This window comes from Streptomyces sp. NPDC127119 (genome assembly GCF_042677425.1).
GTDB lineage: Bacteria > Actinomycetota > Actinomycetes > Streptomycetales > Streptomycetaceae > Streptomyces.
This window is the reverse complement of the sequence record NZ_JBHXTO010000015.1, coordinates 1-57,671: the sequence shown is the minus strand read 5'-3', so window position 1 is coordinate 57,671 and position 57,671 is coordinate 1. Positions and strand designations below refer to the sequence as shown.

Annotated in this window: 17 protein-coding genes (1 of these 17 running past the window's edge); 6 read left to right on the top strand and 11 right to left on the bottom strand. The window is 72.8% G+C overall.

From position 1 onward, the window contains the following. Positions 1 to 459 carry the beginning of a helix-turn-helix transcriptional regulator gene (locus ACFVH5_RS10135; protein WP_385833087.1) on the bottom strand. Its footprint begins 471 nt before the window's first position, so 459 of the gene's 930 nt are visible here — the first part of the coding sequence; it begins with the start codon at positions 457 to 459; the stop codon falls past the left edge of the window. A 295-nt stretch (positions 460 to 754) separates the two neighbouring features. On the opposite strand from ACFVH5_RS10135, the gene ACFVH5_RS10130 reads away from it, so the two are divergent. Next, positions 755 to 1,606 carry an aldo/keto reductase gene (locus ACFVH5_RS10130; protein WP_385833086.1) on the top strand — a complete coding sequence of 284 codons (852 nt, stop codon included), beginning with the start codon at positions 755 to 757 and terminating at the stop codon, positions 1,604 to 1,606. A 75-nt stretch (positions 1,607 to 1,681) separates the two neighbouring features. Here the strand turns inward: ACFVH5_RS10130 and ACFVH5_RS10125 are convergent, their stop codons facing one another. The 3 genes from ACFVH5_RS10125 to ACFVH5_RS10115 form a co-directional block, all read right to left on the bottom strand. After that, positions 1,682 to 2,659, bottom strand: coding sequence for an aldo/keto reductase (locus ACFVH5_RS10125; protein WP_385833085.1), 978 nt, complete (start codon positions 2,657 to 2,659; stop codon positions 1,682 to 1,684). Positions 2,660 to 2,812: 153 nt separating this feature from the next. Further along, positions 2,813 to 3,184 (bottom strand): DUF2255 family protein, encoded by a 372-nt coding sequence (locus ACFVH5_RS10120; protein ID WP_385833084.1) that lies wholly within the window; start codon positions 3,182 to 3,184, stop codon positions 2,813 to 2,815. 384 nt (positions 3,185 to 3,568) lie between these two features. Continuing rightward, the gene (locus ACFVH5_RS10115; RefSeq protein WP_385833083.1) at positions 3,569 to 4,138 is read right to left on the bottom strand and encodes a TetR/AcrR family transcriptional regulator; all 570 of its coding nucleotides are present in this window, start codon (positions 4,136 to 4,138) and stop codon (positions 3,569 to 3,571) included. A gap of 75 nt (positions 4,139 to 4,213) precedes the next feature. Between ACFVH5_RS10115 and ACFVH5_RS10110 the strand changes: the two genes are divergently transcribed. The 5 genes from ACFVH5_RS10110 (at position 4,214) to ACFVH5_RS10090 (ending at position 13,370) form a co-directional block, all read left to right on the top strand. Then, complete coding sequence (locus ACFVH5_RS10110; protein ID WP_385833081.1) at positions 4,214 to 5,500, top strand: MFS transporter; 1,287 nt, start codon at positions 4,214 to 4,216, stop codon at positions 5,498 to 5,500. 564 nt (positions 5,501 to 6,064) lie between these two features. Continuing rightward, positions 6,065 to 9,349 (top strand): GH92 family glycosyl hydrolase, encoded by a 3,285-nt coding sequence (locus ACFVH5_RS10105; protein WP_385833080.1) that lies wholly within the window; start codon positions 6,065 to 6,067, stop codon positions 9,347 to 9,349. Between the two features lie 173 nt (positions 9,350 to 9,522). Then, positions 9,523 to 10,137, top strand: a complete 615-nt coding sequence (locus ACFVH5_RS10100; protein WP_385833079.1) for a hypothetical protein — start codon at positions 9,523 to 9,525, stop codon at positions 10,135 to 10,137. A gap of 287 nt (positions 10,138 to 10,424) precedes the next feature. After that, positions 10,425 to 11,015 (top strand): SRPBCC family protein, encoded by a 591-nt coding sequence (locus ACFVH5_RS10095; protein WP_385833078.1) that lies wholly within the window; start codon positions 10,425 to 10,427, stop codon positions 11,013 to 11,015. 39 nt (positions 11,016 to 11,054) lie between these two features. After that, a complete protein-coding gene (locus tag ACFVH5_RS10090; RefSeq protein ID WP_385833077.1) occupies positions 11,055 to 13,370 on the top strand; it encodes an FdhF/YdeP family oxidoreductase in 2,316 nt (771 codons plus the stop codon). Between the two features lie 66 nt (positions 13,371 to 13,436). On the opposite strand, the gene ACFVH5_RS10085 is transcribed toward ACFVH5_RS10090, so the two are convergent. The 7 genes from ACFVH5_RS10085 to ACFVH5_RS10055 form a co-directional block, all read right to left on the bottom strand. Next, the gene (locus tag ACFVH5_RS10085; RefSeq protein ID WP_385833076.1) at positions 13,437 to 13,946 is read right to left on the bottom strand and encodes a GNAT family N-acetyltransferase; all 510 of its coding nucleotides are present in this window, start codon (positions 13,944 to 13,946) and stop codon (positions 13,437 to 13,439) included. 80 nt (positions 13,947 to 14,026) lie between these two features. After that, positions 14,027 to 14,230 carry an MbtH family protein gene (locus tag ACFVH5_RS10080; RefSeq protein ID WP_384797493.1) on the bottom strand — a complete coding sequence of 68 codons (204 nt, stop codon included), beginning with the start codon at positions 14,228 to 14,230 and terminating at the stop codon, positions 14,027 to 14,029. A gap of 80 nt (positions 14,231 to 14,310) precedes the next feature. Next, a complete protein-coding gene (locus ACFVH5_RS10075) occupies positions 14,311 to 34,809 on the bottom strand; it encodes a non-ribosomal peptide synthase/polyketide synthase (RefSeq protein WP_385833075.1) in 20,499 nt (6,832 codons plus the stop codon). Between the two features lie 13 nt (positions 34,810 to 34,822). Further along, a complete protein-coding gene (locus ACFVH5_RS10070; RefSeq protein ID WP_385833074.1) occupies positions 34,823 to 53,764 on the bottom strand; it encodes a non-ribosomal peptide synthase/polyketide synthase in 18,942 nt (6,313 codons plus the stop codon). A gap of 149 nt (positions 53,765 to 53,913) precedes the next feature. Further along, a complete protein-coding gene (locus ACFVH5_RS10065) occupies positions 53,914 to 55,260 on the bottom strand; it encodes a serine hydrolase domain-containing protein (protein WP_385833073.1) in 1,347 nt (448 codons plus the stop codon). Between the two features lie 345 nt (positions 55,261 to 55,605). Then, entirely contained in the window at positions 55,606 to 56,850 is a 1,245-nt protein-coding gene (locus tag ACFVH5_RS10060) for a phosphodiester glycosidase family protein (RefSeq protein WP_385833072.1), read from the bottom strand. A 91-nt stretch (positions 56,851 to 56,941) separates the two neighbouring features. After that, entirely contained in the window at positions 56,942 to 57,316 is a 375-nt protein-coding gene (locus ACFVH5_RS10055; RefSeq protein ID WP_385833071.1) for a DUF779 domain-containing protein, read from the bottom strand. Positions 57,317 to 57,671: the final 355 nt, after the last annotated feature.

Genomic DNA, 57,671 nt, shown 5'->3' with positions numbered 1-57,671 from the left:
CGCGTACAGGGCGAGTCCGCCGGGGTTCCAGGCGAGCAGGTCCATGCTGCGGCTGATGATGTAGGCCGGATTGGGCCGCATGGTCTCCAGGAGCAGTTCCAGGTGCGGGCGCACGGTGGGGCTGGTGGGCGGCGCCGGTTCTGCGGCGTACCGCGCGGCCAGAGCGGCCAGCTCGCGCAGGTGCTGGTGCTCGGCGTCGTCGAGCCGCAGGGCGCGGGCGAGGGCGTCCAGCACGGCGGGGCTGGGGCGGGTCTCCTTGCCGCGCTCCAGACGGACGTAGTAGTCGATGCTGATGCCGGCGAGCGTGGCCAGTTCCTCGCGGCGCAGCCCGGGGGTGCGGCGCAGGCCGGTGCCCTTGGTGAGACCCACCTGCTCGGGGCGGGTCTGGTTGCGTCGCGCGTGCAGGAACCGGCCCAGTTCCAGGTCGGCGCTCCTGCTGGTGCTCTGCTCGGATGCCATACCGCCAGTCTCACACCGCGCTGACCTGCGTGGCAGGTGGAAGGGGGGCCCTGTCACACCCCTGAACGCCGCTCCCCGGCACGACTCGGCCTGCCACCTGGGAGGAAAAGGCGCAAGGCTCGGCAGTCGGGTTCCGGTGGTCACCGGCCGGCCTGATGGTTGCGGTACCCGCCGAGCGGGCCGGCGTCGCCAGTGGTGTGCTGAACGCGTCCCGCCGGCTGGGGGCGCCCAGGCCGTAGCCGCGCCGGGAGCCGCACCCGCACCCGCACCCGCATAGAACAGTAAGGAAGACCCCATGCAGACCGTCACCCTCAACAACGGCATCGAGATGCCGATCCTCGGCTTCGGCGTGTTCCAGATCCCCGCGGAGGAGACCGAGCGAGCCGTATCCGACGCCCTGTCCGCCGGTTACCGGATGCTCGACACGGCGTCCTCGTACCAGAACGAGGAGGCCGTCGGCCGCGCGATCAGGAGCAGCGGCATTCCGCGCGCGGACCTGTTCGTCACGACCAAGCTGTACGTCCAGGACGCTCCCGCGGAGGAGAACACCAAGCGCGCCTTCGAGACGTCGCTGGGCAAGCTCGGCCTGGACCACGTCGACCTGTACCTGATGCACCAGCCCTTCGGTGACGTGTACGGCCAGTGGCGTGCCATGCAGGACCTGCACCGGGAGGGCCGGAGCAGGGCGATCGGTGTCTCCAACTTCTACCCGGACCGGCTCCTCGACCTCATCATCAACAACGAGGTCACCCCGGCGGTCAACCAGATCGAGACCCATCCGTTCTTCCAGCGCGCCGACTACCAGGAGCTGATGCGCGAGCACGGCGTCCAGATCGAGTCGTGGGGCGGCTTCGCCGAGGGCAAGAACGACCTCTTCGGCAATCCGGTCCTGCGCGGTATCGGCGAGCAGCACGGCAAGTCGGTGGCGCAGGTCGTGCTCCGCTGGCTGACCCAGCGCGGAGTCGTCGCCATCCCCAAGTCCGTCCGTGCCGACCGGATGGCCGAGAACCTCGACGTCTTCGACTTCGAGCTCACCGACGAGCAGATGGCCTCCATCGCCACCCTGGACACCGGCAGTTCGCTGTTCTTCGACCACCACGACCCGAAGATGGTCAGCTGGCTCAGCGCGCGGCGCCTGGACGCCTGATCGTGCGGTGCCAGCTGGTTCGGTGCCAGGTTCGGTGCCAGGTGATTCCGGGCCCTGTGGGGGGTTGGAAGCGGGTCAGCGTTCCAGCATGCTGAGGCCCGCCTCCGTGTGGGTGTCTCCGGCTGCCGGCGGGAGACTGGAGAGCTTCGCCAAGACCTCGGCGCCGAGTTGGAGGCTGTCGGAGGCGGTGTTCTCCTCCAAACGGGTCACGCGCTTGGTGCCGGGGATGGGGGCGATGTCGTCGCCCTGTGCGAGGAGCCAGGCGATGGCGACCTGTGCGGGGGTGGCAGCCACCTCCGCGGCGATGGCCTGGACCTCGTCCGCGAGCGCCAGATTCCGCCGGAAGTTCTCGCCGGTGAAGCGCGGGTTCCCGCGCCGGAAGTCTCCTTCTTCGAAGTCGCTCTCGTTGCGCACGGTACCGGTGAGGAAACCGTGCCCGAGCGGCGCGAACGGCACCAGTCCGATACCCAGTTCCCGCAGGACGGGCAGGACTCGTTCCTCGATACCGCGCGTCCACAGCGAGTACTCGGACTGCACAGCGGTGACGGGGTGGACGGCGTGGGCACGACGGATGGTGTCCGGTCCGGCCTCGGAGAGCCCGAAGTGGCGGACCTTGCCCTCGGCGATCAGCTCGGCGACGGCGCCCGCGGTCTCCTCCACGGGGGTGTTCGGGTCGACGCGGTGCTGGTAGTAGAGGTCGATGTGGTCGGTGCCGAGCCGTTTGAGGGAGCCTTCGACGGACGTACGGATGTTGGCGGGGCCGGAGTTGAGGTTCCAGGCGCCGGCGCCACCGTGGTCGATCATGCCGAACTTGGTGGCGAGCACGACCTGATCGCGCCGGCCCTTCAAGGCCTGGCCGACCAGGTCTTCGTTGATGTAGGGGCCGTAGATCTCCGCGGTGTCGATCAGCGTGACGCCGAGATCGATGGCGCGGTGGATGGTGCGGACGGATTCCGCGTCATCGCTTCCGGCACCGGTCAGACCGTGGGACATGCCCATCGCGCCCAGACCGATACGTGAGACCTGTAGGTCACCGAGCTTGATGTACTTCATGATTGCGTGCTTCTCCTGTCGGGTTGCGATCCGGAGGATCGCCAGGGCTGGTGGTGGCCGGGGCCGGTGGATCGCCGGGGCCGGTGGACGCCGTCCGTCCCGATGCCGCCGGGGGCGGTCCGGTGCGGTGCGGTCCGTTCCGGTGCGGTCCGGTCAGCGGGGTTCGAGGCGCAGGGTGGCGGCGCGGGCCCGCTCGGTCAGGACGTGCTCGACGATGGTCGTGCAGCGCCCGTACTTCTCCCGGTAGGCGGCGTCCACGCCCCGATACTCCTCGCGATCGGCCTCCTGGAAGGTGACGTCCCGCCGGACGCCGCCCGCTTCGATACGCCCCTGATGGCGGGCCTGCGCTCCTTCGTACCAGGGGCCGCCCGTGCCCTTGACCGAGCGGACGTACAGCCGGTCGCCGGAACGGACGACCCACATCGTCACCGGGTCGCGCAGAGTGCCGTTGGACCGTTCGGATGCCAGGTCCAGTTCCTCGGCCGTGGCGATCTTCTCCAGATCCGAGCTGTTCCAGTCCGTCATCGTCGTTCCTTCCCGCGTGCGACGCGTGCCAGGCCGGGAGCCGACGGCTCCGACCAGGCGTGTCGCCGCTCATCACGTCCACCGTTTCCCGCCGACGCAGGGTCCGCCATCGGAGCGGAGCCGCGACGGGACCGGCCTGGAGTGGCCGGCAGGCGCCGGAACTCGGTGGGACTTGGTGGGACTTGGTGGGACACGATCAACCCTGCACCTCGGCGCCGGCCGGAGGCAGGCCGAGGTGTGCCGGGGGATGACGAGCGGGGGGTACGACAGGGCCTCCCCCGGCAGACAGGCAAGGAGCCCGGCACGCAGGTCGCACCGGCGGCGCGGCCGGAGCGAAGGGAGGCCGGGCCGAGGGTGCGGTGCCGCGCGGCCCTCACTCCTCGTTCAGGCCAGCGCCTCGGACGCCGCAAGGAAGGTGGCCACCAGTTCCCGTGCCCAGTCGCTGGAGGCCGGCTGGGCGCTGAAGATGGCGCGGTAGTACAGCGGTCCGAGCAGGAAGTCGACGGCGTTCTCCACCAAGGGGGCACGGCCGCCGCGGGAGCGTTCGCGCTCGATGATGGCGCTCAGCTGCTCGTGACGGTCCCCGATGCAGGCGCAGCCGCCGTCCGGCCCCGAGCCGATGGTGGCGCGCATGAGCGCGAGGGTGTCGGGGTCCCTGAGGTCGGTGGCCACGTCCCCCAGCCAGCGTTCCAGGTCGCCGGTGAGCGTCCCGGTGTCGGGCACGACGACGTCACCGCTGAACCGGCTGGTGGCCACATCGCCCAGGAGCTGGGCGGGTGAGCCCCAGCGCCGGTACACCGTGGTCGGGTGCACGCCCGCGCGGGCGGCGACGGCGGGAATCGTCAGGGCCTCCGCGGGTTCCTCCGCGAGGAGCTGTGCGACGGCGTGGTGCACGGCGGCGCGGACCTTCGCGGAGCGACCGCCGGGGCGTACCTGAGCTTGAGCGTCAACCATGGGGAAATTATCGCACTGATCGTTGCGTTAGTGGTAGCGTCCTTAACGCATCGATCACTGCGTTTGGAGAGAGTCGTGTCCGTCTCCGCCTTGCCCGACAGCGACAACCAGATACCGCCCCCGCCCGATACCGCCCCGCCCCGCCGAAGGCGTCGCGAGCTCAACCGGCCGACCGCCTTCGCCGCCATCGCCGTCGTCTTCGTCCTCTTCATGGCCGCGTCCAGCGCGCCGTCCCCCCTCTACGTCGTCTACCAGCAGCGCTGGGACTTCTCCGCGACCACCCTCACCACGGTGTTCGCCGTCTACGTACTCGGGATGATCGCGGCACTGCTGGTGCTCGGCTCCCTGTCCGACCACCTCGGCCGCCGCCCGGTACTGCTCTCCGCGATCACGCTGGAAGCCGCGTCGATGGCACTCTTCCTCGTCGCGGACAGCGTGTCCCTCCTGCTCACCGCACGGGTGGTCCAGGGCATCGCCACCGGGGCCGCGATGACGGCACTCGGCGCGGCCCTGGCCGACCTGAACCCCACCCACGCGCCCCACCGCGCCGGCGTCGTCACCGGCGCCGCACCCACCTTCGGGCTGGGGCTCGGCGCGCTGGGCTGCGGCTTCCTCGTCGAGTACGGCCCCCACCCGACCCGCCTCGTGTACGTGCTGCTGCTGGCGGGCCTCGTCCTGGCCGCGGCCGTGGTCGCGGCACTGCCCGAGACGTCGCTACGGCGACCCGGAGCCGCCCGCTCGCTCCAGCCCCGCCTCAAGGTGGCACCCCATCTGCGGGCGGACCTGCTGCGCCTGGTACCGATCCTCGTCGCGAGCTGGGCGCTGGGCGGCCTGTACCTCTCGCTCGGACCGTCGGTCGCCGTGGGCCTGTTCGGCCTCTCCAGTCACGTGGTCGGCGGTCTGGTGGTCACCCTGCTGACCGTACCGGCCTGCCTGACCGCGATCGCGCTGCGCGGCTGGCCGGCCGCCCGCACCCTCGCCCTCGGCGCCGGTCTCCTGCTCACCGGCACGGTCATCGCCCTGACCGGGGTCGAAGAGGACTCGCTGCTCACCGCGGCACTCGGCACGGTGGTCGCCGGGGTCGGATTCGGCGCCTCCTCCCTCGCCAGTTTCGGCACGCTGGCCCGTATGGCCGCACCCTCCGAACGCGGCGAACTGTTCTCCGTGGCCTTCGTGATCTCCTACCTGTCCTTCAGCGTTCCCGCCGTCGTCGCCGGAATCGCCGCCACGCATACGGGACTTCACGAGACGTCCGTCGCCTACGCCGCCACGGTCGCCTTCCTCGCCGCCCTCGCCCTGCTCGCCCAGTGGCTCCGCGCGCGCCGCACCCCCGAACAGCCCGTCGCCTTCCCCCAGACGTGACCCTGCGGGGAGGGAGGCACCAGCGGCACGAGCGGAACACCGTCCTCACCCCCGACCCCGCATCGGCACTCGGCTTCGGCACCCGCAGCCCGCAGCCCGCAGCCCGCAGCCGCCAACCATCGCCCGCCACACGCCGCCCGTCCATCGTCCCCAGACGCTCGACGGGCAGGCGCTCGACGGGCGGGCCGCGGCCGACCACTCATCGATCGCCCACGGGTCGCCCACCGGCCGCTCATCGATCGGCCTCCGGCCGCCCACCCCTCGCCCACCCCTCGCCCATCGGCCATCAACCACCCCCGGGCAGCCGCATTCCGACGCACCCCCACCGGTCCGCGTCAGAACTCTTGACAACGATGTCAGACGCGTGATCTAGTCCGCTTCCAGCCAGCCGGATGCCGTCGATTGCGCTGCGAGGGGGGCTCGACGCGATGACCTGCACACCGCTTCCTTCCTGTGCTGAATTCCCGCGCCCGAGGCACACACGTACACGAGCGCCGGCCCTTTCGGGTCGGCGCTTTTTTCCGTGCGCAGCACATGAAGAGTGAGGAACAGGAGCCCGCTTCCATGCACAGATCCCTCCACCGATTGCGTCATCGCGCCTCAACAGCCCTTGCCACGCTGCTCGTTGCCGGGGGCGCGCTGGCTCCGGTGCCGGCCGTCGCCCAGGCACCGGCGGCAGCCGCCCAACCGACCTCCCTGGTCAACCCGTTCATCGGCACCCAGAACTTCGGCAACACCTTCCCCGGCGCGAGCGCTCCCTTCGGCATGGTCCAGGTCAGCCCCGACACCGGTGGCCAGGGCGGCTACGACTACCAGCAGGACAAGATCCACGGGTTCAGCCAGACCCATCTCTCCGGTGTCGGCTGTTCCGTCATGGGTGAGCTGCCGATCATGCCGACGACCGGAGCGGTCGACAACGTCGACCCGAACTCCTACCGGTCGACGTTCTCGCACGACGACGAGGACGCCGAACCCGGTTACTACCGCGTCGGGTTGAAGACGTACGACATCGACGCGGAGCTGACGGCGACCTCCCGCACGGGGTGGCAGCGCTACACCTTCCCGTCGACCGACCGCGCCAACGTCCTGTTCAACACGGGCCGGGCCAACCAGAAGGTCTACGGCTCGGAAGTGCATGTCGTCGGCGACCGGACCGTCGAGGGCCGTGTCGAAGCGGGCAACTTCTGCGCGGGCAAGGACAAGCACACCGTCTACTTCACCGCGACCTTCGACCGGCCGTTCACCTCGCACGGCGCCTGGCGCGGAACCACTCCCACCCCCGGTGAACGGGACGCGGCCGGCGAGGGCGACAACGGCGCCTGGGTGACCTTCGACGCCGACGCCGACCGTGACGTCGTCGTCAAGGTGGGGCTCTCCTACACGGGCCTCGACGGCGCCCGCGCGAATCTGAAGGCGGAGACGCAGGACTCGTACGACTTCGACGCCACGCGGGCGGCGCTGCACGCGACCTGGGAGCGGCAGCTCGACGCCGTCAAGATCGGCGGCGGGTCGGCCGAGCGGCAGCGCGCGTTCTACACGGCGCTCTACCACGCGCAGTTGCACCCGAACCTCGCCGGAGACGTCGACGGCCGGTACGCGGGATTCGACGGCAAGAACCATGTCGCGTCGGGGTTCACGCCGTACCAGAACCTGTCCCTGTGGGACACCCACCGGCCGCAGAACCAACTGCTCCAGATGCTGCAGCCGAAGGTCGCCCGTGATGTCGCGCTGTCGGTCGTCGCGATCGGACGGGACGGCGGCTGGCTGCCGCGCTGGTCGCTCGCCAACAGCGAGACCAACATCATGACCGGCGACCCGGTGACCCCCTTCCTCGTCGAGGCGTGGTCCAAGGGACTGCTCGCGGGCCACGAGAAGGAGGCGTACGCGCTGCTGAGGAAGAACGCGACGAGTACGCCACCGGCCGACTCCCCCTACAACGGCCGTGCGGGAGTGGACGCGTACCAGAAGCGCGGCTATCTGCCCAGCGGGCTGGAGCCGGGGAAGGACTGCGCGGACAAGGGCGGTGACAACGACTGCCGTCATCCCGCCTCGGCGACCATGGAGTACGCGGCTGCGGACGCGTCGCTGGCGCTGATGGCCAAGGGGCTGGGACACAGCGCGGACGCCCGGATGTTCGCGGCGCGCGGCCAGTGGTACCGGAACCTGTGGGACTCCTCCATCCAGCAGTTCCGGCCGCGTACGACCGACGGCACCTGGCTGACGCCGTACGACCCCGTCGAAGCGGGCCACCAGTTCCATGAGGGCGGCGCCTACCAGTACCAGTGGCTGGCGCCCCAGGACCCCGCCGGGCTCGTCTCCCTGATGGGCGGCAAGCGCGCGACGGAGAAGCGGCTCGACTCCTTCTTCGCCTACGACAAGCTCCTCGCCGACCCGGCCAGGACCGCTCGCGAGGACTGGATCTCGGCGCCGTACGACTACTACGGGAAGTCGACCTACAACCCGAACAACGAGCCGGACCTGCACGCCCCGTACATGTATCTGTGGGCCGGCGCACCCGCCAAGACCGCCACCGTGGTCCGCGCCGCGATGACGCTCTTCACGGACGGGCCCGACGGCATGACCGGCAATGACGACCTGGGCACCATGTCGGCCTGGTACGTCTTCTCGTCGCTGGGCCTGTACCCGACGACGAACGGCGGCGACTTCCTCACCGTCTCCAGCCCGCAGTTCCCCTCGGCGGTCATCCGCATCGGCGCCTACGGGAAGGAGCAGGGCGGCACCCTGACCGTCAAGGCACCGGGTACGAGCGACGCCCAACGCTATGTGAAGCAGGCGAAGTTCGGCGGGAAGAACCTGCGCGCCACCTGGCTGGACTGGGACGCGGTCGCCAAGGGCGGAAACCTCGCCTTCGAGATGGCCGGCAAGCCGTCGGCATGGGGTACGGGCAAGGGCGACGAGCCGCCGTCCGTGAACCGCGCGGCAGCCGATTCCCGCCGCAACCTCGACGCCTCGCTGCGCACCGCCTCCGACGTCCTGCCGACGTCCGACAGCGCGCAGAACGTCCGCCTGAAGCTGGACGTGCTGGGCCAGTCCCCCGGCACACTCCGGGTGCGCGTCGACGCGAAGGCCCCCAGCGGCTGGACCGCGAAGGCTTCGGACTCCTTCTCCCTCCAGTCCCACCGTCTTCCGGTCCAGCGGACCGCGACGGTGGACGTGAACGTGCCGGCCGGGACCGCTCCGGGTTCGTACAGCGTGCGGATCACGGCGGGCGCGAAGGGAGTGAAGAGCGTCGAACGGGTCGCGACCATCGAGGTGCGCGCCGCGGCCCGCTGCGCGCCGGACATCGACGGCCAGTGCGCCGTGGACCTCGGCAAGGAGGTGAACCACGACGGAACCGCGACCGTCGCGGCCTCCGACCAGGGCGACTTCGACGGCGGCGGTTGGAGCTTCGACGGTGATCTGCTGCCCGCGGCGGGTCCGGTCGTCTGGGGCGGCGTGACCTACGACGCTCCCGATCCGTCCGGCACGGCCGAGAACTTCGTCGAGGCCCGCGGTCAGTCCATGCTGCTTCCGGCCGGTTCGTACGGCGCGTTGCGCGTGGTCGCCGTGGCCCACCACGGCCCGGTGACGACCGCGCTGACCGTCCGCTACACCGACGGAACCACCGCCGAAGTGCCCGTCCCCGTGGGCGACTGGGCGGGATCCACACCGCAGGGCAGCTCGGTGGTGCTGGAGATGCCGCACCGGATCAAGCGCGGGCAGGGCGTGGACGGTCCGCCGGTACGGCTGTTCGGCGCCTCGGCGGACCTGGACGCGTCGAAGACGGTGCGTTCCATCGGCCTGCAGAACGATCCTCGGGTGCAGGTGTACGCGATCACTCTCAAGTAGGGCGAGTGCTTCTCCGTCTCAGGTAGGACAGAGAGCACTCCGTACGTTCACCGGCTCACGCTTCTCGATCGGGAGGCGTGGGCCGGTGGTTTCACTGCCCCGTCACGAAGCCCGCCGTCGTCATGAGTACCTCCACTCATGACACCCCCTGCCCAAGGCCTCAAACTTCCACCATGTCCATGCCCAGACTCCTCGGACGGTCGGTCATCGCAGCCGCCCTCGTCGCGACCACCATGACCGCGTGCGGCACCCAGCAGGGCGGTCGGTCGCAGTCGGCCAGTGCCCCGGCCTCGTACCCTCCCCGGCCGAAGTGCGCGCAGCCTGCAGAGAAGCTCGAGGATCCACCGACCGCGCTGCCGTCCTCGCCCCGCCCGAGCGGGGACGGCGAACGTTCGGGAGAGGGTTCGGGAGAGAACGCGGACCGCCCTCCCCACTACGCCGAGAATCACGCCTACCGCATGCAAGGGTCCCTGTCCGAAGCCAAGCGCGCCCAAGGAGAGGCCTCGGCCGTGCTCATCCGGAGGGAGCTGGAGAAGGTCCGGGAGGAGGGCGGTTCCGGCGCGTACGGCGTCTTCGCCGAACAGCGGATCGCCGCTGCGCTGAAGCGCCTCGGCTGCGGTAAGGAGCACGGTGTCCACATCGGCAACGGGTTCTACAGCGTCCACACGGGAGTCGTGTGCGTGTCCGGGTACGTGACGAAGGACGAGTTGACCAGCGAGGTGCACGGCGCCTACGCCGAACCCCAGCCGGGAACAGGCCCCTGCGTGGAGAACCGAGGGGGCCACTGACCGCCCCTGCGTCACGCTGCAGCGGACGCCTGCGGCAGGTGTTCGGCGGCGTCCACCGGCCGCTCCCGGCCGCCGCACCCCGGTCGGGTGTGCGACGGGGGATTTCTTGCCGCTCACCCACTCTCTCGCGATTCCGTGGCGCCGCCGGTCGTACGCGGCGGGCCCTCCGTGGGCGTTAGGCGTCCCTGATGACGGGTACCCGGCCGCCCGGCAGCAGGCGTGACGTGTGGCGACCCGCTGGACCTGCGGTGAGACTGGGGCGAGCGGCGCCTGACGATGGGTGGAGCATGTTCAGCGTTGAGGAATCGATCGAGGTCGCGGTCCCGGTGAGTGCCGCGTACAACCAGTGGACGCAGTTCAAGAGCTTCCCCCGGTTCATGACCGTGGTGAAGAAGGTCGAGCAGGTCCGGCCGGCGCTCCTCTCCTGGACGCTCGCGGTCGGTCCCGTGCGCCGTGAGTTCCAGGCCGAGATCGTCGAGCAGGAACCCGACTCCCATCTGACATGGCAGAGCCTCGAACGGCACTTCGTCCACCAGGGCGAGGTACTGTTCCGGCCCACCGCGGCGGACGGCACGGCGACCGGCAGGACGGACGACACGGCGGTCGACGCGGCGGACGGCACTGCGGGCGGCGCGACGGACCGTACGACCGTCACCGTCCGGATCGAGGTCGACTCACCCGGCGCCACCGCCCTCCTCGGCGGGCTCCCCGAACTGGTCGGCCGGGTCGTCCAGCGGGAGCTGCGGCACTTCAAGGCGTACATCGAGGGGCTCGGCGCGGAGAGCGGGGCCTGGCGGGGCACCATCCGCGGCGGACGCGTACGGCCCGAGGACCCCAGGCCGCACCGGAGCCGTGTGCCCCACTGGCCCGTCGGCTGACGCCGTGAGCGACAACAGCGTGACTGAAAGGCAATGCCGATGAAGAAGGCCCCCGGCGACGAGCCGAACGACGCTCTGACCGTGACTCCGCCGAAGAAGTGGGCCGCGGGCGTCCCCGCGGTGGCGCACGCGTTGCAGTACTCCCTGGAGGAGACCTCCGTACGGCGTACCGGGGAGACCCTGCTGACCATGAACCAGGTGGGCGGCATCGACTGTCCCGGCTGCGCGTGGGCGGACCCCTCGCCCGGCGACCGGCATCGCAACGAGTACTGCGAGAACGGCGCCAAGCACATCAACGACGAGGCGACGTCACGGCGCATCGGCGCCGACTTCTTCCGCGAGCACACGGTCTCCGAGCTGGGCCGACGCTCCGACAAATGGCTGAACCAGCAGGGCCGGCTCACCGAGCCGATGGTCAAGCGGCCGGGCTCCGACGCGTACGAGCCGATCAGCTGGCACAACGCCTTCGACCTGCTGTCCTCGGAGCTGACCTCGCTGGACTCCCCCGACGAGGCGGTGTTCTACACCTCCGGCAGGGCCAGCAACGAGGCCGCGTTCGTGCTGCAGCTGTTCGCCCGGGCGCTCGGCACCAACAACCTGCCCGACTGCAGCAACATGTGCCACGAGTCCAGCGGCTTCGCGCTGCACGAGACGCTGGGTACGGGCAAGGGGACGGTCAGCCTCGACGACCTGCACCACGCCGACCTGATCTTCGTGGTGGGACAGAATCCCGGGACCAACCATCCGCGCCAGCTGTCCGCGCTGGAAGAGGCGAAGCGCAACGGCGCCCGCATCATCGCGGTGAACCCCCTGCCGGAAGCAGGGCTGTTGAGGTTCAAGAACCCGCAGAAGCCCAGCGGGGTGATCGGCAAGGGCACCCAGATCGCCGACCGGTTCCTGCACATCCGCAACGGTGGTGACCTGGCCCTGTTCCAGGGGATCAACCGGTTGCTGCTGGAGGCCGAGGACGCCCGGCTGGGCGAGGTCGTCGCCCGCGACTTCATCGAGAGCGACACCAAGGGCTTCGACGAGTTCGCCGAGCACGCCCGCACCATCGAGTGGAACGACATCCTCGCCGCGACGGGTCTGGCCCGCGAGGAGATCGAGCACGTCCGGGACGAGGTACTGGGCAGCCGCCGCGTCATCGTCTGCTGGGCGATGGGCATCACCCAGCACAAGCACGCCGTTCCCACCATCCGGGAGATCGTGAATTTCCTGCTGCTGCGCGGGAACGTCGGCAGGGCCGGCACCGGCGCCTGTCCGGTGCGCGGCCACAGCAACGTGCAGGGCGACCGCACGATGGGCATCTGGGAGCAGATGCCGGACGATTTCCTCGACTCGCTCCAGGAGGAGTTCGGCTTCGACCCGCCGCGCGCCCACGGGCTGGATTCCGTGAACACGATCCGGGCGATGCGCGAAGGCCGTATCAAGTTCTTCCTCGCCCTGGCCGGCAACTTCGTCCGGGCCGCTCCGGACAGCGAGGTCACCGAAGAGGCCATGCGCACCTGCCGTCTGACGGCCCACATCTCCACCAAGCTCAACCGGTCCCACACCGTGTGCGGCGAGACGGCGCTCATCCTGCCGACCCTCGGCCGCACGGAAGTGGACATCCAGGCCGACGGCGAGCAGTTCGTCACCGTCGAGAACTCGATGAGCGAGGTGCACACCACGCAGGGGCGGCTGCAGCCGGCCTCGCCCCTGCTGCTCAGCGAGATCTCCATTCTGTGCCGGCTCGCCCGCCGCACCCTCGACGGCCGGGCCGCCGACATCCCGTGGGAGCAGTTCGAGGCCGACTACGGCGCGATCCGCGACCACGTCTCGCGGATCGTCCCGGGACTGCACGACTTCAACCGGCGCGTGACACGTCCGGGCGGTATCCAACTGCCCAACGCGGTCAACGAGGGCGTCTACCACAACGACGTCGGCAAGGCGCTGTTCACCGCCAACGACTTCGCGATGCTCCAGGCCCCCGAGGGGCACCTGCTGCTGCAGACCCTGCGCTCCCACGACCAGTGGAACACCGTCCCGTACACGTCCAACGACCGCTACCGGGGCATCCACGGAAGCCGTCGGGTGGTGCTCGTCAACCCGGACGACGTGGCCGCACTGGGCCTCACCGCGGGACAGCACGTCGACCTGGTCAGTGTGTGGGGCGACGACCCCGATCGGCGCGCCGAGGACTTCCGCGTGGTCCCCTACCCCACCACCCGGGGCTGCGCCGCCGCCTACTACCCCGAGACCAACGTCCTGGTGCCGCTGGACAGCGTGGCCGACAAGAGCAACCAGCCGACGTCGAAGGCGATCGTGGTCCGCCTGGAGCCTGTCGCGTCGCCGGTGACCGTGTCGACGGGGTGAATCCCGACCATCGGCCGGTGGACGTCAGGCACCGGGTGGTGAACGTCAGGTACCGGCCGGTGGACGTCAGGAACCGGGCACGGAGATGACGACCATCCGGTTCACGGTGCCGTCCTCGCCGACCACATCGCGTACGTGCCGGAAGCCCAGGCGGCGGCACAGGGCGAGGCTCGCCGTGTTCCCGGCGCCCACCATGCCGTAGGCCTCCGTCAGCCCGAGGTTGTCGGAGGCATGCCGCAGCAGACCGTGCACGGCTTCGGTGCCGATGCCCTGCCCCCAGTGGTCGGGGGCGAGGGCGACGATGAGTTCATGACCGTCGACGTTGCCGGTCTTCTTCACCTCCGCGTGGCCGATGTACGTCCCCTGCCGCCACACTCCCCACACGTCGAACCGCCGCGTGGGGTAGACGTCGGTGAGGATGGTACGGAACGCCGTACGCAGGTCGGCCTCGGGGACCATGTCCTGGCCCATCCAGTGGCACACCTCCTCGTTGCGCAGCAGGGCGACGAAGTGGGTCTCGTCCTCGGGGCGGTAGGGCGTGAACTCCAGTCGTTCGGTCTTCAGGACGGGTGTCATCGGTGGGCTCCTGGGGTGAGGGCGGAGGGACGGGGACGGGACAGGGCTCTCCGTCCCCGTCTTTCCGCGCCACGGACGGGTCAGGCCTCCGTGTTCTCCATCCGCTCACGCAGGCTGCGCGGACGCATGTCGGTCCACACCTCGTCGACGTACGCGGAGCACTCCTCCTCGGTGCCCTCCTTGCCGACGGGCTGCCAGCCCGCGGGCACCTCGATGTCGACCGGCCACAGAGAGTACTGCTCCTCGTCGTTGCGCAGCACCTGGTAGCGGGTGTTCTCGTCCATGTCGTTCTCTCCTGTCGTGGGTGGTGCCAGTGTCGGGTCGTCGGGGCGTCGGGTTGTCGGGGCGTCGGGGGTGCGTGGGGTCAGAGGCTTTCCCTGGCATGCCGGGCGATGTGGCTCAGTGCCTCGGCGAAGTCCTCGGCGACGCGGCGCACGGTCGCCGGGTCGTACGTCCCGGAGTGGTGGTGCCAGGTGAACGCGAAGCGGCCGTCCCGCACGGCGCCGACCACCTCCAGCGGATGCGATCCGCCGTCCCGGGGATCGTGGTCCTGGCCGAAGGAGCCGTGCTCGGTCCGTACGAGGCCGCCGTCCGGCGCTGCCGGGCGGGCGTCCCACTGGCCGAGGTAGTTGAAGACCACCTGCCCGTGTGCGGCGGCGCCGAGCCGTTCGCGTACCTCGGGCGGCCCGAAGGTGCGCAGGGCGCCGAAGCCCAGCCCGTTGCCGGGTACGGAACGCAGTTGGCGGCGTACCGACTTCACCAGGGAACGCCAGTTCCGGTCGGGCCCGGGGCGGTCCGGTTCGGAGACCTGGAGGACGACCGGGTGGATGGTGGTGAACCAGCCGACCGTGCGGGAGAGATCCACGTCGTCGAGCAGGTCCTCGCGGCCGTGCCCTTCGAGATCCAGGCGGACGCGTTCGCCTCCCGTCCAGCGGGCCAGCGCGAGGGCCAGCGCGGCCAGCAGGACGTCGTTGACGCGGGTGCGGTAGGCGGCCGGTGCGGCGCGCAGCAGTGACTCCGTGTCCTCCTCCCCCAGTTCGACGGTGAACGGGCCTGCCTCCTGGGCGGCCGGGGCGGGCGCGGCGGCGGCCGGGAGCTGTCCGGCGGTCACGGCGTCCTCCCAGTAGGCCAGTTCGTGGTCCAGGCCGCCGTCGGCGACGTGCCCGGCGAGTCGGTGGGCCCAGTCGCGGAACGAGGTGGTGCGCTCCCCCAGCCGGACGGGCTCACCGCGTACTGCCTGCCGGTAGGCGGCTTCCAGGTCGTCGGCGAGGATGCGCCAGGACACGGCGTCCACGACGAGGTGATGGGCGACCAGGAGGAGGAAGGCCGTCCCTGCTCCTTGGCCCGCCTGATTCGCTTGGCCAGCTTGGTGCGCCGAGGTGTCGTCCGCGGTCCTGTCCGCGTCTGCGCCGGTGAAGCCGGCGAACAGGGCCGCCCGCAGCAGCGGGCCCCGGCTCAGGTCGAAGCCGGTGTGCAGAGCGTCGGCGGCGTTCTGCATGGCCGCGTCCCGCTCCCCCGCCGGCAGGCCCGACAGGTCGTACCGGACGATGAGTCCCTCGCTCAATCCCGGCGCTCCCGGCTCTCCCGGCTCTCCCGGCTCTCCCGGCGGCGGATTGAACTGGTGCCATCCGTCGGCGTCCTCGGTGAAGCGCATGCGCAGCGCGTCGTGGTGTTCCAGCAACGCGTCCAGAGCGATCTCCAGGGCGGCGGGGTCGGGCGTACCGTCCAGCTCCAGCAGCGCCGACTGGTTGAAGTGGGTGTGGTCGGCGCGCGGTGTGCTCAGGAACCACTCCTGGATCGGGGTGAGGGGCACCGCACCGGTCGCCGGGCCCTCATCGGTGTGCTGGGGAGCCGTGCCGACGACGGTGGCCAGTTCGGCGACGGTCTGGTGGGTGAACAGGTCCCGGGTGGCCAGGTGCAGGCCCTCGCGCCGTAGCCGGGAGACCACCTGCATGCTCAGGATCGAGTCACCGCCGAGGACGAAGAAGTTGTCGTCCACGCCGATGTCCGCCACGCCGAGGACGTCGGTCCAGACGTGCGCGATACGGCGTTCGGTGTCGGTACGGGGCGCGGTGCGCGGGCCGGCCGGGGCGGCGCCGTGCGCGGGGTCGGGTGCGGGCAGGGCCCGCCGGTCCGTCTTGCCGTTGGGGGTCAGGGGCAGCCGCTCCAGGGGCACGAACACGGACGGCACCATGTGCGGGGGCAGCAGCCCGGCGAGGCCTTCGCGCAGCGCGGCGACCGGCAGACCACCACCGCCGCCATTGCCACCGCCACCGCCACCGCCACCGCCATCGCCATCGCCATCGTCGCTGCTCTCGCCCTCGGCGTCGTCAGCGGGGACGACGTACGCCACCAACCGCGCGTGGCCATCGGCCTGTCGACCGTCTGGGCCCTCCGGGCCGTCCGGGCCGTCGGAGCGGACCACGACCACCGCGTCACGCACGTACGGGCTGCGGCGCAGCGCGCTCTCCGTCTCTCCCGGCTCGATACGGAAGCCGCGCAGCTTGATCTGGTCGTCCGCGCGGCCGACGAAGCGCAGTTCGCCGTCGGCGCCCCAGCGCACCAGGTCGCCGGTGCGGTACATGCGCTCCCCCGTCGCGCCGAACGGGTCGGCGACGAACCGCCGGGCGGTCAGGCCCGGCCGGTGGAGGTATCCGCGGGCCAAGCCAGGCCCCGCCACGTACAGTTCCCCGGTCACGCAGGGCGGGACGGGCCGCAGGGCGGCGTCGAGGACGTACACGCGGGTGGCGCCGGCCGGGCGGCCGATCGGCGGGGCCCCCGCGCCGCCCGCCGGGCTCAGCGGGCCGGTCCAGGTGGCGACGACGGTGGCCTCGGTGGGTCCGTAGGAGTTGATCATCCGGCGGCCGGGCGACCACCGCTCCACCAGGTCCGCGGGGCAGGCCTCGGCGCCGACGATCAGGGTGCGCAGGTGCGGCAGGTGCCCGGCGGTCTCGGGTGCCACGGTGGCCAGCGCGGCCGGCGGGATGAGGGTGTGGCTGATACGGCGCTCCGCGAGCACCTGGGCCAGCCGCTCGCCGATCAGCGGCCCTTCCTCCCCCGTGACGAGGGTGGCGCCGCTGAGCAGAGAGACGCACAGTTCGAGGACGGAGGCGTCGAAACTGGGTGAGGCGAACTGCAGGACCCGGTCGCCGGGCCCCGCCGCGTACCGCTCGGCGGCGGCCTCGGCGAAGCCCGCCAGGCCCCGGTGCGTCACCGTGACGCCCTTCGGGGTCCCGGTGGACCCGGAGGTGTAGATGACGTACGCCGGATGGTCAGGGGTGAGAGCGGTGACGCGGACCGCGTCGACGGGCGCGGTGTCCAGGCCGCCCGCCCCCCATGCCTCCGCTGTTTCCGAGATCTCCGCTATCTCGGCCGGATCGTCGAGGACCACCCGGGCGCCCGCGTCGCGGACCATGAACTCCCGCCGCTGCTCTGGGTAGTTCGGGTCGACGGGCAGGAAGGCGGCGCCCGCCTTGGCGACCGCGAGCTGCGCCACCACCGTCTCCGCGGTGCGGGGCAGGGCGAGGGCCACGACGTCCTCGGGGCCGACCCCGCGGGCGATCAGCCGGTGGGCGAGCCGGTCGGCGGCGCGGTCGAGTTGGGCGTACGACAGCTGCCGTCCGGTGTCCTCCAGCGCCACGGCGTCGGGGGTGGCGGCCACCTGCCGCCCGAACAGCTCCGGCAGCGTCGCCGCCGGTACCGGCCGGGCCGTACCGCGCCCCTGTTCCAGCAGGGCCTTCAGTTCCTCTTCGGAGGCGAGGGGCAGTGCGCCGAGAGCGCGGTGCGGGTCGTCCGCCACGGCGGTCAGCAGCGTGGCCAGCTGGTCGGCGAGGTGCTCGGCCGTGGCCGCGTCGAACAGGTCGGTGTTGTAGGTGAGCAGGCCGTCCAGCCCGCCGGAGTCCGCCTCGGCGAACTCCAGGGTGAGATCGAACGCGGCGTGCTGGAGTTCCGTCTCGACGGCGGACACCTCCAGGTCCGGTACGTCCAGGCCGGCGGCCGGGGTGTTCTGCAGGACGACCATCACCTGGAACAGCGGGGTACGGCTGGTGTCGCGTACCGGACGCACCTCGTCCACCACCTGCTCGAACGGCACCTCCTGGTGGGCGAAGGCGTCCAGCACGGTCCGCCGGACGTCGTCCAGGAACTCGGCGAAGGGACGCTCGGCGTCGACCCGCGAGCGGAGCACCAGGGTGTTGACGAAGAAGCCGATCAGGTGCTGGATCTCTGCCTGGTCCCGGCCCGAGGTGACCGTGCCGACGGTGACGTCCTGGCTGCCGCACAGCCGGGCCAGGAAGGTCTGGGCGGCGGCGACCAGCGTGGTGAACAGGGTCACTCCCCGGTCCCTGCCCACCTGTCCCAGCCGGCGTGCGACGCCGGGTGGCAGGGACAGCCCGGCGGTCGCACCGGACCGGGTGCGGAGGGGCGGGCGGGGCCGGTCGGTGGGCAGGTCCAGCGGCTCGATGTCCGCCAACTGCTCCTTCCAGTAGTCCAGTTGCTGCTCGTGTCCGCTGGTCGTGCGCTGCCAGTGGGCGTAGTCGGCGTACTGCACCGGCAGGGGTGGCAAAGGCTCGGTGGCCGCGTCCAGTTCGGCCCGGTACAGGTGGGCGAGGTCGCCGGTGAGGACGGCGGTCGACCAGCCGTCGGTGACGATGTGGTGCAGCGTGAGCGTCAGTACGTGCTCGTCGTCGGCCAGCCGGATCAGGCCGGTCCGCAGCAGGGGGCCCTCGCGCAGGTCGAAGGGCAGGGCGCGGTCGGCCGCGAGCCGCTTCTCCAGCCGGGCCGTCCGCTCGCCCTCCGGCAGCTCGGACAGGTCGTGGAGCGGCAGCGGTACTTCCTGCGGCGGCTGCACGATCTGTACGCCCCTGCCGTCCACCGTGTCGAAGGTGGTCCGCAGCGACTCGTGCCGTGTCACCAGCTTCCGCAGGGCCGTCGCGAGGGCCGGGATGTCGAGCCGGCCGCGCAGACGCAGCGCCAGGGCGGTGACGTACTCGGTGCCGCCGGGTGCGAACTCCTCCAGGAACCAGAGGCGTTGCTGCGCGTACGACATCGGTGCCGTCGTGTCCCGGGCCACCGGCGCGATGACGGGACCCTTTTCGTCCGCGGTCCGGTCCCCGGTGAGCAGTTCGGCGAGCGCGGCGGGCGTGGGGTGGGTGAACACGACCCGCGGCGACAGCGTGGTGCCGAACTCCTCGGCCAGGCGGGCGGCCAGGCGGATGCTGAGGATGGAGTCGCCGCCCAGCGCGAAGAAATCGTCCTCCACGCCCGGCGGTTGTCCGCCCAGCACATCGGCGAAGACGTCGGCGGTACGGCGTTCGGCCTCCGTGCGCGGTGCGGTCCGCGTGCCCTGTCCCGGACCGGTGTCTCCTTCCGGAGCCGGGAGCGCGGCGTGGTCCACCTTCCCGTTGCCGCTCAGCGGAAGGGCCGTCAGCGGGACGAATGCGGCGGGCACCAGGTAGTCGGGGAGCGTGCGGCGGGCGTACGCGCGCAGCTCGTCCGGGTCGTCCCCTGCCGGGCCGACGACGTAGGCGACCAGACGGCGGGCGCCGGGGCGGTCCTCGCGGGCCACCACCGCCACGTCCACGACGCCGGGATGGGGCGCCAGCGCGGCGGCCACCTCGCCGGGTTCCACCCGGAAGCCGCGGATCTTGACCTGGTCGTCGGCGCGGCCCAGGAACTCGACCGTGCCGTCCGGGCGGCGCCGGGCCAGGTCGCCGGTGCGGTACATCCGGGCGCCGGGCGGTCCCAGGGGGTCGGCGAGGAAGCGGCGTGCGCTCTCGCCCGGGCGGCCCAGGTAGCCGCGTGCGACGCCCTCGCCGGCGATGTACAGCTCGCCCGCGCAGCCCGGTGGTACGGGGCGCATCCGGGCGTCCAGGACGTGGACCCGTTTGTCGTCGAGCGGCCGGCCGACGGGGACGGTGTCGGGGACGGTCTCCGCGTCGGCGAGGGCGTGGGAGGTGGCGAAGGTGGTGGTCTCGGTCGGCCCGTAGCCGTCCACCACGGTCAGACCGGGGCAGGCGGCCAGTACGCGGCGTACGGCCGCCGCGGGGACCACGTCGCCGCCGGTCCACACCTGGCGCAGCCCCGCGAAGGAGTCGGGCGAGTCCTGCGCCAGTAACCGGAAGAGTCCGGCGGTCAGCCATATGGAGGTCAGACCGGGGTCACTGGAACGCCCGGCGGTCTCCGTGCGCCCGCCGTCACCGACGGGTCCGACCGGTTCGTCGGCCGCGGCGCGCGCGCCCGCACCGATCAGCCGCCGCAGCAGCGCCGCGTCGACCGTCTCCCCGGGGGCCACGACGACGCAGCCGCCGGTCAGCAGGGGTGCCCACACCTCGAAGGTGGCGGCGTCGAACGCGACCGGAGAGTGCAGCAGCACGCGGGCGCACACGCCGTCGGTGAAACGGCTGTCCGTGGCCAGCGACGCCACGTCCCGGTGGCGTACCGCCACGGCCTTGGGCAGGCCGGTGGATCCGGAGGTGAACATGACATAGGCCAGCCGGTCGGGATCCGCGGGCACCCCGGCGGGGTCCGTCAGGGGTGCCTTGCGGGCCTCGGCGACGTCCTCGGTGGTGAGCCGGGCCCCGACGTTCGCCTGCGCGAGCATGGTCCGGCGCCGCTCCTCGGGGGCGCGGCCGTCGACCGGCACGTAGGCGCCACCCGCCTTGAGGACCGCGAGCTGGGCGACGACGAGTTCGGTGCAGCGGTCCATGAGCAGGGCGACCCCGGCCTCGGGCGCGAGGCCGTCGGCGAGCAGCCGGGAGGCCAACCGGTCGGACCAGTCGGCGAGTTCGCGGTAGGTCAGCCGCCGGTCGCCGTCGTCCAGGGCGAGCGCGTCCGGCGTACGGCGGGCCTGTTCGGCGAACAGGTCCACCGGGCTGCGCGGCTCCACCGTGCGGGCGGTGGTGTTCCACTCCTCCAGCAGGCGCCGGTCCGCGGCGGTGAGCGGGTCGAGTGCGCCGACCCCGCCGTCGATGTCGTCGATGCCGTCGGCGAACCGGGTGAGCAGGGTGGCCAGGCGAGCCGTCGCCCGCTCCACCGTCACGCGGTCGAAGAAGGCGGGGTCGTAGGCCAGGTCGAAGCCGAGCCGGTCGCTCAGATGGGCGCGCAGACACAGCGGGAAGGTCGTCGCGTCGTCGGCGCGTACCTCGGCCACACCCACACCCGTCCGGGCGGCGGCCGACTCGTCGACCGGATAGTTCTCGAACACGACCATGCTGTCGAACAGGGCCTGTCCGGTAGGGACTTCGGTCAGTGTCTGGATACGGGCGAGGGAGAGGAAGTCGAAGCGCCGGTCCTCGCTCTGCGCCTCCTGAAGGCCTCGCAGCCAGGACAGGACACCGTCGCCCCGGACCCGTACCCGGGTGGGCACGGTGTTGATGAACATGCCGATCATCGTGTCGACGCCGGGCAGTTCGGCGGGCCGGCCGGAGACGGTCGTACCGAACACGACGTCGTCGCGCCCGCTGTAGCGGGCCAGCAGCAGCGCCCAGGCGGCCTGCACCACGGTGTTGACGGTCAGCCCGGCGCGGGCCGCCGTGTCCCGCAGCCGCCGCGACACGTCCCCGTCCAGCTCGTGGTGGACGGACTGGGCCGAACGCGCCCGGTGCGCCTCGGCGGGGGTGCGGTCGTACGGCAGCGGGGTGCGCTCGGTAACTCCGGTGAGGGTGTCGGCCCAGTGGCGTTCGGCCGCCTCCTCGTCCTGTTCCCGCAGCCAGCGCACGAAATCCGCGAACGGCCGCCGTACGGGCGGTGCGCTGTCCCGGCCGCCGGTGAGCGCGGCGTACCGCTCGCACACCTCGGTGAGCAGCTGCCCGGTGCTCCAGCCGTCGAGGATGAGGTGGTGGGAGGACCACAGCAGCAGGACCTCGTCACCGGGCAGCGCGGCCAGGGTGATCCGGGTGAGCGGCGCGGCCGTCAGGTCCATGCCCGCCGCGCGGTCCTCGGCGAGCAGCCGCTCCGTCGCGGCGGCGCGCTCCTCACCGATCAGGGTTCGCCAGTCCAGGTGGGTGACGGGCAGGTCCACGCGGTGGTGGACGACCTGGACGGGGTGCGGCAGGCCCTGCCAGTGGACGTCGGTGCGCAGGACGGGGGTGCGGTCGACTACCTGCTGCCAGGCCGCCGCGAACGCCCTCGGGTCACCGACTCCCGTCAGCCGTACGGCCGTTCGGTCGAAGTAGGCCCCGGCGGTGTCGACCAGTCCGTGGAAGAGCATGCCGGACTGCAGGGGTGTCAGCGGCAGGACGTCGGCGACGTGCCGTCCGTCACCGACCAGCCGGTCGAGCTGCTGCTGGGAGAGCGCGGCGAGGGGGAAGTCGGAGGGGGTACGGCCGCCCGCGTCCGGCTCCGCGCAGTGGGCCACGATGTCGCGGAGCGCCACGCACATCTGCTCGGCAAGGTGCCGCACGGTGGACTCGTCGTAGACGGCCGCCGGGTAGGTCCAGCCCAGTTCGAGCCGCCCGTCCTGGACCACGCCTGTGATGTCCAGCAGGTAGGGGCGGGGGTCGTCCGGGTCGGTGTCGCGGCCGGCCGGCGGGAGCGCCGCCGGCCGGTACAGACCGTCCTCGGTGCCGCTGCCCGCGTCCCAGCGCCCGTGGTAGTTGAAGCCGACCCGCGGATGGGGGGCGTCGGCGAGCGGGCTGTCCGGCAGGAGGTGGCGCAGGGCGCCGTGGCTGAGACCGTGCAGCGGCACCGCGCGCAGTTGCTCCTTGACCGAGCGCAGGGTGGCGCGCCAGTCGGCGTCGGGCGCGACGGTCAGGGCGAGGGGGAACTCGGCGGTGAACCAGCCGACGGTCCGGGACAGGTCCACGTCGTCGAACAGGTCCTCCCGGCCGTGCCCCTCCACCCCGACGAGGACCGTGTCACGGCCGCACCAGCGGGCCAGCGTGCGGCCGAGCGCGCTGAGCAGCACGTCGTTGACCTGGGTCCGGTAGATCTCGGGGACCCGGCGCAGCAGCGCCTCGGTCTCCTCCGCCGGGAGCGCCACGGTGACGGTGGCGGCGGTGCCGTGGGTGGTGGGACCCTGCCGTCCGGCGGGCAGGTCGGCAGGGGCGGCGGCGGTACGGGTCCAGTGCGGCAGGTCGGCGTCCAGGGCCCCGGATCGCGTGTACTCCTCCAGTCGCTGCGCCCAGCGGCCGTACGAGGTGCCTGCTGGAGCAGGTTCGACGGGATGCCCGGACTCGGTGGCGCGGTGAGCGGCCTCCAGGTCGCCCAGCAGGATGCGCCAGGAGACGCCGTCGACGGCCAAGTGGTGCACGGTGAGCAGCAGTTGGGCGGAACGTTCCGGGCCCCGGTCGAAAAGCAGGGCGCGTACGACCCGGCCCTCGGTGGGATCGAGTGCCCGCTGTGCGGCGTCGGCCGCGCGCTGTACCTGTGCCTCCAGTTCCGGGGCGTCCAGGTGGGACGTGTCGTAGCGCGTGAACACGGCGTGCGGTGCTTGTGGCAGCACCTGCTGGCACCAGCCGTCCTCGGTGTGCCGGAAGCGGGTCCGCAGGGCGGGATGACGGCTCACGAGGGCGTCGACCGCCTGTTCCAGGGCCGACAGGTCGGTGCCGACGGCCAGTTCCAGACGCTGGGTCATGGTGAACCGCAGCGTGTCACCAGGCCGCCGGTGGTCGAGGTACCAGCGCTGGATCGGCGTCAGCGGGGCCTCGGCGGGCACGCTGTCGTCCGTACCGGACGTCGGCCGGGGCTCCGACTCGGCCACCCGCAGGGCGAGTTCGGCGACGGTCTGGTGGCGGAAGACGTCCTTGGTGGTCAGGGCGAGGCCCGTACGGCGGGCGCGGGAGACGATCTGGATGCTGAGGATGGAGTCGCCGCCGAGCGCGAAGAAGTTGTCCCGCGCGCCGACCCGGTCCACGCCGAGCACCTCGGCCCAGATGGCGGCCAGCCGTTCCTCGGCGCCCGGGCGGGGTGCCACGTACGGTGTGCCGCTGTCGGGCTGGACCGGCGGTGCGGGCAGCGCGCGGCGGTCGGTCTTGCCGCCGCTCGTACGCGGTATGCGGGTCAGCGCCACGAACGCGGTGGGCACCATGTGGTCCGGCAGGGTCCGCCGCAGCCGCACCCGCAGCGCGTCGGCGGAGGGGGCGTTCTCCCCGGTGGGCACGACGTACGCCACGAGCATGGTGCGCCCCGCGTGCTCGCGGGCGGTCACGGCGGCATCGGTGACGTCCGGCAGCGCGAGCAGCGCGGCCTCGACCTCGCCGGGCTCGATACGGAACCCGCGGATCTTGACCTGCTCGTCGACCCGCCCCAGGAACTCCAGCGCCCCTGACGCGGTCCACCGGGCCCGGTCGCCGGTGCGGTACATCCGCTCCCCCGGCGCCGGGACCGTACCGGATGCCCCGGCCGGACCGGACGCCACGAAGCGATCGGGCGCTCCGAACCGACCGCACCCCGCGAACGGATCGGCGAGGAAGCGGGCGGCGGTGAGACCCGGCCGGTTCAGATAGCCGCGCGCGACCTGCGCCCCGGCGAGATACAGCTCGCCCGGTACGCCGGGCGGCACCGGGCGCAGGGTTCGGTCGAGGACGTAGGCGCGCAGGTTGCGGCCCGGCCGGCCGATGACGGGACGTTCGCGGTGGTCGGCGCAGCGGCCGTAGACGGCGTCGACGGTCGTCTCCGTGGGGCCGTACATGTTGTACGCGGTGACGCCGAAGTCGTCCTGGGCGGCGCACAGTTCGGCCCAGGTGTCGGAGCCGACCGCCTCGCCGCCCACCAGCAGCAGCCGCGGGTGGTGGCGGCCGGGAGCGAGGAGACCGGCGGCGGTGAGTTCACGGAGGAAGGACGGGGTGACGTTCACCAGGTCGAGTTCCCGCTGATCGACCTGGGCGCAGAACTCCTCCGGGTCCAGGCGTACGTCCTCGTCGACGAGGTGCACCTCCTGGCCGAGGGCGAGCAGCAGTGGTCCCTCCCAGGAGGTGTCGAAGGAGAAGGAGGCGCTGAGCGCGGCCTTGAGCCGTCGTCCGTCGGCGGTGTGAGGGGCGACGAGTCCTTCCCGGTGGTCGTGGCAGAGGTTGACCAGGTGACGGTGTTCCACCGTGACGCCCTTGGGGCGGCCGGTGGAGCCCGAGGTGTAGACGATGTAGGCGGCGTTGTCCGGGTGCAGCGGAGTGAGCCGGTCGGCGTCGGTGGGGTCGTGGGCGGGCAGTTCGTCCCAGGGCGTCCCGCGCAGGGTGTCGGACGTCAGGACCGTGTGCGGCGCGGCGTCCTCGACGAGGAAGGCGACGCGTTCCTCGGGCAGGTCCGGGTCGAGGCAGAGCAGGGTGCCGCCCGCCTTGAGTACGGCGAACACGGCCACCAGCAGCTCCGAGGTGCGCGGCAGCCGCACGGCGACCACACGCTCCGGGCCGACACCCAGCGCGATCAGGTGATGGGCCAGCCGGTTGGCCCGCTCGTTCAGGGCCGCGAAGGTGAGCGTGCCGTCCCGGGCCACCAGGGCGGTGGCGTACGGGGTACGGGCCGTCTGCGCCTCGAACAGCGCGGGGAAGTCACCGTCCGGCATGGGCAGTTGGCCGCCCTGCCACTCGTCGAGGATCTGCCGCTGTTCGGCGGCCGTCAGCAGGGGCAGCGCGCGGGCGTCCCGGTGCGGTTCTTCCACCGCCGCTTCCAGCAGCAACCGCAGCCGTGTGGCGAGTCGTTCGGCGGTGGCGGCGTCGAACAGGCCGGTGTCGTACTCCAGATAGCCGGTCACGCCACCGTCACTCGTGTCGTTCTCGACGAAGTCGAAGGCGAGGTCGTAGGCGGCGTACCGGATCGGGGGAGTGAGCGGTTCGACGTCCAGGTCCGGCAGGTCGAGGTTCTCGGCGCCCAGGTTGTGCAGCGCCACCATCACCTGGAACAGCGGGGTGCGGCTGGTGTCGCGCTCGGGCTGGAGGGCGTCCACCAGTGTCTCGAACGGCACGTCCTGGTGGGCGAACGCGTCCAGGACGTTGGTGCGCACCCGTTCCAGCAGCGCACGGAACGACAGTCCGGGCTCCACCCGGTTGCGGAGCACGAGGGTGTTGACGAACATGCCGACCACGTCGTGGAGTTCCGGCCTTTCGCGGCCCGCCGTGACCGTGCCGACGGTGATGTCCTCCTGGTCGGCCCAGCGCGAGAGCAGGACCGTGCAGGCCGTCAGCAGTGTCATGTAGAGGGTGGCGTCGGCGTCGCGGCCCGTCTCCCGCAGCCGCTCGGTGAGCGCGGCGGGGAGGGTGAAGGTCACCAGGGCGCCGTCCCGGTTGCGTACAGCGGGACGCGGCCGGTCGGTGGGCGGTTCCAGCGGGGTGATTCCGTCCAACGTGTCTCGCCAGTAGGCGAGTTGTCCGTCGACCTCGTCGGTGCGGGCGCGTTGCCAGGCCGCGAAGTCCGCGTACCGCACGGGCAGGTGGGGCAGCCGGGGTGCGCGGCTCTCGTGGGCGGCCGTGTACAGCTCGCCCAGGTCCCGGCCCAGCACACCGGCCGACCAGCCGTCGGTGACGATGTGGTGGACGGCGAGGACCAGGACGTGCTCGTCCTCGGCCAGGCGCACGAGGCGGGCCCGCAGAAGAGGTCCGGCGCCCAGGTCGAAGGGGACGGACGCCTCGCTCTCGATGAGGGCGTCCAGGCGGTCACGGTCGCCGGCCAGGTCGTCCAGCGGCAGATCCACCGGGTACGGCTGGTGGACGATCTGCCGGGCGTGGCCGTCCGGCCGGTCGTGGTCCGGACCGTCCTGTCCGGCTTCGGCGAACGTGGTGCGCAACGCCTCGTGCCGGGCGACCAGCCCGTCGAGGGCGGCCCGCAGGGCGTCGGCGTCGAGCGGGCCGCGCAGGCGCAGTACGGACAGGGTCGTGTACTCGGTGCTGCCCGGCTCGAACCGGTCGAGGAACCACAGCCGCTGCTGCGCGTACGACAGCGGCACCGGGGTGTCCAGGGCCACGGCCGGGATGACGTCGGCCGGTGCGGTGCCATGCTGCGCCGGGTCGCCGAGTTCGGCGGCCAGGGCGGACAGTGTCGAGTGGGTGAACAGCAGCCGGGGCGAGACCTCGGTACCGAAGGCGGCGCGCAGCCGTGAGACGACCCGGACGGCGAGGATCGAGTCGCCGCCGAGGGCGAAGAAGTCGTCGTCGGCTCCCACCTCGTCGGTGTCGAGGACGTCCGCCCAGGCGGCGGCGACCGCACGCTCGGCGGGCGTGCGCGGCGCGACGCGCTCGGTGTCCGTGGCGAAACCGTCCGGTCCGGGAGCGGGCAGCGCGCGCCGGTCGAGTTTGCCGTTGACGGTCAGCGGCAGGGCCGCCAGAGGCACGTAGGCGGCGGGCACCATGTGCGCGGGGAGCAGCCCCTCCAGGTGGGCGCGGAGTTCGGCGGCGGGCGGCGGTGCGGTGGCCGGCGACGGTTCGGTGGCGTCCGGCGTTCCGGCGCTGCCCCGGCCGACGACGTGGGCCACCAGCCGGCGCGTCCCCGAGCCGTCCTCGTACACGCCCACCGCGGCCGCGCCGACGCCCGCGTGGGCGTGCAGGGCGGCCTCGATCTCGCCGGGTTCGATGCGGTAGCCGCGGATCTTCACCTGCTGGTCGGCGCGGCCCAGGTACTCCAGCGTGCCGTCGGCCCGTCGGCGGGCCCGGTCTCCGGTGCGGTACATCCGCCGCCCCGGTACCGCGATCGGGTCGGACGCCGTGAACGGGTCGGCGAGGAAGCGGGTGGCGGTCAGCCCCGGCCTTCTCAGGTAACCGCGTGCCAGGCCCTCCCCCGCCACGTACATCTCGCCCACGGCTCCGGGCGGCACGGGGGCCAGGTCGCCGTTGAGGACGTAGATCCGCAGGTCGGGTATGCCGGTGCCGATGGGGCTCGCGGTGCCCGTGCGGGCCGTGGTGCGGTCCAGTGGTTCATAGGTGACGTGCACGGTGGTCTCGGTGATGCCGTACATGTTGACCAGGCGTGGCGTGGTGTCGGGGTGGTGCGCGTACCACTCGGCGAGGCGGTCGACGTCCAGGGCCTCGCCGCCGAAGACCACGATGCGCAGGGCGAGTTGGGCACTGAGTTCGGGGTGTTCGGCGTCGGCGCGGGCCAGCGGGTAGAAGGCGGACGGGGTCTGGTTGAGGACGGTGACCTGCTCGTCGGCGAGCAGCCGCAGGAAGTCCTCCGGGGAGCGGGCGGTGTCGTCGGGGACGACGACGAGCCGGCCGCCGTGCAGCAGGGCACCCCACAGTTCCCAGACGGAGAAGTCGAAGGCGTAGGAGTGGAACAGGGTCCACACGTCCGACTCGTCGAAGCCGAACCAGTGGTGCGTGCGGTTGAACAGGCGCACGACGTTGGCGTGCGGCACGACCACGCCCTTGGGGCGGCCGGTGGAGCCGGAGGTGTAGATGGCGTAGGCGGGGCTCTCCGGCAGGGGGCGGCGGGCCGACGCGGGTCCGGTGGCGGGGCGGCGGGCGAGGTCGGCCCGTACGTCGGGGGCGTCCAGTACGAGGTGCGGGACGCCGGTGTCCCGTACGCGTCCGGCGGCCTCCGTGGCCGTCATCGGGGTGGTCGTCACGAGGGTCACCGGGGTGGCGTCGTCCAGCAGTTGGGCGACGCGTTCGGCGGGCAGTTTCGGGTCGATGGGCAGATAGGCGGCGCCCGTCTTGAGGACGGCCAGGACCGCCACGACGAGGTCGGTGGAGCGGGGCAGGGCGAGGGCCACGAACCGCTCGGGTCCGGCGCCGGCCTCGGCCAGCCGGTGGGCGAGGCGGCCGGCCGCCGCGTCGAGTGTGGCGTAGTCGAGGCGGTCGGTGCCGCAGGTGACGGCGAGGGCGTCGGGGGTGCGGGCGGCCCGGGCCTCGAACAGGTCCACCAGGGTGTCCGCCGGCCGGCCGTGCGCGGTGCCGTTGAAGTCGACCAGCATGCGCCGCCGTTCCTCGGCGGTCGTCCGGGCCAGGGCGCGCAGCGGCCGTTCGGGATGCTCGGCGAGCTCCGCGAGGAGCAGGCGGAGGCGGTCGGCGAGTGCCCGGACGGTGGCGGCGTCGAAGAGTTCGGGATCGTAGGCCAGGTCGAAGCCGAGCCGTTCACCCTGGTAGGCGCGCAGCACCAGCGGGTAGTTGGTGGCGTCCCGGGAGGCCACGTCCACCAGCCGCACTCCGGAGCCGGAGGTGCGGGCCGCGTCGAAGGGGTAGTTCTCGAAGGCGACCATGCTGTGGAAGAGGGGGGTACCGGACGGCACCTCGCTCAGGGCGGTCAGCTCGGCCAGGGAGGCGGCGGCGAACCGGCGCGACTCGGCCTGTACGTCCTGGAGTTCGCGCAGCCAGTCGGCGGCCGGGCGGTGGCCGTCGACGTGGACACGGGTGGGCACGGTGTTGATGAACATGCCCACCATCGACTCCACGCCCGGCAGTTCGTCGGGGCGGCCGGAGACGGTCGTGCCGAACACCACGTCCGGCTCGGCGCTGTGGCGGGCCAGCAGCAGCGCCCAGGCGCCCTGCACCACGGTGTTCACGGTCAGTCCGGCGTCGCGCGCGGTGCGGGCCAGCGTCGCGGACGCCGCGTCGGACAGCTCGGCGGTGTGGACGTCCGCCGACCGGCTCTCGTGCGTGCCGGTCAGGGGCCGGTCGACGGGCAGCGGCGTGGGAGAGGCGAAGCCGCCCAGCGTCTCGCGCCAGTACGCACGCGCGGCCTCGGCGTCCTGGTCGGCCAGCCAGCGCACGTAGTCGGCGAAGGACCGGCGCACGGGCGGGTTCGGCTCACCGCCGGCGGTGAGCGCCGCGTACTCCTCGCACACCTCGGTCAGTACTTGGGCCAGACTCCAGCCGTCGAGGATGAGGTGGTGGGAGGTCCACAGCAGGTGCAGCCGGGCGTCGGGCAGCCGGACCAGGGTGAGTCGCATGAGGGGCGCCGAGGCGAGGTCGATGCCGTGCGCCAGGTCGTCGGCGCGGAGCCGGTCGAGGCGGTCGGCGCGCTCCCCCGGGCCCGCGTCCCGCCAGTCGAAGTACGTGAGGGGCACCTGTACGTCCCGGTGCACGACCTGGAGGGGTACGGGCACGTCCTGCCACACGACCGAGGTCCGCAGCGCGGGTGTGCGGTCGGTGACCCGCTGCCAGGCCAGACCGAACGTCTGCGGGTCGGCCACGCCGTCGAGGAGCAGGGCGGCCTGGTCCACGTACACGTCGTCGGCGCCGCCGACCAGGCGGTGGAAGAGCATGCCTTCCTGGAGCGGGGTGAGCGGGAGCAGGTCCTCCACCGCGCGGCCGTCGCCGACGAGACGGTCCACGGCGGCTTGGTCCAGACGGGCGAGGGGGAAGTCGGAAGGGGTACGGCCGCCCGCGCCGGGCCGGGCGCAGTGCTCGGCGATCGCGGCCAGCGCCGCCACCATGCCGTTCGCCAACTCCCCTACGGTGTGTGGAGTGTGGGCCTGGTCGCTGTAGTGCCAGGTGATCTCCAGCTCGCCGTCGGTGACCGCGGCGGAGATGTCGAGCAGGTGGTCGAGGGGTTCGTCGGTGGCCATGTCCCGGCCGGGCACCTCGGCGGCCGGTACGAAGTCCGCTCCGGCGGTGGTGTCCCACTGCCCGTGGTAGTTGAAGCACACCTGGGGCAGGGGCAGTTCGCGCAGGGCACGGGCGGCCGGGTCGGGCGAACCCAGGCGTGCGAGCGCCTCGTAGCCGAGTCCGCGTCGGGGCACGGCCCGCAGGCGTTCCTTGACGGCCTTCAGGGTGCCGCCCCAGTCGGGTGCGGCGCGCGTTCCGGCCGGGGTGAGGGTGACGGGGTACTGGGAGGTGAACCAGCCCACCGTGCGGGACAGGTCCACGTCCCCCGCGATCAGCTCCTCGCGCCCGTGGCCCTCCAGGGCGACGGTCACGTGCTCGGCGCCTGTCCAGTCGGCGAGGACCCTGCTCAACGCGCCGAGCAGGACGTCGTTGACCTGCGTGCGGTAGGCGGCGGGGACCCGGCGCAGCAGGGCCTCGGTGGTGGCGCGGTCCACTCGGGTGCGGACGGTGCGTACGGTTCCGGCGAGCGGGGTCCCTTGGCGGTCGACCGGCAGCGGGGTACGGGGCCGGGCGGCCTCCGTGGTCCAGTACGGCAGGTCGCCGTCGAGGTCTCCTGCTCGCGCGAGGCCGGAGAGGTGGGCGGCCCAGTCGGTGAACGGCGTTGCCACGGGCTCCAGTTGGATCGCCGCGCCCGCTGCCGCCTGCCGGTAGGCCTGCTGGAGGTCACCGAGCAGGATGCGCCAGGACACGCTGTCCACGGCCAAGTGGTGTGCGGTGAGGAACAGTTGGGGGCGGCCACCGGGCGCTGGCAGGAGCAGGGCGGCCCGCAGCAGGGCACCGGTCGCCGGGTCGAGGGCGGCGCGGGCGGTGTGGGCGGCGGCGAGGCGGGCCTCTGATCGGTCCGCGGGGTCCGCGGTGGCGGAGAGGTCGTGACGGGTCAGCAGGCCGGTGGCCGGTCCCTCCCCGGGGTACTGCCGCCAGGTGTCGCCGGTCGCTCCGATCGTGCTGCTTTCGCCGGTCTCGCTGATGCGGGCGAAGCGGGTACGCAGCGCCGGGTGGTGGGTGGCCAGCGCTTCCACGGCGCGTTCCAGGGCGGATTCGTCGACGTCGTACGGCAGGTCGAGCAGCATCGACATGCTGAAGGGCCGCAGGTTGCTGTCCCGGTCGCCGTGTGTGGCGGCGTACCACTCCTGGACCGGGGTCAGCGGGGCGGGCCCGTCCTCGCGCCTCCGTAGGGGTGCGGGTGCCTCGGCGGTGCGGCGGGACCCGGCGGCGGCCAGGTCGGCGACGGTCTGATGGCGGAAGACGTCCCGCGAGGTCAGGTGCAGGCCGGCCGCGCGGGCGCGGGAGACGGCCTGGATGCTGAGGATGGAGTCGCCGCCGAGTTCGAAGAAGTTGTCGGTGACGCCCACGCGTGTGAGGCCCAGTACCTCCGCCCAGATGCCGGCCAGCGTCTCCTCGTCCGGGGTGCGCGGTGCGACGAACTCCCGCTCGCGCGGGGCCGTTTCGAGGTCGGGGGCGGGCAGGGAACGGCGGTCCAGCTTGCCACTGGTGGTCAGCGGCAGCGCGTCCAGCACGGTGAACGACGACGGCACCATGTGATCGGGCAGGACGCGCCCGCAGGCGGCCCTCAGGTGCGCGGCGGTGGGCGGTTCGGCGTCCGGGGCCGCTACGACGTAGGCGGCGAGCCGCAGATGGCCCTGCGTGTCGGGAAGCGCGACGACCGCGGCGCCGGTGAGGTCCGGCAGGTCGAGCAGCGCTGCCTCGATCTCGCCCGGCTCGATGCGGTGGCCGCGTACCTTCACCTGGTCGTCGGCCCGCCCGAGGTGGTCGAGACGTCCGTCGGCGGTCCAGCGGGCCAGGTCGCCCGTGCGGTACATCCGCGTCGAGGGCGGGCCGAAGGGGTCGGCGAGGAAGCGTGCGGCGGTCAGCCCCGGCCGACCCGCGTATCCGCGGGCCACCTGTTCGCCCGCCAGGTACAGCTCGCCGCCGACGCCGGGTGGCACCGGCTGGAGGCGGTCGTCGAGGACGTACGCGCGGAGGTTCGGCAGTGGCCTGCCCACCAGGGGGCGCCCTTCGCCCTCGATACGGCAGGCCAGGGCGTCGACCGTGCACTCGGTGGGCCCGTAGAAGTTGTACGCGGCCACGTCCCGGTGTCCGGCCAGCTCGCGCCACAGGGCGGGGCCGATCGGCTCGCCGCCGAGCATCAGGACGCGCGGGTGGTGGCGCGGATCGGTGAGCAGTCCGGCGGGCAGCAGTTGGCGCAGGTAGGACGGGGTGAGGTCGAGGAAGTCGACGCGGTGCTCGACGACGTACTCGACCAGCGCGGCGGCGTCGAGCCGGGTCGTCTCGTCGACCAGGTGCAGCGGGTGGCCGTCGGCCATCAGCAGCACGCCCTCCAGCGAGGTGTCGAAGGAGAACGACGCGGTCAGCGCCACCCGCAACGGCCCGCCTCCCGCATCCGCGACGAAGCCCTCGCGGTGCGCGGCCAGCAGATGCGCGAGCGACCGGTGCGTCACGGCGACCCCCTTGGGCCGCCCGGTGGAACCGGAGGTGTGGATGACGTACGCGGTGGTGTCCGGGTCGGGGGGTGCGGTGGTTCGGCTGGAGCCCGGGTCCGAGAGCACGCCGGGCTCAGCCCTCCACACCGCCCGCACCGCCGCCTCGTCCAGCACCAGCGCGGGGCGCGCGTCGTCGAGGAGGAAGCGGACCCGTTCCTCCGGCAGGGCGAGGTCCAGAGGCAGATATCCGGCGCCGGATTTCCAGACGGCGAGGATGGCCACGATCATGTCGGCGGTGCGTGGCAGTCGGAGTGCGACCAGGCGTTCGGGGCCGGCGCCCCGGGCGATGAGGTGGCGGGCGAGCAGGTCGGCGCGGGTGGTGAGCGTCGCGTAGTCGAGGCGGGCTTCCCCCGCGACCAGCGCCGTGGCGTGCGGGGTGCGCTCCGCCTGCCGGGCGAAGAGCTCCGGGCAGGTGGCGGCGGGGACGGCCGACGCGGTGCCGTTCCACTCCTCCGTGATCCGCCGGGCCTCGTCCGGACCGAGCAGGGGCAGCGACCCCAACGGCCGGTCCGGCGCGGTCGCGGCGCCCTCCAGCGTGCGTGACAGCTGGTCGGTCATCCGTTCCGCCGTGGCCGTGTCGAACAGGTCGGTGCGGTACTCCAGCAGGCCGGTCAGCCCCTCCCCGTCAGGGACGAACTCGACGCTGAGGTCGAAGGTGGCCGCCTGCCGGAGCACCTCGACCGGTGAGGCGGTCAGGGCGCGCAGGGCGGGAGCCGTGGGCGGCGCCGGGTGGAGCAGGACCATCACGTCGAACAAGGGGTTGCGGCCCGCCTCGCGGGTCACCCCCACCGCCTCCACCAGCCGCTCGAACGGGGTGTCGCCGTGCGCGAAGGCGTCGTTGACGGTGGTCGCGGCGGCCCCGAGGAGGTCGCGGAAGGAGTCGTCCGTGCGCACGGAAGTGCGCAGGACCACTGTGTTGGCGAAGAAGCCGACGGTTCGTTCCAGGTCGGTGCGCGAACGCCCCGGGGTGAGGGAGCCGACGGTGATGTCGTCCTGTCCGGACCAGCGGGCCAGCAGGGCCTGGCAGGCGGCGACCACGGAGGTGAACAGCGTGGTGTGCTGTTCGGCCGCCAACTCCCGCAGCCGCGAGGTGATCCCCGCGGGCACGGTGAAGGTGCGTACGGCCCCCGCGCCGGACTCCTCTCCGTCACGGGGGTGGTCCAGCGGCAGCCGGGGAGCGACGGCCCCCGACAATTGCTTCCCCCAGTAGCCGAGTTGGCGGTCCAGTCGAGGGCCGGAGAGCTGTTCGCGCTGCCATGCCGCGAAGTCCGGGTACTGCGTCACCACCGACGCCAACTCCGGTATCGCACCCCGGGCCAAGGCGTCGTACGCGCCGCACAGTTCCTCCAGCACGATCCCCATCGACCAGCCGTCGGTGACTATGTGATGGGCCGTCAGCAGCAGGGTGTGCGCGGTGTCCGACTCGCGCAGGAGCAGGGCCCGCAGCAGCGGGCCCGTGCCCAGGTCGAAGGGACGCTCGTACTCCGCGAGCAGCGCCGCCTCCAGCGCGTCCGACGGCGTGTCGGCCACCGGGAGCGGGACCGGGGCCGCCGGTCGTACCGACTGCGCGGGCCGTCCGTCGCTCTCCTCGAACGTGGTGCGCAGCGCCTCGTGCCGCTCGACGACCGTGTCCAGGGCACGGGAGAGGGCCGTGTGGTCCAGCGGGCCGCTCAGCCGCAGGGCGACGGCACTGTTGTAGCGGGCGTCGCCGGGGCGCAGCCGGTCCAGGAACCACAGCCGCTGCTGGGCGGAGGACAGGGGCAGCGGTTGGGTGCGGTCGGCGTGCGGGATGCCCTGGCGGGCGGTGGCGGCCCGGCCCGCGAGGCGGCGGCGCATCACCTCCTGGAGGTCCTGGGGCAGTGCCGTGCTGCGGTCTCGCTTCGAAGACGTCATGGTCTGCCGGTCCTCACCGTTCGTCGTGGTCGCTGTCGCCGCGTACGGCGTCTTCGAGTTCGCTGAGCACCTGTTCCTCCACCAGGTCGGCCAGGGCGGCGACCGTGCGGTGGACCAGGACGTCACGGGGTGTGAGGTGCACGCCGAAGGCGTCGTTGGCCCGTGAGGAGATGTGGAGGGCGCGCAGGGAGTCGCCGCCCAGATCGAAGTAGTCGTCCTCGGCGCCGACGCGCGTGTCCAGCGCCTCCTCCCACAGACCGGCGAGGATCTCCTCGGTCGGGGTGCGGGGAGCGACGTGTTCCGCGGTGCGCGGCGCGTCCGGTGCGGGCGCGGGCAGGACGGCCCGGTCGGTCTTGCCGTTCTCGGTGAGCGGGAAGCGCTCAAGGACGACGTACGCGGAAGGCACCATCGGACCCGGCAGGGTCGCGGCGGCCAGCGCCCGCAGCTCGGGGGCGGACGGGCTCTCGGCGTCGGGCGCGCGCAACAGGTGCGCGACCAGTCGCGGCAGGCCCGGTTCGTCCTCCCGTACGCTCACCACGGCGTCCAGCACGGCCGGATGGCGTACGAGCGTGGCCTCGACCTCGCCCGCCTCGATGCGGTGGCCGCGCAGCTTGAGCTGGTGGTCGGTGCGGCCCAGGTAGTGCAGCTCGCCGCGGGCGTCGCGTCGTACGAAGTCGCCCGTGCGGTACATACGGGTGCCGGGCGGCCCGAACGGATCGGCGGTGAAGCGGGTCGCGGTCAGACCGGGGCGGCCCAGATAACCGCGGGCCAACGCCGGTCCGCTCAGCCACAGTTCGCCCGCCACTCCGTCCGGGACCGGCCGGTGCCCGGCGTCCAGGACGTACGCCCCGGTGGCGGGCAGCGGGCGGCCGATGGGCGGGGCGCTGCCGTTCACCTCCAGCGCGTCCGACCAGGTGGCGACGACGGTGGCCTCGGTCGGCCCGTAGGAGTTGACCAGACGGTGGTGCGGGGCCCAGCGGGCGACCAGGTCGGCGCCGCACGCGTCGGCGCCCACGGTCAGGGTCTTGAGGTCGGGCAGGGTGCCGGGGGTGTCCGGCGGCAGGGTGCCGAGGGCGGCCGGGGGCAGCAGGGTGTGGGTGACGCGCTCGGTGCGCAGCACGTCGGCCAGTTCGGCCCCGAGCAGCGGACCGGGCCGTGGGACGACCAGGCGGGCGCCCTGCGGCAGGGACATGCACAGCTCCAGTACCGAGGCGTCGAAGCTGGGCGTGGCGAACGCCAGCACCCGGTCGTCCGGGGCGACCTGGTAGTGCGCGGCCTCGGCGGCGGCGAAGGCGGCCAGACCCCGGTGGGTGACCACCACGCCCTTGGGGGTGCCGGTGGAGCCGGAGGTGTAGATGACGTAGGCCGGATCGTCCAGGTCCAGCGGACGGTGGCGGTCGGCGTCGGTGGGCCGGTGGCCGGGTGCGCCGTCCGGCACGTCATGCCCCGCCCGCCCCGCCTGCCGCTCCTCGTCCTTGAGCAGCGCGGACACCTCGGCGGCGTCGAGGGTGACGGCGGGCGCCGCGTCCCGCAGCATGAACGCCACCCGCTCCGGCGGGTAGTCGGGATCCACCGGCAGGAACGCGGCGCCGGCCTTGGTGACCGCGAGCTGGGCGAGGACCATGTCCGCCGAGCGCGGCAGGACCAGGGCGACGAGTGTGCCGGGGCCCGCGCCGCGCGCGATGAGCCGGTGCGCCAGTCGGTTGGCCCGCTCCTCCGCCTCGGCGAAGGTCAGGGTCAGGCCGGGCGCGCTCAGTGCCGTGGCCGTGGGACTGCGGTCCACACCCGCCTCGATCAGGTCGGGCAGGGTCGCCGGAACAGCCGGTGCGAGCTGCGGCCGGGCGGGTCCGCGGAGCAGCCGGGCCCGTTCCCCGGGCGGCAGGATGTCGATCGCGTCCAGGCGGTCGGTGTCCTGGGCGGCGGCCAGTTCGGCGAGCGTGTGGAGGAGCTGGGCGGCGAGGGAGCCGGCCGTGGCCGCGTCGAAGTGGCGCGGGTCGTAGCCGAGTTCGACGCCGAGCCGCTCGCCGGGCGAGATCACCACGGTGAGCGGGTAGTTGGTGGCTTCCCGGGCGTCGAGGTCGTGGACGTGGACGCCGTGGGCGCCGGCCGTGGCGTCGCCGACGGGGTAGTTCTCGAAGACCAGCAGGCTGTCGAACATCGGCGTCCCGGCGGGCAGCCCGCTCCACGCCTGGAGGTCGGTCAGGGGTACGTGGTCGAAGCGGCGGTCCTCGGCCCGTACGGCCTGGGTGTCCCGCAGCCAGGTGTCGCAGGCCGCGCTGCCGTCCACGGTGACCCGGGCGGGCAGGGTGGTGATGAACAGGCCGGTGATGGTGTCGGCGCCGGGCAGGTCGGCGGGCCGCCCGGAGACGGTGGTGCCGAAGCACACCTCCCGTTCGCCGCTCCACCGCGACAGCAGCAGCGCCCAGGCGCCCTGCGCGACGGTGTTGAGGGTCAGCCGGTTGCGGCGGGCGAAGTCCTCCAGCCGTTTGGTCTCCTCCGTGTCCAGCCATTGGGACAGCCAGGTGTCGGAGCGGGCCGCGGAGCTCCGGGCGGGCCTGCGGTCGTAGGGCAGCGGCGTGGGAGCGGTGAGGCCGGCGAGCGCGCTCCTCCAGTGTTCCTCGGCGGGTGCGGTCTCGCGGGCCGCGAGCCAGGCCGCGTAGTCGCCGAACGGGCGGCGGTCCGGCAGCCGGGGTTCCTCGCCCCGGACGAGCGCCGCGTGCGCGGCCATGACGTCCGCCAGGACGTGGAAGACGCTCCAGCCGTCCAGCAGGACGTGGTGGAAGGTCCACACGACCCGTATCTGGTCCGGGCCGAGCCGGATCAGGGCCAGGCGCAGCAGCGGGGCGCGGTCCAGGGCCAGTCCGCGGGTCTTGTCCTCGGCGAGCAGCCGTTCCAGTGCCGTGTCGCGGGCGTCCGGGGTCAGGGCGGACCAGTCGTGCTCGGTGACCGGCAGCGCGGCGGTGCGGTGCACGGCCTGGAGGGGGGCGGGGACACCGTTCAGCAGCACGGTGGTGCGCAGGACGGGCGTGCGGTCGACCACGTGCTGCCAGGCGGCGGCGAGCAGGCCAGGGTCGCGCACCCCGTCGGCGACGAAGGTGATCTGCTCGACGTACATGCCCCGGCCCGGCTCGTCCAGGCCGTGCACGACCATGCCGGTCTGGGTGGGGGTGAGCGGATAGAGGTCCACGACGTCATGGCCGGTGCCCACCAGCCGGTCCACCGTCGGCTGGTCCAGCGACACGAGCGGGAAGTCCGACGGGCTGCGGCCTCCGGCGCCGGGTTCGGCGCAGTGCCGCACGATGTGCCGCAGTTCGTCGGCGAGTTCGGTCGCCAGCCGCGCGACCGTGTCCCGCTCGTGCACCTCGCGCGAGTACGACCAGGTGAACTCCATCCGCTTGTCGGTGACGTGGCCGAGTACGTCGAGGAGGTGCGGGCGGTCCGCCGCACGGTCGAGGCCGCCGGCCAGTCCGGCGTACGGGGTGTGCAGCAGGCCGTCCGCGGTGGTGCTGCGGTCCTGCTGCCCCAGGTAGTTGAAGCCGATCTGCGGCAGTCCGGGCAGGCCGAGCCGGTCGCGGTCGGGGTGCAGATGGCGCAGGGCGCCGTAGCCGAGTCCGTTCCTCGGCACGGCCCGCAGGCTCTCCTTGACGGACTTCAGCGCCGCCCCGGTGCCCGCGTCCCCGGGCACGTCCAGTGCGAGGGGGAACATGGTGGTGAACCAGCCGACGGTACGGGCCAGGTCGACGTCGTCGAACAGTTCCTCGCGGCCGTGGCCCTCCAGCGCCACCATGACCCGGTCCTGTGCGGTCCAGCGGCCCAGGACCCGTCCCAGGGCGCACAGCAGGACGTCGTTGACGCGGGTGCGGTAGACGTCCGGTACGTCCTGGAGCAGCCGCCGGGTGTCGTCGGCGTCCAGGCCCACCGTCACCGTCTCCTCGCAGGCGGCCGTGTTGGCGCCGGTGAGGTCGGTCGGCAGCAAGGTCGCGTCGGCGGACAGGCGCTGCCAGTGGGCGAGTTCGTCGTCGAAGCCGCCGGAGGCGGTGTGGGCGGCCAGGCGCTGGGCCCACGTCCGGAACGAGGTGCTCTTCGCGCCGGGGTCGGGCCGTTCGCCGGCGCGCAGCGCACGGTAGGCGGTCTCCAGGTCCTCCAGGATCAGCCGCCAGGACACCGCGTCCACGACCAGGTGGTGGGCGGCCAGGAGCAGCACCGGCCGCCGGTCGTCGCCGCGCCGGCACAGGGCGGCCCGCAGCAGGGGCCCTTCGGCGAGGTCGAACCCGCCGCACAGGCGGTCGGCGAGGCCACGTACGGCCGTGTCGGTCGCCTCGTCGGAGGGCGACGCATCATTGTCCACGAGGTCGTGCACGTCCAGGCGCGGGGCCTCCCCCGGCCCCGTACCGTACTGCCGCCACCGCCCGTCGCCGAACGGCTCGAAGCGCAGGCGCAGGGCGTCGTGGTGTTCCAGGACGACGGCCAGGGCGGCCCGCAGCAGCCTCTCGTCGGTGTCGGCGGCGAGCTGGTAGGAAACCGCCTGGGTCAGTTGCGCGGGGTCGCCGGTGAGGTCGTCGAACAGCCAGTGCTGGACGGGGGTCAGCGGTACGTCCCCGACGACCGGGCCCTGTTCCGCCGTGGTCCGCGGGGCCTCCGGGGCCTGCGCCGCGGCGGCCAGTTCGGCCACGGTCTGGTGGCGGAACAGGTGCCGGGGTGTCAGGGCGAGACCGGCCCTGCGGGCGGCGGAGACGATCTGGATGCCGAGGACGGAGTCACCGCCGAGCGCGAAGTAGTTGTCCCGCGCGCCCACTTCGGGCACGCCCAGTACCTCGGACCAGATCGCGGCGAGCACCCGCTCGGCGTCCGTGCGCGGCGGTCGGTCGCCGCTGCCGCCCGCCGCCGACCACACGGGGTCGGGCAGCGCGCGCCGGTCCAGCTTGCCGGTGGCCCCGAGGGGCAGCCGTTCCAGCGGTACGACGAGGGCGGGGACCAGGTGGTCGGGGAGCGTACGAGCGAGGAAGGCCCGCAGATCGGCGGAGCCGGGAAGCCCGGGGCCCTCGGGGACGACGTACGCCACCAGACGCTTGTGACCGTCGTGCTCGACGACGCGGGCCGCCGCCGCGGACACCTCGGGGTGCCGGGTCAACGCGGCCTCGACCTCGCCGAGTTCGATGCGGAAGCCGCGGACCTTCACCTGGTCGTCGGAGCGGCCGAGATACACCAGCTCGCCGTCGGCCGTCCACCGTACGAGGTCTCCCGTGCGGTACATACGGCCGCCGGGCGGGCCGAACGGGTCGGCGGGGAAGCGCGAAGCGGTCAGGCCCGGCCGGTTGAGGTAGCCGCGGGCCACCCCGGTCCCGGCCAGATACAGCTCACCCGGCACTCCGGCGGGCACCGGCCGCAGCCGGGCGTCCAGGGCGTAGGCGCGGGCTCCGCCGACCGGCCTGCCGATGAGCGGTACGCGGTCGGGTTCGGCCGGGTCGCAGGTGAAGGCGGTGGCGTAGACGGTGGCCTCGGTGGGGCCGTAGATGTTCATCACCCGGCAGCCGGGGACCGCCGAGCGGACCTGGGCCACGGTCTGCACGGGCAGTGCCTCGCCGGCGAGGACGACGGTGTCGGCGCCGACGCGGACGGTGTCCTCCGCCAGCAGCCGCCCCAGCGCGGAGGGCACCGCGCTCAGCAGTCCCGCCTGCCAGGGCTCCTCGCGTTCGGCGAGGGCCAGCAGGTCGTGGACGATCTCGACGCGGCCACCCGCCAGCAGGGGCGAGAAGATCTCGAACACGGACACGTCGAAGTTGAGCGAGGTGGAGGCAACCACATGCTCCAGGCCGTGTCCACCGCCGAACTCCGCGGCGGCCCAGTCGGTCAGGGCCAGCACCGACGCCTGGGCGACGACGACCCCCTTGGGCCGGCCGGTCGAGCCGGAGGTGTGGATGACGTAGGCGGGATGGTCCGGCAGCAGCCGTCCGTGCCGCTCGTCGTCGGTGATGCCGTCGCCGGACAGGGCGGCCAGGCGCGCGGCGCAGTCGGGGTCGTCGAGGGCGATCCGGGTGAACGGCCCGTCCGGCAGCCGCCCGCCCGTCTCCGCGCAGGTGACGACCGCTTCGGGCCGCACGTCGTCGAAGAGGAAGGCGATGCGCTCGGCGGGGTACCCCGGGTCGACGGGCAGATAGGCGGCGCCGCTCTTGAGGACCGCCAGGAGGGCCACGATCAGGTCCGGGGTGCGCGGCAGGGCGAGCGCGACGAACCGTTCCGGCCCGGCCCCGGCCTCGACGAGCAGGCGGGCCATCCGGTTGGCACGCTCGTCGAGCTGCCGGTAGGTGAGCTGTTCCCGTCCGCCGCCGAGCACGGCCGGGGCGTCGGGGGTGCGCGCGACCTGGGCGTGGAAGGCCTCGGGCAGGGTGCGGTACGGGGCCTGGGACAGAGTCCGGTGGATGGGCTTGGCCGCCGGGCCGCCGAAGCGGTCCAGCAGGCGGCGCCCCTCCTCGGCGGACGCCAACGGCAGGTCGGCCAGGGAGCGATCCGGCCCGGTGGCCATCTCCGTCAGGAGCGTGCGCAGGCTCGCGCCGATGCCTTCGACGGTGGCCGCTGCGAAGGCGGCGGGGTCGTAGTCCAGGGTGACGGTGAGGGTGTCGCCGGGCGCGACCACCACGCTGAGCGGGTAGTTGGTCGGTTCCACATCGCGTTCCTGCTCCATGGCGAGGCCGTGCCGGGCCAGGGCGTCCGCGTCGAACGGATAGTTCTCGAAGACCACGATGCTGTCGAACAGGGAAGTGCCGCCCGGTACTTCGCTCCACGTCTGGAGCTGGGCGAGGGAGACGAAGTCGTGGCGCCGTGACTCCGACTGGGCGGCCTGGAGCTCACCCAGCCAGTCCAGCAACCGGCGCCCTTCGTCGATGCGTGCCCGGGTGGGCAGGGTGTTGATGAACAGGCCGACCATGGAGGTCACGCCCGGCAGGTCGGCGGGCCGACCGGAGACGGTGGTGCCGAACACCACGTCGTCCCCGCCGCCGTAACGGGACAGCAGCAGCGCCCAGGCGCCCTGGAGGACGGTGTTGACGGTCAGCCCGGCCGCCTGTGCCGTCTCCCGCAGTCGCGCCGACACGTCGGCGTCGAGCGTCACCCGCACCGAACCGGAGGACGAGGTGCGGTGCGCCTCGGCGGGCCGCCGGTCGCGCGGCAGCGCGGTGGCGACGGGGAAACCGGCCAGGGCCTCACGCCAGTACGCCTCCGCCCGCCCGGTGTCCTGCCGGGCCAGCCAGCCGAGGTAGTCGCCGAAGGGTGCGCGGTCGGGCACGTCCGGTCGGCGCCCCGAGGTGAGCGCCGCGTACCGCTCGCACACCTCGTCGAAGACCTGGGCCGCGCTCCACCCGTCGAGCAGCAGGTGGTGGAAGGTCCACAGCATCCGCACCCGGTCGGGCGAGAGCCGGATCAGGGTCAGGCGCATCAGCGGGGCCGTCTCCAGATCGAGGCCCGCCTGCCGGTCCTCGTCGACCAGCCGCGCGAGTGCGGTCCCGCAGCGCTCGGCGGACCATCCGGACCAGTCGTGGTGCGCGACGGGCACGGTCGCCAGCCGCCGTACGGCCTGCATGGGCTCGGCGGTCTCCTGCCACACCGGGTGGGTGCGCAGCATCGCGTTGGCGTCCACCGTCCGCTGCCACGCCTCGGCCAGGGCCCGCGGATCGGTGACGCCCGACAGCACCAACTGCACCTGGTTGACGTAGGTGCGGCTGTCGGGGTCCAGCAGGCTGTGGAACAGCATGCCGCCCTGCATCGGCGTCAGCGGGTACAGGTCGGCGACCGTACGGCCGTCGCCCACGACCCGGTCCACGGCGGTCTGGTCGATCCGGACCAGCGGGAAGTCCGAGGGCGTACGGCCCCCCGCGTCCGGCTCGGCGCAGTGGGCGACGACGTCTTGCAGCGCCCGCAGCATGCCCGCCGCGAGGCCGTTGACGGTCTCCTCGCGGTGCAGCCGCCTGCTGTAGTGCCAGGTGATCTCTAGCTCGCCGTCCTCGACGCGGGCGACCACGTCGAGGAGATGCGGGCGTACGGACTCGGGTGCCTCGGCGCCGTCCAGGCCGCCCGGCACGGAGTGGACCAGCGCGCCGCCCTGCGCCGACCAGTCGAAACGGCCCAGGTAGTTGAAGCTGACGCCGGGCATCGGCGGGTCGGTCGGCCGCTCGCCGGTCGGCCGCTCGCCGGTCGGCCGCTCGTCGCGCGCCAAGTAGCGCAGGGCGCCATGGCCGAGGCCTCGTGCGGGCACCGCCCGCACCTGCTCCTTGACGGACTTCAGAGCGGCGCCCCAGCCCCCGTCCCCGTCCGGGAGTTCGAGGGCGACGGGGAACAGGCTGGTGAACCAGCCGACCGTGCGGGACAGGTCGATGTCGTCGAAGAGCTGGTCCTCGCGGCCGTGTCCCTCCAGGCCGACGGCGACGGTCCGCCGCCCGGTCCACCCGGCGAGCACCCGGCCGAGGGCCGTCAGCAGGACGTCGTCGACACGGGTGCGGTACACCCCCGGCACCTCCCGCAACAGGGCATCCGTACGCCGCCGGTCGAGGCGTACGGTCACGGCGTCCACGTCGGCCATGGTGTTGCGGCCGTCCATGTCCGACCTGCTGGGATCGCCGTCGCCGTCCACCGGCAGGGGTGCGGCGCAGTGCCGGGCCACCGTCTCCCAGTGCTCGCGCTGCGCGGCGAAACCGCCCGACGCGGTGTGCGCGTGCAGCCGCCGCGTCCACTCCTGGACGGAGGTCGTCCGCTCCGGCAGCCGTACGGGCTCACCGGCTCGGGCCTGCCCGTACGCGGTCTCCAGGTCCTCCAGCAGGACACGCCAGGAGACACCGTCCACGACGAGGTGGTGCACGACGAGGAGCAGGCGGGCGCCGGTTCCGCCCCTGGCACCGGCGGTGCCGGTGAACAGGTGGGCCGTCAGCAGCGGTCCGTGCGCGAGCCGGAACGAGGCGTGCGCCTCGGCCGTCACCCGGGCTTCGGTCTCCTCGGCCGCCATCCCGCCGAGCCCACGCAGGTCGTGGACCGCCAGCGGTTCCGGGGTCTCCTCGTCGGCTCCCGGGCACTCCTGGCGCCAGGAACCGTCGGCGGACCGGACGAAACGGCAGCGCAGGGCGTCGTGGTGCGCGTACACGGCGGTCAGGGCGCGGCGCAGAGCCGCCGGGTCGACGTCGTCGGGCGTCTCCACGACGACGGACTGGTTGAAGAACTCCGGTCGCCGCGGCCCGGGTTCGAGGAACCAGTGCTGGATCGGGGTGAGCGGGACCTCACCGCTCACCGGACCGGTCCCCGCGACGGGTACGGCCGTGCCGGTGGTCGCCGCGGCGGCCAGAGCGGCGACCGTCGGGTGCCGGAACAGATCCCTCGGTGTGAGCGCGAGTCCGGACGCGCGGGCGCGGGAGACGACCTGGATGCTGAGGATCGAGTCGCCGCCCAGCGTGAAGAAGTTGGTGTCGGCGCCGACCCGTTCCACACCGAGCAGTTCCGCCCAGATCCCGGCGAGGGTCCGCTCGGCCTCGGTGCGCGGCGCGCGGTACTCGGACTCGCCGCCCGCCGTCCAGTCGGGTGCGGGCAGCCGGCGCCGGTCCACCTTGCCGTTGGCCGTCAGGGGCAGTTCGGCCAGCGTGACGAAGGCGGCGGGTGCCATGTAGTCGGGCAGTTCGGCGACGACGTGCGCGCGCAGCTCGTCCGCGCACGGCACGGCGGCCGAGGGCACGGGCACGAGGTGTGCGGCCAGCCGCTTGCGTCCGGCGTGCTCGTACACGGAGACGACCGCCTCGGCCACGGCCGGATGGGCGGTGAGCCGGGCCTCGATCTCGGTGGGTTCGACACGGAATCCCCGGATCTTTACCTGGTCGTCCGCGCGTCCCACGAAGTGCAGTTCGCCGTCGGCGCTCCACCGCACGATGTCTCCGGTGCGGTACATCCGCCCGCCGGACGGACCGAACGGATCGGCCAGGTAGCGTGCGGCGGTCGCACCGGGCCGCCCGGCGTAGCCGCGGGCCAGTCCGGCACCCGCGATGTACAACTCCCCCGGTACACCGGGCGGTTGCGGCTGGAGGATGTCGTCCAGTACGTACACGCGCGTGTTGTCGAGCGGCCGTCCGATGGGCAGTACCGGTGGCAGCGGGTCACCCGCGCGGAAGACCCGCCGGGTCGCGAAGGTGGTGGTCTCGGTCGGTCCGTAGCCGTCGACGACGGTGAGGCCGGGGCAGGCGTCGAGCACACGGCCCACCACGGCGCCCGGTACGGCCTCGCCGCCGGTCCACACCTCATGGGCGCCGCGCAGACAGGTGGGGTCCTCCTGGGCGAGCAGCCGGAAAAGGCCTGCGGTCAGCCACAGGCAGCGCACTCCCTGCTCGGTGATCGCGCGGCGGACGACGGCGGCGTCCACGTCGGCCGGCGGGGCAAGCACGGCCGTTCCGCCGCGCAGCAGCGGCACCCACAGCTCGTAGGTGGCGGCGTCGAAGGCGTGCGGGGAGTGCACGAGGACCCGGTCGTGTCCGGCGAACGCGCTGTCGAGGGCGAGCGCGGCGACGTCCCGCTGGCGTACGGCGACGCCCTTGGGGACGCCGGTGGAGCCGGAAGTGAACATCAGATACTGGACGTTGTCCGGATGGATCTCCCCGAGGGGCCTGACCTCGGCGTCCACATCCTGTACGTCTGCGGCGAGCAGGTCGGCCACGCGCAGTACGGTGCCGTCGGGCAGCGGCTCCACGCCCGTGGCCTGCCGGTCCGCATCGGCCAAGGCATCGGCCTCGGTATCGGCTTGGGCTTGGGCTTGGGCTTGGGCTTCCGATGGGACAGCGGCATCGGTGAGCAGCAGCCGTGCGCCCGCCTCGGCCAACATGCGGCGCAGGCGCTCGCGCGGTGCGCGGCTGTCCAGCGGTACGAACACGCCGCCGGTGCGGACCAGTGCGAGCTGGACGATCACGAGGTCCGTCGAGCGGTCCATCAGTACGCCGACCGGGACCTCGGCGGCCACGCCGAGCGCGGCGAGCCGACCGGCCAGCAGGGCGGCCCGGGCGTCGAGTTCCCGGTAGGTGAGCCGCTCCGCGTCCGTCTCCAGGGCCGTGGCGTCCGGCGTGCGCCGGACCTGCGCGGCGAACAGCTCCGCCACGGTGGCCTCGGGCCCGGGGACACCGGTGGCCGTGTCGTTCCACTCCTCGACCACCTGACCGCGGCGGGCGGCCGACAGCAACGGCAGTCTGGCGGGCGGCAGTTGGGGTGTGGCCGCCATGTTCGTCAGCAGGACGGTGAGGTACTCGACCATGCGCGCGACGGTGTCCGCGTCGAACAGCCGCGGATCGTAGCCGAGCCGCAGACCGAGTTCGGTACCCGGATAGGCCACCAGGCTGAGCGGGTAGTTGGTGGTCTCGATGCCGTCCAGGGCGCTCAGCCGCAGTCCGTGCGCGGCGGCCAGTTCGTCGTCGACCGGGTAGTTCTCGAAGACGACGATGCTGTCGAACAGAGCCACGCGCTCGGGGAGTTCGGTGAACCCCTTCATCCGGGTGAGCGGTACGTGGTCGTGGCGGCGGTCCTCGCTCTGCTCCTGCTGGAGGTCGCGCAGCCAGTCGAGCAGGGACCTGTCGTGCGGCACGGTCACCCGCGTGGGCAGGGTCGTGATGAACAGACCGGTCATGGTGTCGGCGCCCGGCAGCTCGGGGGGCCGCCCGGACACGGTCGTGCCGAAGACGACCTCGCTTCTGCGGGCCTGACGGCTCAGCAGCAGCGCCCAGGCGCCCTGTACGAGGGTGTTGACGGTCAGCCCGGCCGTCCTGGCCAGTTCCTCCAGGGCCCGGGTGGTGACCGTGTCCACGGTGGCGCGGACCGCCGCGGTGGACTCGGACCGGTGGCTCTCGCGCGGCTCACGGTCGTACGGCAGCGCGGTGGCGTCGGCCAGGTCCGCCAGGCGGCGCCGCCAGTGCCGTTCGGCCTCCGCCCCGTCACGCTCGCCCAGCCAGGCCACGTAGTCGCGGAAGGGACGCCGGTCGGGCAGCGGCTCCCGCCCGCCCGTGGCGTGTCCGGTGAACACGTCGGACAGCACCTGGAACAGGCTCCAGCCGTCCAGCACCAGATGGTGGAACGACCACACCACCCGTACGCCGCCGTCGGAGATCCTGGCGAGCACCAGCCGCTGGAGCGGGGCCCGGTCGAGGTCGATGCCCTGCCCCCGGTCCCGGTCGAGGAGGTCCCGCAGCCGGTGTTCGCGTTCCTCCTCGCCGAGGTCGCGCCAGTCCAGGTGGGTCACGGACACGGTCGCGTGCCGCTGCACCACCAGGAGGGGTTCGGGCACGTCCTGCCAGACGACCCGGCCGCGCAGTACGGGGGTGTGGTCGGTGACGCGCTGCCAGGCCGCCGCGAGCGCGGCCGGGTCGGGTACGCCGTCCAGGTCGAAGGTCAACTGCTGGAAGTAGACGCCCAGATCGTCCTGGGAGAGCCGGTGGAAGAGCATGCCGGTCTGGGTGGGGGTGAGCGGATGGATGTCCTCCACCGCGTGCGGGGCGTCGCCGACGATCCGGTCCACGGCCGCCTGGTCGAGGCAGGTCAGGGGGAAGTCCGAGGGGGTGCGTCCGCCGCTGCCGGACTGCCGGGCGTGCCGGGCGATGCCGGCCAGCGCGTCGGCGAAGTGTGCGGCCAGCTCGCTGACGGTCGTCCGCGCGTGCAGTTCGTCGGAGTAGAACCAGCTGAACTCCAGTGCGTCGCCGTCCAGTCGGCCCACGACCTCCAGCGGGTGCGGGCGCAGGGCGGCGGGGTCGGCGTCCAGTTCCAGCGTACGGAACGGGCCCTCGTACAGGCCTCCGGTGGTGTCCGGGAACCCGAACCTGCCCAGGTAGTTGAAGCTGACCTGTGCTTCCGGCGCCTCGGGCAGTGTTCCCGGGCGGGCGAGGTAGCGCAGGACGTCGTGCCCCACGCCGTGCCGGGGCACCGCCCGCAGCTGCTCCTTCACCTGCTTGAGGACGACGTCCCAGTCGGCGTCGGGCGGGACGGCGAGGGCGACGGGGTGGCGGGTGGTGAACCAGCCGAGGGTGCGGCTGGTGTCCACGTCGGCGAACAGTTCCTCGCGGCCGTGTCCCTCGACGTCCACCAGCACCCGCTCGTGCCCGGTCCACGCGCACAGCACCCGGCCGAGGGCGCTCAGCAGCACGTCGTTGACCCTGGTGCGGTAGGTCTCCGGCAGGGTGCGCAGCAGGGCGGAGGTGTCGTCGGGCGTGAGGCGGACGGTCACCGAGCGCGCGGAGGCGTACGTGTTGACGCCGTCGCCGTCGGCGGGCAGGGCCGCGGCGGCGCCGGTGACGGCATCGGTCCAGTACGCGGCCTCGTCGTCGAAGCCGCTGTCGGCCGCGTGGGCGGACAGCCGCCGGGCCCAGTGCCGCAGCGGTGAGGACTTCGGGGGCAGCGCCGCCTGTCCGTCCCGGCCCTCCCGGCGGGCGCGGTAGGCACGGTCCAGGTCCTCCATGAGTACGCGCCACGACACGCCGTCGACGACCAGGTGATGGACGGACAGGTGCAGTACGCGGGACCGGCCGGGGCCGCGGTCGTGCAGGACCGCGCGCAGCAGCGGGCCCCGGCGCAGGTCGAAGGCGCCGTGGTGCGGTGAGTCGGTGTCCGGGCCCGTGTGGCGGGCCAGGTGGACGCGGGGCGCCTCGTCCTCGATGCGCCAGACGGTGGACGGTTCGGCGGCCGTGCCTCCGGCCCCCGCACCCGCTGTCTCCGCTGTCTCCGCTGTCTCCGCTGTGAGGAAACGCGAGCGCAGTGCGTCGTGGTGGGTGACGAGGTCGTTGAGGGCTTCCTCCAGCGCCGCCGGGTCCAGGTCGTCGGGGACCTGGAACGACAGCGTCTGCGCGAAGCGGCCCGCGTGGCGGACGGTGTGGCGAGCGTCGTTCTCGAACAGCCAGCGCTGGATGGGGGTCAGGGGCGCGGCGCCGGTGGCGTCGACGAGGGCCGGAGCCGCGGGCTTGCGTCCGCCGGCCGCGTCGGCGCAGCGGGCGAGCGCGGCGATCGTCTGGTGGCGGTAGACGTCCCGGGAGGTCAGGGTGAGGCCCGCCTGCCGGGCCTGGGCCACCACCTGGATGCTGAGGATGGAGTCGCCGCCCAGCATGAAGAAGTTGTCGTCCACGCCGATGCGGTCCACGCGCAGGATGTCCGCCCAGACGGCGGCGAGGATGCGCTCGGTGGGCGTACGCGGGGCCACGCGGTGCGCCTGGCCGCGGGCGGGTCCCGGGTCCGGGAGGCGGCCCCGGTCCAGCTTGCCGTTGGGGTTGAGGGGCAGGTCCGCCAGGACCATGACGGCCGTCGGCACCATGTAGTCGGGCAGGGTGTAGCCGAGGGTCCGGCGCACCTCCTCCGGCTCGACGCGCGCGTCCGGAGCGGGAACGACATAACCGACCAGCCGACGGTGGCCCCCGCTCTCCCACACGGTGGCCGCCGCCTCCGCCACACCGTCGAGGCCGCGCAGTGCCTCCTCCACCTCGCCGAGTTCGATGCGGAAACCGCGTACCTTGACCTGCTGGTCGATGCGGCCCACGTACTCCAGTTCGCCGTCGGCGCTCCACCTCACCAGGTCCCCGGTGCGGTACATGCGGTCCCCCGGAGCGCCGAAGGGGTCGGCGACGAACCGGGTCGCGGTCAGCCCCGGCCGGCCCAGATAGCCACGCGCCAGTCCCCCGCCGCCCAGGTACAGCTCTCCTGTCACGCCCGGCGGCTGGAGGCACAGCAAGGGGTCCAGGACATAGGCCCGGGTACGGGCCACGGGCCTGCCGATCGGCGGCGCCTGGCCCGGTGCGTCGTCCGAGGCCTCGTCTCCGGCGAACCACGCGGTGGCGTAGACGGTGGCCTCGGTCGGGCCGTAGATGTTGGCGATGTCGCAGCCGGGCATGGCCCGCCGCAGGTCGTGCACGGTCTGTGCGGGAAGCGCCTCACCGGCCAGGACGACGGTGTCCGCGGTCACGGGCGCGCCGTCCTCGGCGAGCATCCGGGAGATCACGGACGGCACCCCGCTGATGAGCCCGGCCCGTCGGGTCTCCGTGGTGTCGACGAGTTCGGTGAGGTCGGCGACCACCTCGATGCCGCCGCCCACGAGCAGGGGGCAGAGCATCTCGAAGACCGACACGTCGAAGTTGAGGGAGGTGGAGGCCACGACGTGGGCCAGTCGCCGTGGACCGAAACGCTCCTCGGCCCACGCCGCGAGCGCCCCGACACTGCGATGGGTGATCACAACGCCCTTGGGGCGTCCGGTCGAGCCCGAGGTGTAGATGACGTAGGCGGGATGCTCCGGGTCGAGGGGCCGCACCCGGTCGGCGTCGGTGAGGTCGCTGTCGGCGCGTACGCATGCGCCTGCGCCGTCGACGCCATCGGTGGCGGTGGCAGCGGAGGCAGCGGCGGCGGTGTCAGCGGTGTCCCCCTCCGGAAGGCTGCCCTCGACAAGGAGCGGAACGCAGTCCTCCGGCAGTGCTCCGGCGGTCTCTCGGGTGGCCAGGACCAGTGCGGGGGCCGCGTCGGCGAGCATGAAGCGGATGCGCTCGACCGGATAGCCGGGGTCCACCGGAAGGTAACCCGCGCCCGCCTTCAGTACGGCCCACAGCACCGGCAGCAGGTCCGCCGTCCGCGGCAGGCACAGGGCCACCAGCGTCTCGGGTCCGACGCCGCGGGCGGCCAGCAGCCGGGCGAGCCGGTTGGCACGCCGGTTGACCTCGACGTAGTCCAGGCGTGCGGGTCCGCAGGTCACGGCGGTCCGGTCGGGTGTGCGTGCCACCTGTGCCTCGAACAGCGCGGGCAGCGTACGGGCCGGTGCGCGGCCGGTGTCTTCGACCGGCGGGTTCCACTCCTCCAGGACCGTGTGCCGTTCGTCCTCCGACAGCAGGGCCAGTTCGCCCACCGTGCGATGCGGCCCGTCGGCCATGCCCTCCAGCAGCCGGCCCAGCTGGCGGGCCATCCGCGCCACCGTCCGCGCTTCGAACAGGCCGGTGTTGTACTCGACCGTCAGCTCGCAGCCGCCGTCGGTACGCGGCACGAACTCCAGCACCAGGTCGAACCGCGCGGCAGGACGGGGCAGCGGCTGCTGCTCGATCCGTACCCCGTCGGCTCCCGGCGGGTCGTTCAGGGCCGTCTGCTGCACCACGAGCACCTGCACCAGCGGGGTACGGCTCGGGTCCCGGGTCGGGGCCAGTTCCTCCACCACCCGGTCGAACGGCACCGACTCGTGGGCGAAGGCGTCCAGGACCGTCGCCCGCATGCTCTCCACGAACCGGTCGACGGTCATGGTGTCGTCCACCTCGCCGCGCAGTACGACGGTGTTGGCGAAGAAGCCGGTCACGTCCTCCAGTTCGCGGCGTCCCCGCCCGGTGGTGACGGTGCCGAAAGCGATGTCGCGCTGCCCGGAGTACCGGGAGAACAGCACCGCCGCGGCTCCGGCGAACAAGGTGAAGACAGTGGTGCCGCGGCCTCCGGCCAGGTGCCGCAGCCGTGCGACCAGTTCGGCCGGGAGGTGCTGCCGGTGGGCCTCCCCGTCGGTGGTGCGCACCACCGGCCGGGGCCGGTCGGTCGGCAGTTCCAGCTGCGGCATCCCGGTGAGATGCCGCTTCCAGTACGCGAGGTCCGACGCGTCGCCGTCCCCCGAGCGCTGCTGCCGCTCCCACACGGCGAAGTCCGGGTACTGCACGCGGGGTTCGGGCAGCCCTGACGGCAGGCCGGACGCCTCGGACCGGTACAGGGCCGCCAGTTCACGGGTCAGGATGCCCACGGACCAGCCGTCGGTGACGATGTGGTGCTGGGCCAGCAGCAGCACATGGTCGTCGCTTCCGCGGCGGACGAGCAGGGCCCGGGTGAGCGGACCGGTGGCCAGGTCGAAGGGGCGGCCCAGTTCCTCGGTGAGGAGATGTTCGACGGCCTCGTCGAGCCCGGCGGCGGACAGGTGGGTCACGTCGGCGGTGCGCAACGGCAGTTCCAGGCGGGCGTGTACGTGCTGCACGCCCTGGCCGTCCTCCGTGGCGAAGGTCGTACGCAGCGAGTCGTGGCGGGCGGACAGCCGGTCCAGGGCCCGGCGCAGTGCCCCGGCGTCCAACTCGCCGCGCAGCCGCAGCGCCAGGCCGGTGTTGTACTCGGTGCCGCCCGGCGTGAGGTCGTCCAGGAACCACAGGCGCCGCTGGGCACCGGAGAGCGGAAGCGGCCGGTCGCGAGGGACGGCCGGGATCGGGTCCAGGGGTGCAGCGAGGGTCGACGGGCTCACCAGCAGGGCCAGCGCGGCGACGGTCCGCGCGGTGAACACGTCCCGGATCGACAGCCGGGCGCCGAGGTCCTCACGGATCCGGGCCAGGGCGCGGGCGGCGAGGATCGAGTCACCGCCCAGGTCGAAGAAGTCGTCCTCGACGCCGACGGCTTCGACCCCGAGGATGTCCGCCCAGACATCGGCGAGTACCCGCTCCTGCGAGGTGCGCGGCGCCACATGACCCGCTGCGACCGCGCGGACGGGGACGGGCAGCGCACGCCGGTCGATCTTGTTCTGCGGGGTGAGCGGCAGGGCGTCCAGGACGACCACGGCGGAGGGGACCATGTGCGGCGGCAGTACGGCGGCGGTGGCGGCCTTCACGTCGGCCGCGTCCAGGGCGTGTTCCGGGTCGGCGGCGGTGACGTACCCGACGAGTCGCCGTCGGCCGGGTTCGTCCTCGCGCACCACGACCACGGCGTCGCGCACTCCGCCGTGGCGCCGCAGCACCGTCTCTATCTCCCCGGGCTCGATACGGAAGCCGCGCACCTTCACCTGGCGGTCGACCCGGCCCAGGTACTCCAGTTCGCCGTCCGCGTTCCGGCGTGCGCGGTCGCCCGTGCGGTAGAGCCGGGCTCCGGGCGGGCCGAGGGGGCTGGCGACGAAGCGGCCGGCGGTGAGGCCGGGCCGGTCGAGGTATCCGCGGGCCACGCCGAGGCCGCCGACGTACAGTTCGCCGTCGGTTCCCTGCGGTACGGGCCGCATGGCCGCGTCGAGGACGTGCGTCTCCGTTCCGGCGAGAGGTCGGCCGATGCTCGGTGTGCCGCTGTTGGCGGACAGCGGTCCGGTCCAGGAGGCCACGATGGTGGTCTCGGTGGGGCCGTAGGAGTTGATCATCCGGCGGCCTGGCGCCCACTGGTCGACAAGTGCCGCGGGGCACGCCTCGGCTCCCACGATCAGCGTGCTCAGCCGTCCCGGGCCGATCCGCGCGGGGTCGGACACCGTGGCGAGGGCGGCCGGGGGGATCAGCGCGTGGGTGATGCGGTGCTCGTTCACCACCGCGGCGAGTTCGTCGCCCAGCCAGGGGCCGTCGGGCGGTACGACGAGGGTGGCGCCGGACAGGACGGAGACGAACAGCTCCAGCACGGAGGCGTCGAAGCTGGGCGAGGAGAACTGCAGGACCCGGCCGCCAGGACCCACGGCGTACTGTGCGGCGGCGCCCGCGGTGAAGGCGGCGATGCCCCGGTGGGTGACGGTCACGCCCTTGGGCGTTCCCGTGGAGCCCGAGGTGTAGATGACGTACGCGGCCTGGTCGGCGTCCACCCGCGGACCCGGGCGGTCCGGGGCAGGGCCGGCGGCTTCCATGACGGCGCGCAGGGCGGCCGGGTCGTCGAGGACGACGGCCGGTGCCGCGTCCTCCAGCATCAACGCGCGCCTCTCGTACGGGTACTGGGGATCCACCGGCAGGAAGGCGGCGCCCGCACGGGCCGTGGCCAGTTCGGCGGCGATCAGCTCCAGCGAGCGCGGCAGGACCAGCGCCACCGTCCGCTCCGGCCCGGCCCCGCGCCGTACGAGATCGGCGGCCAGCCGCCCGGTCCGCTCCGCCAGTTCCCGGTAGGACCAGGTCCGCCGGCCGTCGGTCAGCGCCGGCGCGTCCGGCGTGCGGCGCACCCACGACTCGAAGAGTTCACCGAGCGGCAGCGGCTCCGCCGGGGCGCAAGGGGACATCGGCACGGGGTCGTTGTGCAGGTCCGTCATGGGGGGTCCTTCGAAAGCGGTGGTGATACGGGTGCACGCGGGCGTGGGGAGGCGCCCGGGCGCGCCGGGCCGCGCGGCGGCGGCTCTTCGGCGCGAAGGGGTACGGCGGGGCGACGCGGCCTCAGGCGTCTGGCGTCAGGCGTCAGGTGTCAGGTGGTGTCGACGCGGCGGGCCGTACGGCCGGAGATCTGTACGCGGTCGACGCTTCCGTCGACGGGATCTCGGTGGAAGCGTCCGCCGGGTTCCCGCAGACCGGTGGCCGGGTCGACCAGGTCGCAGCTCAGGTCCGGGTAGCAGACCAGCGGCAGCGACAGGTCACCGTCGATGGACAGGGCGGGCAGACCGTCGACGCCGAGGCCGATCCGGTACTCGCTCGACCCGTTGCGGTAGGTGCCCGCACACTGGGGGAAGGCGATGGGTCCGCCCCGGTCCGGGCGCGCGGGAGTGACCGGTACGCGCAGACCGGTGAGCCGCGTGAGCTGGTCGGCCAGGTCCCGCCACAGGGCGGTGGCGCCGCCGGAGTTGCCGGTGAAGGCGACCACGACGCCGCTGCGGGGCTCCGCGCGCAGATGGCAGGAGGTGCCCTGGGCATTGCCGTCGTGACCGCACCACCAGCGGTCGTCCTGCTGGTAGAGGGCCGCGCCCAGTCCCCAGGCGTCGGCCAGAGGGTCGGCTTCGGTGCCCTCCTCGGGGCGCCGCATGAGCGCGGCGGTGGCGGAGGGGACGACGGCGGACCGGCCTGCCAGAGTCCTGCCGAGGGTCAGCAGATCGAGGGCGCTCGCCAGCAGGGCGCCGGCCGGGGCCTCTACGGGTGCCAGGCTCTGCCGGACCGGCCGCACGGCTCCCGTCGCCGTGTTCAGGCCGTGGCCGCTCGCGACGGTCCGGCCGGGGAGGCTGTCACCGAGGAAGGCGGGCGCGATGCCCAGCGGTTCCAGCAACAGCACGCGTACGGCTTCTTGCCAGGTCATGCCCGTCACGGTTTCGATCAGCCGACCGGCCGCCACGTAACCGGCGTTGGAGTAGGAGAAGTCCGTACCGGGGGCGAACAGCGCGTCCTCGGCGGTGCAGATCGTCGAGAGATAGCGGGAGGCCGTCATGGCTGCCGCGGTGTCCGAGTCGAGACCGGTGGGCAGACCGGCCGTGTGGGAGAGCAGGTGACGCACGGTCACCTTGGGTAAGTCCTGGAACTCCGGCAGGACATCGGCGACGGACTCGTCGAGATCGAGGTCCTCATCGTCGATCAGGAGCATGACAGTAGCGGCCGTGTACGTCTTGGTGACGCTGCCCAGCGGCACGGCCGTGTCGGCGGTGAACGAGGTGCCCCGGACGGCGTCGGCCGTGCCGGTGTGCACACTGACGATCTCCGTCCCGGTGTCCACGGCCAGTTGGGCGCCGGGCACACGGTGGGTCCGCGCGAGGCTGTCGAGACGGTGCTGCAGTGTTCGGTGTAAGGGGGACGATCGGGGGGCGACTGGAGCGGTGGTGGGGTAAGGCATGTGAAGGGGACTCCCACTGATGCTTGGTGTGAATGTGACGCCAGAGGCCGATGGGGATGAGCGGAACGACCCCCGCGTCGGTGCGGGTGATGCGCTCTTGCGTGCTAGGGCCTGTCGTCAAATTCCCGACGTCCGCCCGGAGGGCGGGCCGGGCGGCGTCTGGTGCGTGCTCTCGGTGTGCCGGGCGGAAGCCCTCGTACTGGACGTACTTGGACTTTCGCCCGGTGCAGCGAGAGTGCGTGCCAGGCGTCGGCCGGCAGGCGGGAATTTGACGACAGGGCCTAGTGAGCCTGAGGCTCCAGTGAGCCTGAGGCCCTGGTGGACCTCAGGCTCCTCTGACGGACGTCAGGCCTTGGAGAACACGCCGATCCCGTTGGGCACCGGGCGTTCGGCCCCGCCGCTGGGGTGGTTGCGCACGGTCGCCGTGGTCGAGCCGGGCTCCCGGGCGGCCAGCGTGGTGGAACCGCCCCCGTCCAGACTGAACGCGTCCACCGAACCCAACTCCTTCATCTCGTCGGCGACTTCCGCGATGGTGAGCCCGCTGCGGAACTCCGCCGCCCCGTCGAGCGCCAGCAACAGCAGCCGCTTCCCGCCGTCGGAGACGCCCGCAGCGGTCCGTACCGCCGCCGTCACGTCGTCGAGCCCCGCGAGCGGCTGCCCGCCCCGCAGAACCGGATACCCGCCGATCGCGAAGCGGTACGGGGTCTTCGACGAGGCCGCCACCAGCCGGTGCCGCACCCCGACCCGCTCGCCCACGGACAGCTTGCGCAACTGCTGGGCCCCCGCCTCCCGGCCGACCAGGACCGTGGTGTCCGAAGCGATGGTTCCGCTGCCGGGGGTGTCGGCCGATGACACGACCCGGCCGTCCTGGATGGTCACCTCATAGGTGTCCGTGCTGCAGGGCGCGGCCCGGTCGGTGTCCGTCCCGCAGGTGGCCCGCACCCGGGAGACCTGACCCCAGTCCGAGGTGAACGCGCCGACGGAGCCCACGGGCAGCGCGTACTGGTTCAGCCCGCCGAGCGGCAGCGTCGTCCCGGTGGTCTCGACCGAACCGTCGAGCGCCAGGCTGTCGAGGCGGGCCCTGCGGTCCGTGCCGACGCCGAGCACGTCCCTGGTGGTCGTACCGGGCGGCAGGGCGGGACCGAAACGCTGGCCGTTCGGGACCGCCGCCTTGAAGGTGTGCCCGTTCGCGATCGCCGGGCCGACGGACGCGCCGGTCGCCTCCACCCCCGGGTGCTGGGTCTCGGTGATGTTGAAGAAGTCCCCGTTGACGCCCGCGACGGCGCCCTGGGCGTCGGCCAGCCGGGAGACCGTCGCGCGGGCCGCGACCACGCCCGGATGGAGCAGATCGACGCTCACCGCGGGGTTCGCGAGATCCACGCTGAGCACATGCGCGTGCGTCACGCCCTTGGCGGCCGGGATGTCGAACTCCGTATAGCGCACACCCGGCGCGATCCGGCTGAAGACCGGTGCGCCGCCGGTCGGCGCGCTGCTGGCCGGCGGCGCCCCGGCGAGGGCGGCGCCGGCCAGCGCGCTCCATGCGGCGAAGACCGTCAGTGCGGTTCTGAGTCGTCCGGTGCGTGGTGTCATCGGTGTCACGGTGCCCCTGCTCTCTCCGCTGTCTCCTCAAATGACGCAGGACACAGGGGAGTTCAGCACAGAGAGGGTGCCTTGACGATGACTACGTGCCGACGAGGCGCGAACGCGTCAGGAAACGTACCCCTTCGGGTGCCTCCAGGGAGAAGCCGCTGCCCCGGCCCGGCACGACGTCCACGATCAGTCTGGTGTGACTCCATACCTCGTGCTGGCTCCGCGACATCCAGAACGTGACCGGTTCGTCGACGCCCTCGACGGCCAGGGAGGCGAGCAGGACGTCGGAGTCGCCGGTCCTGAACTCGCCCTCCGGGTAGCACATGGGAGCGCTGCCGTCGCAGCAGCCGCCCGACTGATGGAACATCAGTGGACCGTGCGCGTCCCGTAGCTCGCGCAGCAGCTCGGCTGCGGCGGGGGTGAGTTCCACGCGTGGGGCGGAGTCGGGGTCGGTCGTCGAGGACACCGGGCATCACTCCTCATCACTTAGGAGGTACTGCCGCGGACCCTACATCCGGCTGCGGGCCGGTGGGGGTGGGAGGGGGTGCGTCTTCGGCTGCGGGTCCGGTGGGGGTCACCCGCGCAGTTCCCCGCGCCCCTGGGAGGCGGGGCTGCGCCCCGGCCTTGCCACTGGTGATTTTGGCTGCGGGCCGGTGGGGGCTGGTCGCGCAGTTCCCCGCGCCCCTAGGTCCTGTCGTCAAATTCCCGACGTCCGCCCGTCGGCCGGCAGCCGGGGATTTGAAGACAGGGGCTAGGGGGGTGGGGGGTTGGGCGGCTGCGTAGCTGCTGTCTCTTATACACAACTGTCGCTGCCGGCGATG

Excerpts from the sequence above, each read along its gene's own strand:
- ACFVH5_RS10130 (WP_385833086.1), top strand. The coding sequence starts at position 755 with ATGCAGACCGTCACCCTCAACAACGGCATCGAGATGCCGATCCTCGGC.
- ACFVH5_RS10125 (WP_385833085.1), bottom strand. The coding sequence starts at position 2,659 with ATGAAGTACATCAAGCTCGGTGACCTACAGGTCTCACGTATCGGTCTG.
- ACFVH5_RS10120 (WP_385833084.1), bottom strand. The coding sequence starts at position 3,184 with ATGACGGACTGGAACAGCTCGGATCTGGAGAAGATCGCCACGGCCGAG.
- ACFVH5_RS10115 (WP_385833083.1), bottom strand. The coding sequence starts at position 4,138 with ATGGTTGACGCTCAAGCTCAGGTACGCCCCGGCGGTCGCTCCGCGAAG.
- ACFVH5_RS10105 (WP_385833080.1), top strand. The coding sequence starts at position 6,065 with ATGCACAGATCCCTCCACCGATTGCGTCATCGCGCCTCAACAGCCCTT.
- ACFVH5_RS10100 (WP_385833079.1), top strand. The coding sequence starts at position 9,523 with ATGTCCATGCCCAGACTCCTCGGACGGTCGGTCATCGCAGCCGCCCTC.
- ACFVH5_RS10095 (WP_385833078.1), top strand. The coding sequence starts at position 10,425 with ATGTTCAGCGTTGAGGAATCGATCGAGGTCGCGGTCCCGGTGAGTGCC.
- ACFVH5_RS10090 (WP_385833077.1), top strand. The coding sequence starts at position 11,055 with ATGAAGAAGGCCCCCGGCGACGAGCCGAACGACGCTCTGACCGTGACT.
- ACFVH5_RS10085 (WP_385833076.1), bottom strand. The coding sequence starts at position 13,946 with ATGACACCCGTCCTGAAGACCGAACGACTGGAGTTCACGCCCTACCGC.
- ACFVH5_RS10080 (WP_384797493.1), bottom strand. The coding sequence starts at position 14,230 with ATGGACGAGAACACCCGCTACCAGGTGCTGCGCAACGACGAGGAGCAG.
- ACFVH5_RS10075 (WP_385833075.1), bottom strand. The coding sequence starts at position 34,809 with ATGACGTCTTCGAAGCGAGACCGCAGCACGGCACTGCCCCAGGACCTC.
- ACFVH5_RS10070 (WP_385833074.1), bottom strand. The coding sequence starts at position 53,764 with ATGACGGACCTGCACAACGACCCCGTGCCGATGTCCCCTTGCGCCCCG.
- ACFVH5_RS10065 (WP_385833073.1), bottom strand. The coding sequence starts at position 55,260 with ATGCCTTACCCCACCACCGCTCCAGTCGCCCCCCGATCGTCCCCCTTA.
- ACFVH5_RS10060 (WP_385833072.1), bottom strand. The coding sequence starts at position 56,850 with ATGACACCACGCACCGGACGACTCAGAACCGCACTGACGGTCTTCGCC.